The organism is Microbacterium sp., from assembly GCF_031179285.1.
Classification (GTDB): Bacteria; Actinomycetota; Actinomycetes; order Actinomycetales; family Microbacteriaceae; genus Microbacterium.
On record NZ_JAPSHY010000001.1, the window covers coordinates 1 to 55,291 of the forward strand.

Consider the following 55,291-nt stretch of genomic DNA (forward strand, 5'->3'; position numbering starts at 1 on the left):
CTGGCGGGTCGAGGGCGAGACCGACGATTCTCTAGGCTGAGCCCATGCAGTTCGAACCGGGCGACCGTCGTCGCCGCATCCCGCGCCACCTGCGCCGCCCCGACCCGGGGCCGGATGTGTTCACATATTCGATCAGACCGGCGAAGGACACCGACCTCCCGCACATCAGGGAGATCTACAACCACTTCGTGAGCAACTCGGTCGTGACCTTCGACGAGCGTCGCAGCAGCATCCGCTACTGGCGGGAGAAATTCGCTCTGCTCTCGCGACTCGGGCTTCCTTTCCTCGTCGCCGTCTCGCCGTCCGGCGAAGTCCTGGGTTATGCGCTCGCACAGCCTTGGGCGAGCAAGACGGCCTATCGCTACACCGTCGAGGACTCCATCTATCTCGGGCCCGGGGCAACGGGCAAGGGGCTCGGGGCGGCGTTGCTGCAGGCCCTCATCCAGGAGTGCGAACGGATCGGGCTCCGAGAGATCGTCGCCGTCATCAGTGACACCGGTGCCGAGGCATCGATACGGCTGCACACTCGGCTCGGCTTCGTCGAGGTCGGACGGATGGGCAGAGTCGGGTTCAAGTTCGGCCGTTCGCTCGGCACCGTGTACCTGCAGCGTTCGCTCCGGCCGACCGGCAGACGCCGTCGCCGGATCATCGGACGCGGTCGGTGATGCCGGTCACCGTCCGGGAATGACGGGGATCGCCGCGAGAAGACGCTTGGTGTACTCGTGCTGCGGATCCAGGAGGACCTTCTTCGTCGTGCCGCGCTCGACGATCAGACCGTCCTTCATCACGATCACCTCGTCGCACAGATTCTGTACGACGCCGATGTCGTGAGAGACGATCAGCAGGGTGAGATCCGACGTGCGTCGCAGCTCGGCAAGCAGTTCGAGGATCTGCGCGCGCACCGTGACGTCGAGGGCGGAGAGCGGCTCGTCCCCGACGAGGATCCGGGGGCGGTGCACGATCGCACGCGCCAGCGCGATGCGCTGACGCTGTCCGCCGGACAACTCGTGCGGATACCGCGCCGCCATCGAGGGCTCCAGCCCGACCTGGTCGAGCACCTCGGTGATGCGCGCGGAGCGATCACCGTCGATGTCCAATGCCCAGAGCGGTTCGCCGATGATCTGTTCCGTGGTCATCCTCGGGTCGAGTGAGGCATACGGGTCCTGAAACACCAGACCTGTCGCCTGGCGAAGCCAGTGCAGCGACCGGGCGGATGCCGTCGCGTCGACGGTTCGGCCGGTGACTCGCACGGTTCCGTCCGTCTGGCGATCGAGGCCGAGCAGCAGACGGATCAGCGTCGATTTTCCGGAGCCCGATTCGCCGATGATGCCGAGCGACGTGCCTTCGGCGACGTCGAGGTCAGTGGGGGCGAGCGCCGTCTGGAGTCGTGACTTCTCGAACGGGGAACGCTTCGGCGCGAAGTAGTCGCGCCGCAGGCCCCGTGCTTCGATGATGGTCATCGCGCGCCTCCCTGCGGGCGCCACAGCGTCGCCGTCGCGTCACGCAGCAGCGCCTGGGTGACCGGCGAGGTCGGAGCGCTGAGCAATGTGCTGACCGGCGCCTGCTCTATGACGCGCCCGTGCTCGAGAACGACCCCGTCGGTGGCGACCTGAGCGAGGACTGCGAGGTCGTGGGTGATGAAGACCAGCGACATGCCTTCCTCCTCGACGAGCGAGAGAAGCAGTGCCAGGATCTCGGCCTGGATCGTGACATCCAGGGCGGTCGTCGGCTCGTCCGCGATGAGAAGGCGCGGGTGGCAGGCGAGTGCCATCGCGATGGCGACGCGCTGGCGCTGCCCGCCCGACAGCTGATGCGGATACCGGTCCACGATCGTCTCCGGTTCCGGAAGCCGCACCCGCGCCGCCTCGGCGATCGCGCGCTGCCGCGCCTCCCGACGGCCGATGCGCTCGTGGATGCGGATGGATTCGGCGATCTGCCTCCCCACGGTGCGGATCGGATTCAATGCCGTGCGTGGCTCCTGGAACACGATGCCGATCTCGTCGCCTCGCAGCTCCGCGAGCTGTCGATCGGGCATCCCGATGAGCTCGGTTCCGTTCCAGCGGATGCTGCCGCTGGCCGTGGCGCCGTCGGGCAGGAGTCCGAGGATCGCGAGAGCGGTGAGGGACTTGCCGGAACCGGATTCGCCGATCAGACCGAGGCGCGCCCCGTCGTCGACCCTGAAGGAGATGCCGTCGACGACGCGACGAGCATCGATGTCGATGACGAGGTTCTCCACCTCGAGGCTCATGCCACCACCTCCGGTGTGTGGGTCTGCGCCGGGGGCCTCGGGCCGGAGCGATGGCGAAGCGTCGGATCAGTGGCTTCGCGCAGACCGTCGCCGAGCAGGTTCAGAGCCAGCACCGTGATCGTGATCGCAAGGCCCGGCCAGACGACCGAGAGCGGATGCACTCCGATGTAGCGCTGCAGGTCGGCGAGGAGGATGCCCCAGGACGGCTCGACGACTGACGCTCCGAACCCGAGATACGACAGTCCCGCCTCGGCGAGGACCGCGACAGCCATCGACCACGACAGTTGCACGATGAACACCGGGGCGACGTTCGGCAGCAGGTGCCGCGTCAGGCTCTGCGCGGGGGTGAGCCCGGACGCGCGGGCGGCGAGGATGAAGTCGCTCTGCTGGACTCGCCGCAGCTCGGGTCGGGTCACGCGCGCGATGTTGACGCCGAAGCCGATGCCGACGGCCCAGATCACCACCCAGAGCGAACCGCCCCACACTGAGGAGATCATCATGGCGATGATCAGCACGGGGAAGGCGATGAGGATGTCGACGAGGATCGCGACGGTCTCACGGAGCCATCGCACGGTGAGTGCTCCGAGCGCCGCCAGAGCGATCCCCACGACGGTGGCGACGATGCCGGCTCCGATGCTGACGAAGAGAGTCGTGCGCGCTCCCGCCATGATGAGGCTCAGGATGTCGCGTCCGGTGTCGTCTGTGCCGAGCATGTGCGGCCAGCCCGGGGACGCCCAGCGATCACGGACGTCGGAGTCCTGCGGGTCGAAGGGTGTCCAGACCAGCGACACGATCGCGGTCAGCGCGATCAGCGTCACCACGACGAGCCCGAACCGGCCCGTCGATGTCGACCACAGACGCCGCAGCCACCGGGGGATCATGCGGCCTCCCGCTGTCGAGGATCGATCGAGCGGTGCACGAGGTCGACGAGGAATCCGACGATCAGGACGAAGCCGGTGAGCACGAGAAGCTCGCTCTGCACCTTGATCAGGTCGCGGGTTCCGACGTCGGCGACGAGCATCCGCCCGATGCCGGGGAGCGTGAAGAGTTGTTCGATGACGACCGACCCGACGATGATCCCGGCGACCTGGAGTCCGAGCACCGTGACGATGGAAAGTCCGACTGCAGGGATGCCGTGCTGGATGAGGGCCCGTGTGCGGGTGAGTCCCTTGGCGGCCGCCGTCCGCACGAAGTCCTGGCCGGCCGCCTGCAGCGTCGCGCTGCGGACGAACCGCATCAGCATCGCCCCTTCCACGATGCCGATCGTGAGCGCGGGGAGCAGTAACGATTCCATCGCCGGCCACGGGGTCGACCAGCCGGTGCGCGGAAAACCCTGAGGAGGAAGCCACCCGAGCCAGACGGAGAAGACCACGACGAGCATCATGCCGGCCCAGACCACCGGTACGGCGGCCAGGGCCTGCGCGCCGACGCTGAGCGCGGTGCCGCCGCGGCGTCCGCGCAGGAGGGCGGCGACGATGCCGAACGGTACGGCGATCAGGAGTGCGATCGCAAGGGCCATCATGCCGAGCGGGATGGTCACCTGGGCCTTGAGGAACAACTCCTCGCCGACGGATGCACCAGAGAGGAGCGACGTGCCCAGGTCGCCGCGGAGGATGCCGCCGATCCAGTCGGTGTACTGGGTGACGAGGGGTCGGTTCAATCCCAGCGACTCACGGAGCGCATCGACCTGATCAGGCGAAGCCTGCGTGCCGGCGATGAGCTGGGCGACGTCGCCGGGGAACACCCGCAGCGTCAGGAAGATGAGGACGCTCGACACGAGGAGCCCTGCAATGAGCAGGGCTCCTCGGACGATCGCATAGCGCAGCATGAGTGGAGGCTACTTCTCCGAGAGGACGCTGACGCCTGCCAGGTTGATACGTGAGTTGATCGAGTCCTTGGGGAAGCCGGTCACCTCGTGGCTGACGGCGGTGATGGTCGCCCCGTTGTACAGCCAGTCCACCGCGTGGTCCTCGGAGACCAGACGGGCGGCCTCGGCGAGGAGTTCGGCGGAGGCCTCGGGGTCGACCTCGGTCAGCGCCTCGGTGTAGAGGCGCTGCACGTCGGCGTTGTCATACCCGAAGTAGTATTCCGGGTCTGCGAAGTTGCCGAAGTCGCGCGGCTCGACGTGCAGCACGAAGCTGAGGTCGTAGTCGTGGTTGCTGTAGACGTCCTCGAGCCATGTCGGGAACTCGACGGACTCCACCTCGAGGGTGACGCCGATCTCGTTGAAGTCCGAGATGAGCACCTTCGGCACGGTGGTGCCGTAGAACGCCGGGATGGTGAGGGTGAGCTCGAGGTCCTCCTGGCCGGCCTCGGCGAGTAGGTCCTTCGCACGCTCTGGATCGTATGAGACCACGTCGGAGAGGTCTTCGTATCCCGGGTCGAGCTCCGGGATCGGACCGTACAGCGTCGAGCCTGCACCGACGGCCTCGACCAGCCCCTCGTGGTCGATGGCGAGTCGCAGCGCTTCGCGGACGCGGACGTCGTCGAGCGGGGCCTTGGCGTTGTTGAAGGCCAGGGTCGCCTTGTCGGTGGTGCGCCCGGTCGTGAGGGTGAAGTTGCCCGAATCCTCCAACTGAGAGGCGAGGTTCGGATCCACTGCGGTGAGCACCTGGACACCACCGTCGAGCGCGTTGTTCACGCCGGCGGTGAAGTCGGGGATGTACTGGAACTCGACTTCGGCCACGCCTGCGGCTTCGCCCCAATAGGCATCGTTGCGGGCGAAGGTGATCGAGCTTCCCTTGTTCCACCGCGTGAGCGTGAACGGCCCGGTGCCGTTCTCGGCCGTCTTGAGATCGGTGGTGTCGCCCGTCTGGAAGACGAGCCCCGCAGGACCGGTGAGCGCGAACAGGAAGTTCTGGTTGGGCTCGGTGAGCACGATCACCACCGTCGCAGGGTCGGGCGCGGTGATGGAGGCGATGGAGGCGAAGTCGGAATTGCCCTGCAGCGTCGCGTCAGTCCGGACGGCCTCGTACGACGCCACGACATCGGCCGAGGTCAGTGCGGTGCCGTTGTGGAAGGTGATGCCGTCGTTCAGTGTGAACGTGTACGTCAGGCCGTCGTCCGAGACTTCGTAGTCGGACGCCAGCCGGGGCTCGATCTGGTTGTCCTCGGTGCGCGTGACGAGGCCCTCATAGATGTTGTCGATGAGGATCTGCTCGAGGGCGGCACCGCTCGTGTGCCGGATGTCGAGGTTCGTCGGCTCGAGCACGAGGCCGACGGCAAGAGTGGCATCGGGGTCGGGTTCTCCCGTGGAGGTTGCCTCCGGCTCTGGTGATCCCGCGCAGGCGCTGAGGACCACGGCGGCGGCGGCGAGTGCGGAGATCAGCGCGATGCGTCGGCTGCGTCGGAACATGGAAGCGATCCTCTCGGTTCGGCAATTGCTGTGTGCCGGGTATGGGTCGAGCCTAGGGATGAGTCGGTGAGGTGGGGCGGGCGATCGGAACGGAGCGTCACATTCCGGACGCCGCAGGGGATACGGCGCCGATGAGAGCAGCGAGCTCGGACGGCGCGGTCTCCTGCACGTTGTGGGTCGCGTCGACAGTCAGGACCCGGGAGCCGGGGACGCGGCGCTGAAAGTCGTCGGCATCGGCCGGGCTGACGAAACCGCGAGCCGCGCGGACAAGGGTGATGGGGGCGCTGACCCCGGCCAGGTCATCCCAGCCGGTCTCATGCAACAGCGAGGGTCTCGCGGGAGCTCCCGGATCGTGGGCGGCGAGCGTCCGGGCCGCGAGATGGGCGAAGTGGTGCTTCCATTCCACCCTGCCGTCGGGGCGGACGCGCGTGTTGAGGAAGACGCCCCGCTCGGTGTCTGCCCTGCTGCCGCCGAAGCCGAGCGCCATGGCACGGTCCACGAGCTCGTCACGGGTGGCGAAGTCGGTCGGACCCGCATAGAACTCCCGCAGTGCGGCGGGGCCCGCGCTCACGTCGATACCCGGCGTGATGTCGATGATGAGCAGCTCATGCACGAGATCCGGTCTGGTCCTCGCGAGGGCGGCTCCGGTGAGTCCTCCCAACGACTGCCCGACGATCAGCTGAGGACCGTCCGTCCATGCGTCCAGCGCGGCGGCGACGTCGACGGCGAGAGTGCGGGGGGAGTAGTCGAGGTCGTCCCGCCAGGACGAGTCTCCGTGACCGGCGAGATCGATCGCGAGTGCCGGCTGCTGGAGAGCCAGGACCGTCGTGTCCCAGGTGTGGGCGTTGAGTCCTGCACCGTGCAGCAGTGTCACGCGCGGAGCGCCCGTGCCGAAACGGAGAGCGCTCACGGAGCGTCCGTCGGCGAGCGGCAGATCGAGTCGTTCGACGCTCGGTGCTGCAACGCCCAAAGACTCGGCCTGTGAAGGAAGATAGGTGAACTCACTGGTGTCGATCGCCACGGGGATATTCTGCTCCTGCGGAGTCGCCTCCGTGAAATGCGACAACAGTGTGACAAGGAACCGCGATAGGAAGTGCGCTATCTGCTGAGCAAAAATTTCCTATGGTTAGCAATCTGCATTTCAGGCGGCATGGCGAGAACCGGCTCAGACGGGGTCCGAGAGAATATGCTGGAGCCATGAGCGAGACCCGAGTGCACCTCTCGAAGACCGAGCCGGCCGCCTACCGCGCGCTGGACGCGTTCTCGAAGACCGTCGGCGAGATCTGCGCCGCGAACGGCATCGACGACCGTCTCAAAGAGATCGTCATGATCCATTGCTCGCAGCTGAACGGGTGCGCATATTGCACCCGCATTCACGTCGACAGGGCCACCGCGGCCGGTATCGACGTCGACACGATCACTCAGATTCCCACCTGGCGCGAGAGCGGCGTCTTCACTGAGCGCGAGTGCGCGGCCCTCGAACTCGCCGAGGCGTTCACCTTCATCGCCGAGGACGGCATCTCGGATGAGGTCTACGACCGCGTCGGGGCCGTCTTCACCGAGAAGGAGTACGCGGCTCTGAGCTGGGCGTGCGTGTCGATCAACGCGTTCAACCGCGTCGTGGTGGCGGGGCGCTACCCCGTTCCGCCGCGGGAACCGCAGGTGCAGGTGCCGGCATGACGATCCTCGACGTCGAAGGAGTAACCAACGTCCGCGATGTCGGGGGAATGCCGGCGGCCGGCGGGCGGATCCGTTCCGGGGTGCTGCTGCGCTCCGGACAGCTGTCCGGAGCCACCGCATCGGGCGCTGACGCTCTGCGGGCACGGGTGAAGCACATCGTCGACCTTCGTGACAGCGAGGAGGTCGCCGCTGAGCCGACGGAGATCCCGGGACCGGACACCACTCACCTGCCCCTGTTCCTCGGCTCGGTGCGCTCCTTCTTCGAGGCGGACACGAGCCTCGATGATCTCTACGTGCACCTGCTCGAAGAGAGCGGTGAGCGCTTGGTCGCCGCCATCCGCATCATCGCGCAGGGTGCGCCGACTCTCGTGCACTGCACGGTCGGCAAGGACAGGACCGGCGTCACCGTGGCTCTGGCACTCGCCGCGGTCGAGGCGGATCGCGACGCGATCATCGCCGACTACGCGCTCACGGAGTCCCAGCTTCCGGCAGAGCGATCTCAGCGGATCGCGGCCTACATCCGGGCCCACCACCCCGAGGCGGTTCACGCTGTCGCCCTCGCGACACAGTCGCCCGCCGAGGTGATGCGCGCCCTGCTGGAGCGGGTCGATGAGCGATGGGGGTGTGCCGCGGGCTACCTGCGAGCGAACGGCATGAGCGACGCCGAACTGGCGGCACTCCGCGAAACGCTCGTCGAAGCGGCCTGAGCTTTCGTCAGGGGGGTAGGTTAGGCAACCCTTCACGGGTGGTACGATGAAGAGGCCATGGACACCTCACTCGACACGATCAGCACGCGCTCGCAGCGTCGTGCCGCCCGTCGACGCTCACACCACCTGGTGACGGCAGACGAGCATTCGCTCGGCGACCTCGAGGTGTTCCTGGCGACACTCCCGCTGTGTGCCTCCGGCAGGATCTTCATCGAGGTTCCCGAGCAGGACGACATCGGGATCATCGAGGCCCCCGCCCGGATGACGGTCACCTGGCTGGCCAGGGGATCGCGGTCCGGCGCTCCGGGCACCGGGCGCTCCTGTGCGCCCGGCCAGGCGCTGGCGCGTGCGACATGCGCCTGGGCCGATGAGATGCTCTGCGGCGACGAGCTCGAGACGAGGGTGACGTTGCTCGGCGGCTTCCTGGGCACGGCCGACATCGTCGACCACCTCACCTCCAGGCTCGGCGTGGAATCGTCGACGATCCACGCGCCGGAGCGTTTCGGGCTGCTTCCCGTCGACCGCTGAATCCGAAGACAGGCGTTCGGGCTGAGGTTCTGTTCTCAGCGCCCGCGACGCACGTAGTTGCCGTCTTCGAGACCGGCTTCGATCTCGAAGCGGTTCCGCATCGGGTCTCGGCCCGCGGTCAGATACAGCAACGGCATGAGGAAGCCGTAGCGCAGCCATTGTGCTTTGTGAACGGCCTCGTGACGGAGGATCGCTTCGGTCGGTGCGACGTCCCCGGTGAGGAAGCATCCGCCGACGCACACGCCACCGCGACTGAACGTCCAACTCGGCATTCCGCGGAAGACCCACAAGCCGTTGCGTCGCTCGATGGGTCCGGTGCTCCAGAGCGAACCCCAGATCCATCCCACGGCGGTACCCCACCAGTAACCGGCGCGGCTGATCGGCGATCGGAGGAGGAACGAGGGGATCCGTCGGTCCAGGCGCCGTCCGCGGGCGAGCGCCGCCTCCGCCTCGGCGCGCCAGTCCTCGCTCACGCGACGGCTCCCACCAGGCGCAGCAGTGCGCCGAGATCGTCGACCGCATCCTGCGGGGTGCGGGGCGCGAATCCGGCGATGGTCGCCCCCGCCAGCGGCAGGCGCTCCCGCAGCCGGCGAACGGCGGCGGCGAGGACCGCAGGCGAAAGGCCGAATGGCTCAGGCGAGGAGACGCCGGCCATGTGCGCCGGATCGAGCACGTCGACGTCGATGTGCACCCAGACGCGGGAGGCCCCGGTGGCGGCCACGGCATCGGCGAGCGCGTCGACCCGGTCGAGATCGGCGACGGAAAGGCGCGTGAGGGAGTCGAGTTGCCCGAGCTCTCCTTCGTCGGGGGAGCGCATGCCGACCGCGATGATCCGATCCCGGGGGATCCCAGGCGAGAGGGCCAATTGCGGTTCTCCTTCGCCGAGGACCGCGCGCAACGCCATGCCGGAGAATGCTCCGGACGGCGAACTCTCGGGCGTATGGAGGTCGGGGTGTGCATCGCACCACACCACCGCGAGATCCTCGGTTCCGGAGGGCAGGGCGGCGAGCGCTGCGACTGTCACGCTGCAGTCGCCGCCGATCACGACGGGTTCGGCGACGATGTGATCGCGAACGAGCTCCTGCGTGCGCCGGAGAGCGCTGAGCCTGCGGACGCCGGTTCCGAGAGCCTCACCTGCCTCGACGGGTACGTCAAGCAGGGTGGTCGCCGCGCGCGGCAGGTCGCCGGCGATCGCGGCGGCGCCGTCGACGAGCAGCATCGCGCGCGCTGCGGGAGACCCCTGCCACTGCGGGACCACAAGGAAACGCACCATCGGTGCCTCCTGAGAAGAGGGCGGATGCCCCGGACGCACACGTCCGAGGCATCCGCCCGATGGGTCAGGAACCTTCGATGGCGGCCCGCGGCGCGCTGCCGCCTGCCTTGAGCTCGGCGAGGCGGGCCTCGACCTCGGTCAGCTCGCCGAGGTCGTCAAGGCTCTCGAACTGTGCGTCGAGGCTGGAGGCGGCAAGTTCCACCTTGCCCTGCGCGAGGGCCTCCTGGCGGCGGACCTTGTCTTCGAACCGTCCGAGCTCGCTGGTCGGGTCGAGGACATTGATCGAGGAGACCGCGTCCTGCACCTTCGTCTGGGCTTCGGCGACCTTGGCGCGGGCGAGCAGTTCGCTGCGCTTGGACTTCAGCTCGCCGAGCTTCTCCTTCATGCCGTTCAGGCCGGTCTTGAGCTTGTCGACGATCTCCGTCTGCGCGGCGATGGTCGGCTCCGCCGTCCTCGCGTCGCGCTCCTCGCCGATCTGGCGCTGAAGGGCGATCTTGGCGAGGCTGTCGAACTTGTCGGCATCCGCCGTGTTGCCCGCGGCGCGCAGCTCGTCGGCCTTGCGGCTCGCGGCAAGGGCCTTGTTGCCCCAGTCCTTCGCCGCCTGGAGGTCTTCCTCGTGATCGCGCTCGAGCAGACGCAGGTTGCCGATGGTCTCCGCGATGGCGGCCTCGGCGTCGGCGATGCTGTTGGTGTAGTCGCGGACGAGCTGGTCGATCATCTTCTGCGGGTCCTCGGCGGAGTCGAGGAGCGAGTTGATGTTGGCTCGGACAAGGGTCGAGATGCGCCCGAAGATGGACTGCTTTGCCATGGTGGTTCCTTTCAGAGGGTCGTGGTCGAGGTCTGTGCGTGAGGGACGGTGTCGATCAGAAGCGCCCACCTCCGGAGCGTCCGCTGCGGCCACCGCCGGAGCGCCCGCCGCCTCCGAAGCCCGAGCTGCGGAAGCCACCGCCGCCGCTGGAGCGCCAGCTGCTGCGTCGCGACGAACCGCCGCCCCCGCTGCCGCCACCGGAGAGGAGTCCTCCGATGATGCCGCCCAGGATGTCGCCGCCGAGGCCTGAGCTGCCGGACCGCGAACTCGAGCCGCCGAACAGCCCGCCGCCCCAGCCGTCGTCCTCGTATCGCATCGGGTTGTACGAGGCGACATCGGCCTGCGCAGAGGAGACGGCCTGTCGTGCCAGTTCCAGGGCGTGACCTGCCTGGGTCAGCGCCGCTTCCGGATTCGCGGTCTGCAGCTGCAGCGCCTGCGTGAGACCGGCTTCCGCCTGCGAGAGGCGAGTGCGCGCCGTCGAGCCGACCGTGCCGCGTCGTGTCTCGATGTACTGCCGTGCCGCGCGGATCTCGGAATTCGCCTGCGCCAGCGTCTGCCCGAGCAGTTGCTGCACCCGGCGAGCACGTTCCACGCTCTCTCGGCCCTGAGCGATGGCGGCGTCGATCTGCATGTCGGCGGCGGTCAGAGCCTCGAGGGTGCGGTGTGGGCTGCGCGGAGTGCTGTTCAGACTGGCCTGCGCCTGCTGCAGCAGCTCGGAGGTCGACGCCACCGCTGTGGAGACCGCACCCCCCGCATCGGGGAGCTGCTGCGCGGCGGCCACATCGCTCTGCAGTTCGACCAATAGCGCCCGAGCGCGTGTCTCGATGTCGCCGAGTTCGGACCCGAGAGTCGTGATCGCCTGCACCAGCTGAGTGGCCTGGGCGATCGACTGCTCGGCAGTGCGTATCGCGAATGCCGCCTCGCCGGTGCGGCCGGCCGTGATCGCCTCGCCGGCGAGCGCGATGGAACGATCAGCGAGGGCGGCGCGCTCCTGCGCCTGGGCGGGGTTGTCGGTCACGGTGGCCAGGGCAGATGCGTCGTAGGTCGCGGCGAGGGCCTCCAGCGCGGGAGCGGCGCCCGCCACCACCGGCTGCAGATCGGCGCGCGCCGAGCGCACGCGCTCCAGCGCCTCTGGCGCGTTCTGCTCGAGCTGACGCAGCTGGTCGAAGGCCTCAGCGTTCGCCTCGAGCGCCTCGTCGATCTCATCACAGATCTGGATGATGCGGATGTGCCATGCGCGGCGGTCGTGAACGGAGTCCTCGACCTCATCGTCGAGCTTCTGACGCAGGTCGAAGGCCTCGGACATCTTGGCCTTCGCGGTCTCGATCGCTTTGCCGAATTCGGCGGTCGCACCCTCGCCGAACTGCGCGACGGCGAAGCCGAGCTCCTCTCGGCTCGACGTGATCGCATCGTCGGCCCGCACGAGGGCGGACCCGGCCTGCGTCTCGACCTGATCATCGGTGAGGGTCGAGAAGGGGTCGTTCGGGTCAGGTTCGGCCGGCATCGCGCCCCGCGCCCGCATGGCAGCGTTGCGCCTTGCTCTCGCGATGAGCCGCACCACGAGCCAGATCAGGAGTGCGACGGCAGCGATCCCTGCCACGATCAGCACGACGCGCAGGGCTCCGGCGCCGCCGTCGCCCTGAATCTCGTCGGCGGCGAGGATGATCGCTCCATCCCAGTCGTCCTCTGCGAGCAGCGGCTGGATCTTCTCTTCGACGTCGTCGAGCTCTCCGTCGCTGAGGGGTCCTCCGGCTGCCGCAGAGATGTAATAGCTGCGCTGCTCCACCGCCACAGCCAGCAGATACTGCTCCGGGCCGAGGTTGTTGGAGTCTGCGACGGCGTCGGCCCATGCGACCCGATCGGACGGCGATGTGAACTCGTCGACGATGACGACGAAGAGGTCGGCGTCGGAGTTCTCGGTCAACTCCTGCAACCGGGACTCGACCGCATCTCGCTCCTCGGCACTGAGCACACCCGCATCGTCGGTGACGTAACCCGCGTCCAGAGTGAGCGGGTCGGCGGCCGATGCGGCACCTGCGGTGAGGCCGACGGTCGCCAGAGCGGCGGTCAGCGCGGCCAGCGTCAGCCACCGAGTCCTCATAGCGTTCCCTCCGACCGGCAGCCGTGCACCATGCCCATGAGTCTATGCACACCAGCCGACACGCGACAGGTTCCGAGGCCGGATCGCCGTTCGCCGTCAGCGGAGACACATACGCTGGAAGGCATGGACGACAGGTATGGTTCGGATGTCCTCGCCGCAGGCTGGCGTGAGCGCGCCGCGAAGCCGGTGCCGCAGGTGCCGGCCGAGCTCGATCTCGTCGTGGAGGTCGCGGACGACGGCTTCTGCGGGGCGGTGACGCGCGTGCAGTCGGGCACCGTGGAACTGGAGGATCGCACGGGCCGCCGACGCCTCTTCCCGCTCGGCGGCGGTTTTCTCATCGACGGGGCCGCGGTGCGTCTGACGGTTCCCGCGCACGGCGCGAAGTCTCCTCGTCGCACAGCATCCGGTTCGTTCGCCGTCGCCGATCAACGCGCCAAGGTCGCCCTGCCCAGCCGGATCCTCGTCGAGGGCAAGCACGACGCCGAGCTCGTCGAGAAGGTATGGGGACACGATCTGCGGGTCGAGGGCGTCGTCGTGGAGTTCCTGCAGGGCGTCGACCTGCTCTCCGAACTGCTGGCTGAGGAGCCTCCCAGCGCCAACCGTCGCTATGGCGTGCTGGTGGATCACCTCGTCCCCGGGTCGAAGGAGTCCCGGATCGCCGACGCTGTCGCTCGGGGTCCTCACGGACGGCACGTGCGCATCGTGGGGCATCCCTTCGTCGATGTCTGGCAGTGCGTCACGCCGCAGGCGTTGGGCATCTCCCGGTGGCCGGAGATCCCGAGGGGAACGGACTGGAAGACCGGCATTTGCCGCGCGTTCGGCTGGCCGCACGAGACGCAGGCCGACACCGCGCGTGCCTGGCAGCGCATCCTCAGCAGGGTGAAGTCTTACCGCGATCTGGAGCCGGCTCTTCTCGGCCGTGTCGAAGAGCTCATCGACTTCGTGACCACGCCGTCGTGAGCGGGCCGGCGCGATCAATCGCGCCCGACTGGCGAGGCGGCCCGATATCGCGCGACTACCCTGGAACCATGCCCGAACCTCGTACCTTCCGTGAAGAACCGGTGTCCTTCGTGCGCCGCAGCGGACGGATGTCCGAGGCGCAGGAACGCGCGTTCGAGGAGCTCGCGCCGAACTATCTGCTCGACGTGCCGCGCGATGTCGCGTGGACGTCGGTGCACCCGGAGGCGCGCCTGGACCCGGCTGAGGCGTACGGCCGCGCCGCGGCGCTGTACATCGAGATCGGTTCCGGGCAGGGACACGCGATCGTCTCCGCGGCGATGACGAGGCCGGACGACGACTTCCTCGCCGTCGAGGTCTTCCGCGCAGGCCTCGCCCGCACGATGCTCGATGCCGACCGCGAGGGTGTGCGCAACCTCCGGCTCGTCGAGGCGAACGCCCCCGAGGTGCTGTCGTCGTACCTGCCGGAGGGCGCTGCGACAGAGATCTGGATCTTCTTCCCCGATCCGTGGCACAAGAACAAGCACACGAAGCGGCGTCTGATCCGCTCCGGTTTCGGCGAGACCGCCGCTCGTGCGTTGCGCGACGGCGGCACCCTGCGGCTCGCGACCGACTGGGAGGATTACGCGCTGCAGATGCGGGATGTGCTCGATGCCGACTCGCTGTTCGAACGCGACTTCGACGGAGACTGGGCGGAGCGCTTCGAAGGTCGGGCGATGACGGCTTTCGAGCGGAAGGGCATCGCGAAGGGGCGAGACATCCGTGATCTCACGTACCGGCGGAGGGCGCGGGCGTGACCGAGAGCGGGGTGGACACCCGATGGCAGCAGGCGGCCGTGCCGGCACTGCTGGTCTGCGCCGCGGCTCCGGCGTTCTTCGTCGTCCAGTGGGCGTGGCTCGGATGGGTGTTCCTCGCGCTCGGGATCGGCACCGCCTGGCTGGTCGAGCGTCGCGGTGGCGAGCACTCTGAAGCCGACGCCGTCCGCGTCGGTGCGCGGGTCGATTCCGCTCGCACGATCGGCCGTCGATCGTCGCTGACGCGCGACCTCGGGCTCATCGGGCTGGGCATGCTCATCGTGAGCGTGATCCCGCTCGCGGCGGAACTCGACAACCTCGCGATGCTGCGCTTCACCCTCGCGCTCGGGGGAGCGGTGCTGGTGCCCTATCTGATCTCGCGATTCGTCTTCCGCGACCGCGCGGTCAGCTTCCCGTGGCGGACAGGGAAGCGGTGGGGCAAGCTGCAGTGGGGGTGGCTGGTGGCCGTGCTGGTGCTCGGCTGGCTGATCCTGCCGTTCTACTTCATCACCAGCGGCGTCTATCAGAACTGGCCGGTCGTGAATTCGCCCGAGCTCATCGCACGGCTTTTCGTCGGCGTCGGTGCGGTGGGCATCTGGGACGAGCTCTTCTTCATCTGCACGGTGTTCGCGCTGCTGCGTCGTCACTTCCCGGACCTGGTGGCGAACCTGTTGCAAGCCATCGTGTTCGTGTCGTTCCTCTGGGAACTCGGTTACCGGGAGTGGGGACCGCTGCTCACGATTCCGTTCGCGCTGCTGCAGGGCTACATCTTCCTTCGCACGCACTCGCTGGCCTACGTCGTCACGGTGCACCTGCTCTTCGACGCCGTGGTGTTCGCGGTGCTCGTGCATGCGCACAATCCGGGGTTGATCCCGGTGTTCCTCGTCTGAGGACCCGCATCGTGTCGTGTGCCCTGATGTCCGGCGACGGGGGGAGAATCGGCTCATGCTCATCGTCGGACTGATCCTCGCCGCGGCTGCCGCGGCTTTCCATGTCTTCATCTTCGCCCTGGAGTCGCTGAGGTGGACCGAGCCGGAGACGCGGAAGATCTTCGGAGTCGCCAGCGAAGCGGATGCCGTCACGATGAAGCAGCTCGCCTTCAACCAGGGTTTCTACAACCTTTTCCTCGCTCTGACCACACTGCTCGGCATCGCACTGCTCATCTCGGGTCTGGCGACCGTGGGACTCACCCTGGTCTTCGCCGGCACGGGAATGATGACGGCAGCAGCGCTCGTACTGGTGCTGTCGGACCGCACGAAGGCGCGCGCCGCGACGATGCAGGGAGCGTTGCCGGCGCTCGCCGTGGTGGTGACCGCGATCGGCATCGCGGTCGGCTGAGTCGCAGCTCTCAGTCCTCCGGACCCCGACGGGCGTTGAAGTTCTCGGCGTACCGGCGTTCGGCCTCCTCGAGAAGGCGATCGTCGAGACGCGCGACGAACTCGACGTCGCGAAGCAGCGGCTCGCAATCCGGGCCACGACCGGCGTGGGTACCGCGCAACACCCAGGCGAAGCGATCCGGGTTCTTCTCGGCGAGGTGCCGGTACTGGCACAGCTGACGTGCCAGCCAGTCCTCCAACGGCCGGGTCCACCAGCCCTCGGCATCCAGCGGATTGACCGAGAGTCCCGGCAGATCGAGCCCGCTCTCCGTGTCGACGCTGCGCTGCGACGCGTCACTGTCCGGCCCCTCAGAGTACCGGACGTGCAGGCCGGGCTCAGAGCGAACCCGGCGGGCCAGTTCTGTCATGGACGCGATGCGGGCAGGGTCGTCGGTTTCGTTCGCCCGGCGATCGTCGCGTCCGGGGTCTGTCGGTTCGGACATGTCGCGGCTCCCTTCTCCACAGCCAGCTTCTGCCGTTTTCGAGGCGCGAGAAAGGGGCTGGCGCAGGACTACGTCCGTATGATCGCTGCGACGGCGCTCACCTCGATCAGGGCCCCGGGAACCCCGAGGCCCGCGACGAGGGCGGCGGTGACGAGGGGAGGGGCGCCGTCTCGCGCGAGCTTCGATGCGACGGCGCCGTACGCGGCGCGCAGATCGGCATCCTGGTGGATGAGAACGGTCCAGCTGATGACGTCCTCCAGTCCGGCTCCCGCTGTCTCCAGCGCCACGCGAGCATTCTCGACCGCTCGAAGCGACTGTTCCGCCACGTCTGCCGACACGACCGCTCCGGCGCTATCCACGCCGTTCTGGCCGCCGACGTAGATCGTCGTCGCCTCCGGTGGAACCACGGCGACATGACTGAAGGCGGGGCTGACGACCAGGCCTTCCGGTTGCATGAATGCGATCTCCATGTCGGCATCATCGTCTGGGGCTCCGACATCGCGGAAGCGCTGCTGCACGAGGCGGAGAGACGTCCGAGATGCAGCACGTCGCCCCACCCGCGGCGCTGTTCGATCTGGGGTTTCGATGCGACCCGGAAAAGGCTTCTGATCTGGGGGAAGTGGGCGTGGTAATGTCGGTGGCCCGGTGTTGAATTGGACGTATGAACAGCACCGCGGCAGTCCTGGATCGGGTCGTTTCCGACCTGGCAGGGTTGGTCGCTGCGGATGCTGTGGTGGGGCTGTCTGAGGTCGAGAAGGTCGACCTGTTGCAGGCCGCGGGGCAGGCGCAGCGGTTGCTGGATGCGGTGGTCGTCGAGACGGCCGCGTCGGTCGACGGCGGTCCTGGTGTTTCGGGGGTCGACACCTTTCCGGCGCGGTTCGGATGCCGGAACATGAACGAACTGCTCCAGCGAGTGCTGCGGATCGATGCGCCCGGTGCTTCGCGGGTGGTCAAGGCCGCGACCCTGATGCACCGCGAAACGGAACTGACGACGGGGGTGCCGTTGCAGGCCCGGTGGCCGGCGCTGCGGGAAGCACTCCTCGACGGGACGATCGGCATCCCCGGACTATTGGCCGCGACCGGGCCGATCGAGCAGGCCGGGCCGCGGGTCGGTGTGGCGGATCGATTGCGGGCGGATGCGGAGCTGGCGGCGCTCGCTCGCGGATATGAGACGATCGTCGCCGATGTTCCGGCAGCTGAGCCCGCGCCGCCCGCGATGCCTGAAGATCTGCGGGTGCTGGCGCAGGTGATCGTCACCTACCTCGACGAAGACGGTGCCGAGCCGGCGGATGAGCGGGCCCTGCGGGAACGGTTCCTCACCCTCGGACGGGAGCGCAACGGTGTCATCCGCCTTCATGGGGCGCTCCTCCCTGACGCGGCGGGGCAGTTGCAGCGACTCCTCGACGCATTCTGCTCGCCGCGGGTTGACGGGCCTCTCGATCCGGGCGGAGTGGCATTCCGTCCAAGTGACGCCATCGACGACGTCACCGGCCAGCCTGCGTTCATCGACCCGCGCACAGCTGCGCAGAAACGCCACGATGCCCTCGCCGCGGTCCTGATGATCGCCGCCCGCCACGATGACGTCCCCACGTTGGGCGGTGCCGCACCCACCCTGGTGGTGTCCGTGACGGCGGAGGACTTCGCCACCGGGGCCGGGTGGGCGCACGTCGACGGCATCGACACCCCCGTCCCCGTTTCCGTCGCCGCGCACACCGCATGTGCGGGCGGCATCCAACGCGTCCTGTTCGACGCGGACGGGCGGATCGTCAGCCTCGGCACCACCGACCGGATCTTCACCCACCACCAACGCCGCGCCATCGCCCTCCGCGACAAGGAATGCGTCATCCCCGGCTGCCATGTGCGCGCCACCTGGTGCGAGATCCACCACGTCCAAGACCACGCCAAGGGCGGACCCACCCACACCGACAACGGCGTCGCACTGTGCTGGTTCCACCACCGCACCCTCCACACCAGCGGGTGGGAGATCCGCATGAGAGACGGCACACCCCAGATCCGAGGGCCCGCCTGGTGGGACCCCGCGAGACGATGGCGCCACCCGCAGCGCACCCGACAACCAGCACTCGTCAGACGCACCTGACAGCGGATGGCCCGCTTCACGCCGAAGCGCGGCGCGCGGAGCCGTTCATGTGTTGGTGAATGCGGCGCTCGCGCAGAACGCTCACGTCAGAACCGCAACAGCACCTTGCCCACGCGGCCTGCGGTCTTGCTCATGCGAACCGCGTCTGCGACATCCGCGGCATCGAACACCCCCGCGACGGGCAACGTGAGCGTGCCGTCGGACACGCGCTGTATGAGTTCGCTGAACAACTCCGATCGCACCTGCGGGTCGAGTTGCTGAATGATCCTGCTGCCCCAGAACCCCTTGACAGTGGCCTGCTTGAAGATCACATCCGACGACGAGATCTCCATCGTCGGCGCCTTCATCGCGCCGAAGACGACGAGCGTCCCATTCTCCGCGAGGAGCGACAGCACCTCTCCGGCCGACGAACCGCCGACGGAATCCACCCCGGCGAGGATCGGCGCTCCGCCTGTCAGACGCGTCACCGCACCTCGCCAGTCGGCATCGTCGGTGGCGACGACGTGGTCGATGCCCTGCGTGCGGAGCTCATCCACTCCCGCCGAGCGGCGCACGAGCCCGATCACGTTGACACCGCGTACGGCTCCGAGCTGCGCCAGCATCCGTCCGACGGCGCCGTTCGCGGCGTTCTGGATGATCCAGTCGCCCGGGCGCACATCCAGGAAGTGCAGCAGGCTGATCGCACTGAACGGCATCGATACCAGCTGTGCCGCCGTCTCATCCGAGAGGGAATCCGGAACCGGGATGAGGCCGGCAGCACCGGTGACGATGTACTCCGCCCACGCCCCGAACGAGCCGCCGGTGGCGACACGCTGTCCGACGCGGAGGTGATCGACGCCGTCACCGACGGCATCCACGATGCCCAGTGCCTCGGTGCCGGATGCCGCTGGCAGCTCGGGCCTGAAGCCGTACGTACCGCGGATCGTCCAAAGGTCGTGGTTGTGGATGGGGGAGAGGACGACGCGCAACCGCACCTGCCCAGGCCCGGGTGCGGGGATCGGGCGTTCCTCGGGGGTGAGAACGTCTTCGGCCTCTCCGAACGTCGAGTGGATCAATGCGCGCATGGTTCCGTTCCTTCCTTACGATGTGCTTTCGTCGTGTCGCAGCGACGTCGACGAGTCAGAGCGCCGGTCCGCGGGATATGCGTACCGGACCTCGCGCCTCGTCGAGATCGACGACCTTCCCCTTCTGGGTGATCACGACTTCTCCCTCGCGCGCCATGTCCGCAGCCACGCGCCGCACATCCGGCATGCGTCTGCGCCACGACTCGCCCTCCCCGCCCACGATACGAGCGACATCGCTCGGACAGATGGAGGACTCCGAGCGCTTGCGGACGAGCGCATGGATCGCCGCGCGGGATCGCTCGTCGAGCTCCTCGGTCGTCGGGTCTTCCCACCACGGGTGGCCGCGTTCTCCGAGGGCTTGCTTCGCGTCGTCGACACGCTCGCGTGCTCCACTCTCATGATTCTTTACCGCGCGCCTGGCCGACATCAGTTCATCGACGAGCTCCTGACGAAGCTTCGGCGGGATCGTCGGATCGGTCGCACGCCACCGCCGACCGTTCACGACGATGTAGCGGCCATCCGGGGTCATCTCAGGGTCATCCGGTGATCCCGGTGTCGTATCCGCGTCCGCGTCCTCTCGCATGCGCCGAGGGTACGTCGACGATCCGGACGAGCGAAGCGGCTTGACTTCACCAGACGAGGGATACATACGCGAAAAGGGACCGCCCTGACGGGCGATCCCTTTGCGTATCCGTGCCCCCGACAGGAGTCGAACCTGCGACCTACGGTACCGGAAACCGGCGCTCTATCCACTGAGCTACGGAGGCGTACCGATCGACAATATCACTGCTCGGGGGTGGTCTCCGACTCGCCGGCTTCTGTCACCGGAGCACTGGTCAGCTCACTGAGGGCGGCGGCCACCTTCTCGGCGAGGTAACGGTGCCCGTCGGTCGATGGGTGCTTCCGGCCGAGGTCGACATCGATCACGTCGAGGTAGTTCCGCTCGGTGATCCAGTTCTCCGCCACCGGGGAGATGTACCACCAGCCACGGGCCGCGGCGAGGGTGCCGAGATCGGCGTCGATACGGGCCGTTCCCGCGCCGACGGGCAGCTCGTGGGGAGCAGGGCCCAGCACCACGACCTGCGCCTGGGGGTACAGAGCGGTCAGCGCATCCCACGCGGCGGTGACGGCTTCGCGATACCCGGCCGCACCCTGGGCACGGTCGTTGATGGAGCCCTGGATGATGACGAGGTCAGGGTTCAGCGCAGGATCGAGGGCTGCGATGCGCTCGCCGAACGCTGGTCCGTCCAAACCGGGCTTGAGGTAGCCGCTGCCGCGGACGCCGTTGACGACCGTCTCTGCGCCGAGGAGCTCGGCGAGAACGTACGCGTATCCGAGCGTCGGCTCTGTCGCTGCGGCACCGTACGTCCAGGAGTCGCCGAAGACGAGGATGCGTGGGTTCTCAGGCAGCAGGAGCGGGGCCGGAGCGATCGCGGCGGGTTCCTCACCGGCTCCGACCGGCGCGGCAGCGGGCAGGGGAGCCCAGGGCCGGAGCACGCCGACGGCAAGCGCGGCGATCGCAAGAAGCAGAGCGACGACCAGCCCCGAAACGCGCACACGTCGACGGGTTGCGGTCGGGGTCATGGGATGAGAGTAGATCACCGAACGTGCAGCGCAAATTCCGGCGCACTGCGCGCCGTAAACTGAGAGGCCTATGAATCCTGAATCGCTCGCCGCAGCCATCCTCGCCGTCCTCGCCCCGATCGCCGGCGAGCGTCGACCGGATGAGCCCTTCGACGTCACCATCTCCGACGTCGTGCTCGAGCGCCCCCGTAACCGGGAGCACGGAGACTGGGCCTCGAACATCGCCATGCGCCTGGCGAAGCGATTCGGTACCAACCCTCGCGAACTCGCCGAGCAGATCGCATCGGGCCTGGCGGGCATCGCCGGCATCGCGAGCGCGGAGGTCGCCGGGCCCGGTTTCATCAACATCAGACTCGACGCGGCGTCCGCCGGCGCACTCGCGAAGACCATCGTCGAGGCCGGCAGCTCGTACGGCCACAATGACAGTCAGGCCGGGCGGAGCATCAACATCGAGTTCGTCAGCGCGAACCCCACCGGTCCGCTGCACATCGGCCACACTCGCTGGGCGGCGCTGGGCGACGCGATCGCGCGTGTGCTCGCCGCCTCCGGGGCGAAGGTCGCCCGCGAGTACTACATCAATGACGCCGGGGTGCAGATGGAGCGCTTCGCGGCTTCCATCGTCGCGGCAGCCAACGGCCGGCCGACTCCCGAGGGCGGCTATGTCGGCAGCTACATCAACGATCTCGCCGCGCGCATCCTCGAAGAGCGTCCCGAGTTCCTCGAGTTGCCGGCGTTCGAGCAGCTGATCCTCGCCCGAGAGCTGGGCTACGAATATCAGCTCGCCGAGCAGAAGCAATCGCTGGCGAAGTTCAACGTGCACTTCGATGTCTGGTTCTCGGAGCGCACGCTGCAGCAGAAGGATGCCGCGGGCCTCAGCCTCGTGGACCGGGCGGTCGACCGCCTGCGCGAGCAGGGTCATGTCTTCGACGATGCCGACGCGGTGTGGGTGCGCACGACTGATTTCGGAGACGACAAGGACCGCGTCATCCGTCGCTCGAATGGGGAGTACACCTACTTCGCCGCGGACGCTGCCTATTACCTCAACAAGAGCGACCGCGGGTTCGAGCACAAGATCTATCTCCTCGGCGCCGACCACCATGGCTATGTGCACCGCCTCAAGGCGCTCGCCGGTGCTGCCGGGGACGATCCCGAGAAGGACATCGATGTGCTCATCGGGCAGCTCGTCTCCGTCGGCGGCGCCCGACTCAGCAAGCGCGCCGGCAACATCATCGAGATGGACGACCTTCGCGAGTGGCTCGGCACCGACGCACTGCGCTACTCGCTGGAGCGCTCACCGGCGGACTCGCCCCTCGCGCTCGACCCCGAACTGCTGCAGAAGCGCACCAACGACAACCCCGTCTTCTACGTGCAGTACGCACACGCCCGCACCCATAACGTGGGCCGCAACGCCGCCGATTCGGGGGTCGACCGCTCCGAGTTCGCGCCCGAGCTGCTCACGCACGAGACGGAAGCGGCTCTGCTCGGCGCGCTTCAGGAGTTCCCGCGCATCGTGGCATTCGCTGCGGAGGTTCGCGAACCACACCGCGTCGCCCGCTACCTGGAGGAACTCGCGGGGCTCTATCACCGCTGGTACGACAACTGCCGCGTGATCCCGCAGGGTGACGATCCCATCGAGAGCGTGCACCGCACGCGCCTCTGGCTGAATGATGCCGCCGGCCAGGTGTTCCGCAACGGCCTCGACCTGCTCGGCGTCTCGGCGCCAGAGCGCATGTAGCCCCGTACAGTCGGGCAGGGTGGCAGGATGAGCGACGACAACCGGACCATGCCGTATCCGGAGCGGGATGCTGAGCACACGACTCTCGTCATTCCCGGCGCGTCGGATGATCGCGCGACGGATGCCGGGAAGCGGTCGAGACGCCGCCGGTGGCCGTGGGTTCTCCTCACGATCGCTGTGGTGCTCGCGCTCCTCGTCGCCGCGGCCGAGCTCGTCGCACGGACGATGCTGCCGGGCGTCGTCCGTTCCATCGTCGTCGACCAGCTCGATCTGCCTGCCGACCAGCAGCTCGAGGCCGAAGCCGCAGGAATCCTGCTTCCACAGCTCATCGGGGGGACGCTCGACAGCCTCCACCTCTCGACGGATGCGGTGACACTCGAAGGCATCACCGGTGCGGTCGACGTGACGGCGACCGCAGTTCCGCTTCGAGGCGGTGATCTGGGTCCGACGACCGGAACTGTCCGCATCGACGAGGCGCAGTTCACCGCCCTGGTGGATCGCACCGACCTTCCCGTCGACACGGTGTCGTTCGACGCTCCGGATGCGACGGTCTCAGGCTCGATCGAGGTGTTCGGCGCCGCCGTGCCGATCGCCCTGACGGTGACGCCGAGCGCCGATGGGGGCGATCTCGTCCTTCAGCCCGGCAGCCTGTCGCTGGGTGGTGTCGTGCTCGACGCCGCCCGGATGCGAGACGACCTCGGTTCACTGGGGGAGCGACTGACGCAACCGCAGCGGATCTGCGTCGCCGATCAGTTCCCCGCCGGTGTCACGCTCACGGCCCTGCGCATCGAAGGGACCTCGGCTGTCATCGATGTCGCCCTCGACGGCCGCATCGTCACCGACGCCGCACTGCAGGCCAACGGCAGCTGCCCGAACGGCTGAAGTGCGGGGCGGGGTGTGCGCGCACCGATCGATTCCGACTGTTGCGTCCCCGCCGTCAGGACCGCTCCGCGGCCGCGGCATCCTGCGCCTCGCGGAGTTCGGCGGTCGCGAGAGCCACCTCGGCCTCGGCCCGCTGCACCCGTCGCTGCGCCAACGTCGTCGCGCCGTGGCGTGCACGCACCCGGTCGTGCGATTCCTCCTCTCCAGTGACGATGTACGCGCAGGCGACGAGGATCACCTGCGTGGAGAGATTCAGCCAGATCAGCAGCGCCAGCAGCGAGGCGAACGAGGCGAGCAGCGGGTTGCTCGTCGCCCCTCCCACGAAGAGGCTCGACAGCTCCTGCAGCACCAGCAGTCCGACGCCTCCGAGCAGCGCACCCGTCCACAACGAGCGCGCGGACGCGCGGAGCCCGGAGAGCAGACGGAAGACGCTCGCGATCAGGGCCGCATCCAGCGCGAAGACGACGAGCAGTGAGATGAGACGGACAGCCCACGAGGCGACCACTGAGTCGCTCGACATGCCGACGAGGCCGGCCACCCACTCGATGCCGATCCGTCCGACGATGGTGATGAACGCGGCGATGACGAATGAGCCGCCGATACCGATCGCCAGAAGCAGGTTACGCACGACCACCCAGACCCACAGGATGTCGGTCTGAGCGGTGCCTGCCAGCAGCCGTACGGCGGTGCGAAGCGATCCGATCGCGCCGAGGGCCGCACCGATGAGCGCGGCGAGCGAGATCAGGCCGGTGAAGGAGAAGGCCATGGGCTCCTGCAGCTCGGTCGCCCGGATCACCCCGTCCGGGCCGATGAGACCCGGAACCGCCGACTGCACCGCGTCGACGACCGCCTTCCAGGCGACGGGATTGCCCGCGAACCACAGTGCCGCGATGGAGAAGCCGAGCAGCACTCCGGCGAACACGCTGAACAGGGCGCGATAGGTGACGCTGTCGGCGAGCATCGGACCGCGTCGCTCGACGTACAGCAGGACAGCCCGCACCGGCTTGCGCGCGAGCGCCCATCGGATGACGGCTGCCGCTGCTCGCGGGATCAGGCCAGGGGAGGATGGTGCCTGCGTGGGCGATTCAGTGTTCATCGGCACCGAGGGTAGGAGGCGTCTCACGGCCGCCACAGGGGGTTGACGCGGGGCGACACCATGATCGATGCCCGGGTGGCCGTGCCCTAGAATCGGGTCATCCTCGATGTGCCCGTTCCCGCCCGAGATCGTCCCAGATTGGTGCTCCGTGCTTCCCCCTGCCGATACGCTCGCCCCGGACTGGCTGGCCCTGCCCGCCGACGCGAACGACCTCGCCGCCGGTGTCTGGCCGGCCTCAGCCTCCCGCGACGACGACGGCACGCTCGTCCTCGCCGGCATCCGCTCGACCGATCTCGTCGCGACCTACGGCACCCCGCTGCTCGTGATCGATGAGCAGGAGGTGCGCGCGCGCGCCAACTTCCTGCGTTCGGCGTTCGACGCTGCGGCCGCGGCGCACGGCACGGCCGCGCGCGTCTACTACGCAGGTAAGGCCTTCCTCTGCACCGCCGTCGCCCGCTGGGTCGTCGAAGAGGGGCTGGCGGTCGACGTCTGCACTCGGGGGGAGCTCGAAGTCGCGCTCGCCGCCGGCGTCGCGCCTTCCTCGATCGGCTTCCACGGCAACAACAAGTCCGTCTCCGAGCTCGAGCGTGCGGTCGAGGTCGGAGTGGGCACGATCATCGTCGACAGCGCCATCGAGATCGAGCGCCTCGCCGCGATAACGGCGCGCACCGGTGCAGTCCAGCAGGTCCTCGTTCGGGTCATCAGCGGGGTGCACGCCGAAACCCACGAGTTTCTGGCGACGGCGCACGAGGATCAGAAGTTCGGCTTCCCGCTCGGCGAGGCTGCCGAAGCCGTCGCCCGCATCCGTGAGGTCCCCGGGCTCGAATTCCGGGGGCTGCACTGTCACATCGGCTCTCAGATCTTCGGCGTCGCCGGATTCCGCGAGTCCGCATCGCGAGTGCTCGAGCTCCACGCCGCCCTTCTCGGCGACGGTCCGGTGCCACAGCTCAACCTCGGCGGAGGGTTCGGAATCGCCTACACGAGCGCCGACGATCCGACGCCGATCGACGAGCTCGCCACCGGCATCGTCGCTGCCGTGGCTGACGGATGCGCGGCCAGAGGCATCCCGGTCCCGTCGCTGTCGTTCGAGCCCGGACGCGCCGTGATCGGCACCGCCGGGGTGACGCTCTACGAGGTGGGCACGACCAAGGACGTCACCGTCCGATCCGGCGCGACGCGCCGATACGTCAGCGTCGACGGGGGCATGAGCGACAACGCCCGCGCCGCTCTGTACGGCGCGGAGTACTCCGCGCGCCTCGCGTCACGCACCGGCGACGGCGACGCGGTGCTGAGCCGGGTGGTGGGCAAGCACTGCGAATCCGGCGACGTCGTCGTCGATCACGAGTACCTTCCGAGCGACATCGCGCCCGGCGATCTGCTCGCGGTCCCTGCGACCGGCGCTTACTGCGCGCCGCTCGCCAGCAACTACAACCACGTCCCGCGTCCCCCCGTCGTCGCCGTGCGCGACGGCCGCGCGGCAGTGATCGTGCGCGGTGAGAGCGTCGACGACCTGCTGTCGCGGGATGCAGGCGTCGATGCGTAGCGGCCGTCCGCAGCATCCATCGCTACGCGCTCACGCACCCCGATCGACCGACCTCCGAGAAGGAGAACGATGACCCACGTCCGAAGGAGCACCCATGGCTGAGTACCGACGACTTCGAGTGGCACTGCTGGGCGCAGGCGCCGTCGGCTCGCAGGTCGCAGCCCTTCTGCTGCGACACGGCGACGAGCTCGCCGACCGTGCGGGGGCCTCACTGGAACTGGCCGGAATCGCCGTGCGGAACCCCGATGCACCTCGCGACACCGATTTGCCGCAGGAGCTGTTCACGACCGACGCGGAGTCGCTGGTCGTCGGCTCTGACATCGTGATCGAGCTCATCGGCGGCATCGAGCCGGCCCGCACCAGCATCCTGCAGGCGATCGGCTCGGGGGCGGACGTCGTCACCGCGAACAAGGCACTGCTCGCCACTCACGGTCCCGAACTCTTCGAGGCCGCTGACCGGGTCGGCGCGTCCATCTACTACGAGGCCGCCGCCGCCGGCGCGATTCCGATCATCCGCCCCCTGCGCGATTCGCTCGCCGGCGACCGCGTCGTGCGGATCATGGGCATCGTCAACGGCACCACCAACTACATCCTCGATCGGATGGACACGGAGGGCGCCGACTTCGCCGAGGTGCTCGCCGACGCTCAGCGCCTCGGGTATGCCGAGTCCGACCCCACCGCCGACGTCGAGGGATACGACGCGGCGCAGAAGGCCGCGATCCTCGCCAGCCTCGCATTCCACACCGCCGTTCCTCTGGATGCCGTGCACCGCGAGGGCATCTCGTCGATCTCGGCGGCGATGATCGAAGAGGCGCGATCGGCGGGATTCGTCATCAAACTGCTCGCGGTGTGCGAGCGGCTCGAGGCCGACGGCGGGGAATCCATCTCGGTGCGCGTCTATCCCGCGCTGGTTCCCCGGTCGCACCCCCTGGCCACCGTGCACGGTGCGAACAACGCCGTCTTCGTCGAGGCCGAGGCGGCCGGCTCCCTGATGTTCTACGGTGCGGGCGCCGGTGGCGTGCAGACGGCATCGGCCGTGCTGGGCGATGTGGTCTCGGCGGCGCGTCGGCACATCGCCGGCGGCGTCGGGGTCGGGGAGTCCACCAGGGCGAACCTCCCGATCGTGCCGATCGGCCACGTCACCACCCGGTACCAGATCACGCTCGAGGTGGCGGATGCGCCCGGCGTGCTCGCCACGGTCGCCGGGATCCTCAGCGACGGGGGAGTGTCGGTCGCCACCGTGGTGCAGACCGTCGAGGGCGAGGACGAGCCGACCGCGCGCCTGATCATCGGCACGCATCGAGCGGCGGATCAGGCGCTCAGCGAAACCGTCGCCGCGCTCGCCGAGAGCTCCGTGGTGGAACGCGTGGTCTCGGTGCTGCGCGTGGAAGGCGAGTGACGGTGGCAGAGCTCGCCGTCGGCGCCATGGACGGCCCAGCGCGCGGCTGGACAGCGGAGGGGCGCACCGTGGAGGTCCGCGTTCCCGCGACCAGCGCGAACCTCGGACCGGGCTTCGACACGCTGGGACTCGCGCTGAGCGTGTACGACTCTCTCCTGGTCACGGCGCTGCCGGCAGGCGCGCTCGAGATCGAAGTGACCGGTTCCGGTGCCGAAGACATTCCCCGCGACGCCTCCAACCTCATCGTCCGCACGATCGAGCACGTGTACGCCGACGTCGCCCGCCCCATGCCCGGCCTTCGCATCGTGGCCGACAACGGCGTGCCGCACGGCCGCGGCCTCGGCTCGTCGGGAGCGGCGGTTGCTGCGGGCGTGCTGGCGGCCAAGGGCCTTCTGGCCGGCGATGTCGAGATCAGCGACGACGACCTCCTCCGCCTCGCCACCGAGGTCGAAGGGCACCCCGACAACGTCGCGCCCGCCCTGTTCGGTGGCCTGACGATCGCCTGGATGGGCGAGCGCGGCGCGCAGCACAAGAAGCTCCTCGTGCATCGCGGCGTCTCGCCGCTCGTGCTCGTGCCGGCGTACACCATGTCGACGTCGCTCGCCCGGTCACTGCAGCCTCCGCACGTCTCCCGAGAAGACGCGATCTTCAACGTCTCGCGTTCGGCGCTGCTGATCGCAGCGCTCACTCAGAGTCCTGAGCTGCTTCTGGACGCGACGGCGGACCGGCTGCATCAGGATTACCGCGCCGAGGCCATGCCGGAGACGCTGCGCCTCGTGCAGGCTCTGCGCCGCGCCGGCTTCGCAGCGGTGGTCTCCGGCGCAGGTCCGAGCGTGCTGGTCCTGGCCGATGGCCCTGGCCGGCGGCAGGACGCGGTGGAGCTTGCGGCGTCGGTGACGGACACCCCGTGGGAGGCCCTCCTGCTCGCGGTCGACGTGCGTGGTGGTACAGTGGGGGATCGAGCGGAGGGCTCCACGTAACTACGTGAATCTGGCCCCATTGCAATCTGCAAGACCCGCATGTGAAACCCCAAGGCCCCAGTGCTTCGGCTGGCTGACGCTCAGCGTCTGCCCGTGCGATCGCGCGCAGCACCCGTTGTGCGCGTAAACGCTCATTTCCCACGACATATGAGGGAGTACTCGTGGAGAATTTCTCCGAGACCCAGAACGATCAGTCGGCTTCGGTCGCCGAAGCACCGGCGCCGGTGAGTGCCGAGTCGGCGCCGGCCGCCCCTGCTCGCAAGCGCGCGCCGCGTCGCGCGACGTCCGCCACCGCCGCGGCGAAGGCGGAGCAGGCCGCCACCGAGAGCACGCCGTCTTCCGCGGCTGCCAAGGATGCGCCGGTGAAGACCGCCGAGATGGCTCCGGCGAACGAGGCACCGGCGAGCGCCGCATCGTCGGCGGATGCACCGGCGAAGGCCCCGGCCGCCGACAGCGCCGCCGAGGCGGCGCCGAAAGCGAAAGCCCCCCGTCGCAGCCGGGCGAAGAAGGCGGATGCTGACGCGCCCGCACCCGAGACGAGCGACGCCGCCGCTGGACAGGCCGACGCCGCAACCGCCGAGGCGACAGAGCCCGCCGCAGAATCGGCCCCGAAGAGCACTGGTCGGGGTCGCCGCGGAGCGAAGCCGGCAGCCCAGGACACCGCCGCTGAGCCCGCAGCCGAGCAACCTGCCACGACGCCTGCCGAATCCGCGCCCGGCGACGGCGCCGACGGTGAGGGCGGCGACGAGGCCGGCGGCCGTGGCCGTGGCCGCAACCGCAGCCGCAACCGCGGGCGTGGCCAGAACGGGTCGGCACAGGAGCAGCAGCCGGCCCCCGCCGAGAGCGAGCAGTCCGCGAACAGCCGCAACCGTCAGCGCAACAAGCGCCGCGGCGGCGAGCCCACCGACGAGTTCGACACCGAGATCGGAGAGGACGACGTCCTGATCCCGATCGCGGGCATCCTCGATGTCCTCGACAACTATGCCTTCGTGCGCACCACCGGCTACCTCGCCGGTCCCAGCGACGTGTACGTCTCGCTCGGCCAGGTCAAGAAGTACAACCTGCGCAAGGGCGACGCCGTCGTCGGCTCGATCAAGCAGCCGCGCGAGGGCGAGCAGCAGGGGCGCCAGAAGTACAACGCGCTCGTCAAGGTCGACTCGATCAACGGCCTCTCGGTCGACGACGCGGCCACCCGCGTGGAGTTCGGCAAGCTCACCCCGCTGTACCCGCAGGAGCGCCTGCGTCTGGAGACCGCGCCCGAGAAGCTCACGCAGCGCATCATCGATCTGGTCGCCCCGATCGGAAAGGGGCAGCGCGGTCTGATCGTCGCTCCTCCGAAGGCCGGCAAGACGATCGTGCTGCAGCAGATCGCCAACGCCATCGCACAGAACAACCCCGAGGTCCACCTCATGGTCGTGCTCGTCGACGAGCGCCCCGAAGAGGTCACCGACATGGAGCGCACGGTGAAGGGCGAGGTCATCGCCTCGACCTTCGATCGTCCGGCCGAAGATCACACCACGGTCGCCGAACTCGCCATCGAGCGGGCGAAGCGTCTCGTCGAACTGGGTCGCGACGTCGTCGTGCTCCTCGACTCGATCACTCGTCTCGGTCGCGCCTACAACCTCGCAGCTCCCGCCTCGGGCCGCGTGCTCACCGGCGGCGTCGACGCTTCGGCGCTGTACCCGCCGAAGCGCTTCTTCGGCGCCGCGCGCAATATCGAGAACGGCGGATCGCTCACGATCCTCGCCACCGCGCTCGTCGAGACCGGATCCAAGATGGACGAGGTCATCTTCGAGGAGTTCAAGGGCACAGGCAACAGCGAACTGCGCCTGTCTCGCGCTCTCGCCGACAAGCGGATCTTCCCGGCGGTCGACGTCAACGCCTCGAGCACCCGTCGCGAGGAGATGCTGCTGTCGGCCGACGAGGTCAAGATCACCTGGAAGCTGCGTCGTGCCCTCGCGGGACTCGACCAGCAGCAGGCTCTCGAGGTCGTGCTCGGCAAGCTCAAGGAGACCAACTCCAACGTCGAGTTCCTCATCCAGATGCAGAAGTCGATCCCGACACTGCCGTCCGGTGGCCACGGCCACGACAACAACATTCGCTGAGGCCTGCGTGTTCGAGTCCGTCCAGACTCTGATCGACGAGCATCGCCGGGTGCAGGAGGAGCTCTCCGACCCGGCGGTGCACGCCGATGCCGGCCGCGCCAAGCGGGTGAACCGCCGCTACGCGGAGCTGAGCAGGATCGTCGCCGCTCACGAGGCGTGGGTTGCGGCATCCGATGATCTGGATGCGGCTCGCGAGTTCGCCAAGGAGGACGAGGCGTTCGCGGCCGAGGTCCCGGCGCTCGAGGAGAGCCTCGCGACAGCGCAGGAACGCCTGCGTCGCCTGCTCATCCCGCGCGATCCCGACGATGCCCGTGACGTGATCATGGAGATCAAGGCGGGGGAGGGTGGGGCTGAATCGGCCCTTTTCGCCGCTGACCTGCTGCGCATGTACATCCAGTACGCGGCGCACAAAGGGTGGAAGACGGAGCTGCTCGACCGGAACGAATCCGACCTCGGTGGCTACAAGGACGTCCAGATCGCCATCAAGGGCAACTCTTCCGATCCGGCCCAGGGCGTCTGGGCGCACCTCAAGTACGAGGGCGGCGTCCACCGCGTGCAGCGTGTGCCCGCCACCGAGTCGCAGGGACGCATCCACACCTCGACGACCGGGGTGCTGGTCTTCCCCGAGGTCGATGAACCCGACGAGATCGAGATCAATCAGAACGATCTCAAGATCGACGTGTTCCGTTCTTCCGGCCCCGGCGGCCAGTCCGTGAACACCACCGACTCGGCCGTCCGCATCACGCACGTGCCGACCGGCATCGTCGTGTCGATGCAGAACGAGAAGTCTCAGCTGCAGAACCGTGAGGCGGGCATGCGGGTGCTCCGCGCTCGCCTCCTGGCCAGGCAGCAGGAGGAGCTCGACGCCGCGGCATCCGACGCCCGCCGCTCGCAGATCCGCGGCATGGATCGGTCAGAGCGCATCCGGACCTACAACTTCCCCGAGAACCGCATCGCCGACCACCGCACGGGATTCAAGGCCTACAACCTCGACCAGGTGATGGACGGCGCGCTCGACCCGATCATCGAAAGCGCCATCAGCGCCGACGAAGAAGCGCGACTCGCCGCCCTCGGCTCGGACTCCTGACCCGACCTCGCGCCGAGGGCTATGCTCGGCGCGTGATCACGTTCCTGCTTCGAGCGTTCATCTTCCTCGCGTCTGCCGCGCTCGGCCTGGTCGTCGCGGACCTCGTGCTCGACGGGTTCCGGATCCAGTGGTCCCGGTGGTGGGGGTTCGTCGTCTGCATCGTGATCTTCGCGATCCTGCAGAGCGCCGTGACGCCACTGATCAGCCGGCTCGCGGATCGCTACGCACCGGTCCTGCTCGGCGGTATCGGGATCTTCTCGACGCTGATCGCTCTCGTCATCGTCGTCCTGTTGCCCATCGGCGGGCTGCGAATCGTCGATGCCGCGGGGTGGATCTTCGGTTCGGTGATCGTCTGGCTCGTGACGGCCCTGGCCACGGTGCTGCTGCAGATGATCTTCCTCAAGAGGAAGGCGCGCGGCGCGAGCGGAGACCGGTCGCGGTGACCGATGCTCAGATCGCGTAGTCGGGCGCGGTGAGAACAGCGCGGGTGTCTTCGCCGGGGACCCGCGGGCGGGGCCTTGCAGGAACACCGACCAGGATGCTGTCGGCGGGCGCATCCTTCGTGACCACCGCGTTCGCCCCGATGACGGAGCCTGCGCCGATGGTGACCGGACCCAGGATCTTCGCCCCCGCACCGACGGCGACGCGGTCGCCCAGTGTGGGGTGGCGCTTTCCCGAGTCCCGCGTGCGTCCGCCCAGGGTCACCCCGTGGTAGAGCATCGCGTCATCGCCGATCTCCGACGTCTCGCCGATGACGACGCCCATGCCGTGATCGATGAAGAACCGCCGCCCGATCCGGGCGCCGGGATGGATCTCGATCCCGGTCAGCAAGCGGGTGAGTTGCGACCCGGCGCGTGCGAGCAGCCGGATGCGGCGCCGCCACAGCGCATGCCACAGCCGGTGTGCCCAGATCGCGTGCAGCCCGGGGTACAGCAGCGCCACCTCGACCGCGCTTCGAGCTGCGGGATCCCGCAGTCGAGCGGCGGCGATGTCCTCGCGCATTCGGCCGATCAGGCCCATGTCCGGCTCAATCCTCGCGCAGGTCCTCGAACAGCGCCGTGGAGATGTACCGCTCGCCCGTGTCGGGAACGACCACGACGATGGTCTTGCCCGCGTTCTCCGGCCGCGCTGCCACCTGCAGTGCCGCCCAGACAGCCGCACCGGACGACATCCCGACCAGGAGCCCCTCTTTGGCGGCCAGTTCACGCGCGACACGGAGGGAGTCGTCGAACTCGACGGTGACGACCTCGTCGATCACCTCTCGGTCGAGTACGGCGGGGACGAAGTTCGGACCGATGCCCTGGATCTTGTGCGGGCCCGGGCGTCCTTCCGAGAGCACAGGAGAATCCTTGGGTTCGACGGCGATGACCTGAACCCCGGGCTTCACCGCCTTCAGCGCCTGACCGGTGCCGGTGACGGTTCCGCCGGTGCCGACTCCCGCGACCAGGATGTCGACGGCGCCGTCGGTGTCGCGGAGGATCTCCTGCGCGGTGGTCTCGCGATGGATGCGCGGGTTCGCCTCGTTCTCGAACTGGCGGATCCAGATCGCGCCCGGCGTCTCCGCCACGATGCGCTTGGTCTCCTCGATGGCGCCGCTCATGCCCTTGGTCGGGTCGGTGAGCACGATCTCCGCTCCGAAGGCCTTCAGCAGCACCCGCCGCTCCTTCGACATCGAGGCCGGCATCGTGAGGATCACCTTGTAGCCTCGCGCGGCGCCGACCATGGCGAGTGCGATGCCGGTGTTGCCGCTCGTCGACTCGACGATGGTGCCGCCGGGCCCCAGTTCTCCGGATTCCTCAGCCGCGTTGATCATCGCGATGCCGATGCGGTCCTTCACGCTCGACGCCGGGTTGTAGAACTCCAGCTTCGCGAGCACGGTCGCATCCACGCCCTCGGTCACCCGGTTGAGGCGGACCAGGGGAGTGTTGCCGAAGGCGGTGGTGATGTCGGAGTGGATGCCGGGCATGAGGAGCCTTTCCTGAACGGGACACTGCGGCAACAGCCTATGCGAGGCCGCCTGAAGGACTGCCAATATGACGCCCCGCGGCGCTCTACGCTGGAACCCATGCCCAAGATCACACTCGCCGCCCTGGTGCGCACGGTCGCGCAGCGTCTCGCGGAAGCAGGGGTGCCCGATCCGCTCGTCGACGCGGAGCTGCTGGCCGCTCACGTGCTCGAGCGCCGTCGTGGTGAGGTGCAGGCGGCGATCGTCCGCGGCGATGCCGTCGGGGAGGCGACGGTCGCTGCGATGGAGGCCTTGGCCGCCCGACGTGAGCGACGCGAGCCGCTGCAGCATCTGACCGGGGTGGCACCCTTCCGCCATCTCGAGCTCAGCGTCGGACCGGGCGTGTTCGTTCCGCGTCCGGAGACGGAGATGGTCGCCCAGTATGCCATCGACGCGCTGCTGAACGCAGCGGAACCGGATCCCATAGGCATCGATCTGGGGACGGGCAGCGGGGCCATCGCGCTGGCGATGGCGACCGAGGTGCCGCACGCGAGGATCTTCGCCGCCGAGGTCTCGGCCGATGCCCACGCATGGGCATCGCGTAACACCGCGGGGGTCGACAACTTGACGCTCGTGCTCGCCGATCTTGCCGAGGCATTCCCGGAGCTCGAGGGATCCGCCACCGTGGTCATCTCCAATCCGCCCTACGTGCCAGACGCCGCCATCCCACGGGACCCCGAAGTGCGGCTGTTCGATCCTGCTCTCGCACTGTACGGGGGCGCGGACGGGCTCGATCTGGTGCGGGTTCTCAGCGGTCGCGCCCGCCGCCTGCTGAAGCAGGGCGGGCTCCTCGTCATCGAGCACGGCGAGTTGCAGGGACAGGCGATCCGCGACATCCTGGCCGCCGACGGCTGGCGGGCGGCGGCGACGCATCACGACCTCACCCATCGCGACAGGGCGACCACTGCCCTGAACGGGTGACCGTCGTCCGCGATCAGTCCGCCACGTACAATCGAATGGTCATGTCCTCCATCTTCGACTGCACCGACGAGGCGCAGCTGCTCGCCGGCATGCGCCACGCGCGCCAGGCGATCGGTCGCGGCGAACTCATCGTCCTGCCCACGGACACCGTCTACGGTGTCGGTGCCGACGCCTTCTCTCCGAAGGCCGTGCAGCGCCTGCTCGATGCCAAGGGGCGCGGCAGGGACCAGCCTCCCCCCGTGCTCATCGGGACGAAGGAGACGCTGGAGGCACTCGTCGAAGAGGTTCCCCAGCCTGTCCGAGATCTCGTCGAGGCGTTCTGGCCGGGCGGGCTGACCATCGTGCTTCCCGCGCGACCGTCGCTGGCGTGGGACCTCGGCGAGACGCTCGGTACGGTCGCGGTCCGGATGCCCGAGGGCCGGGTCGCGCTCGAACTGCTCGCCGAGACGGGTCCGCTGGCGGTCTCCAGCGCGAATCTCACCGGCAGGGCCGCAGCGATCTCGGCGTTCGACGCCGAACGGATGCTGGGCGACAGTGTCGCGGTGTATCTCGCCGACGGTCTGAGCAAGAACGGGATCGCGTCGACCATCGTGGACGCCACCTCTCTCGTCCGCCGTGGACCGGACGGTGAGTCCGGTCGCGTGCGTGTGCTCCGTGAGGGTGCGATCACCCGCGATCAGCTGCATGAGGTGCTGGGCGACCTGCTCGAACCGGTTCCGGCCGCGGACGAGGCTTCGTGAAGCAGTACCTTTTCACCATCATCCTGACGGCCACGATCACGTTCGTGCTGACCTGGGCGGTGTGGCGGCTGAGCCTGCGCTTCAAGCTCTACCCAGGGATCCGCGAACGTGACGTGCACACGACGCCCACTCCGCGGCTCGGCGGCATCGCCATCTTCCTCGGCATCGCCGCTGCGATCGGCGTCTCGGCGGCGAATCCGTTCTTCGAGACGATCTGGGTTCGGCCGCAGACCATGTGGGCGATCCTCGGAGCCTCGTTGCTCATCGCTGTCATCGGCGTCATCGACGATCTGTGGGACCTGGACTGGATGATCAAGCTCGGAGCGCAGTTCCTCGCTGCCGGCGTCATCACCGTCGGAGGCGGCCTGCAGATCCTCTCGCTGCCCTTCGGCGACATCATCGTGTTCTCCAGCTGGTTCAGCATCACGATGACGATGTTCGCGATCGTGATCGTGATGAACGCGGTGAATTTCATCGACGGCCTCGACGGCCTCGTCGCCGGTGTCTGCCTGATCTCGAACGGCGTGTTCTTCGCCTACTCGTACATCCTCACCCGCGACACTGGGCAGTCGAGCTACTTCAACCTGGCCTCCTTCCTCGCTGCAGTCCTGATCGGCGCATGCTTGGGCTTCCTTCCCCTGAACTGGAGCCCGGCGAAGCTCTTCATGGGCGACTCAGGGGCACTGGTGATCGGCCTGCTGATGGCGACGTCGGCGATCGCCCTCACCGGGCAGCTGGACCCGTCGGCGCTCGACCCCGAGCAGATCGGGCGCTCGCAGCTTCTCGGAGCCTTCATCCCGATCCTCCTGCCGGTCCTCGTGGTGCTGCTGCCGCTGCTGGACTTCGGCCTCGCGGTGCTGCGCCGGATGAGCGCGGGCAGATCGCCGTTCTCGCCCGATCGCAAGCACCTGCATCATCGGATGCTCGACCTCGGTCATCGTGACCGCGACGCCGTACTCATCTTCTACGCGTGGGCCGCCGTGCTCTCGTTGGCGGTGCTGCTCATGTACGTCGGCGCCCGCGAGGACTGGCCCGGGCAGTATCTGCCGGGCGTGGCCTTCGGCGTGGTCGGCATCGCCGCCTGCCTCGTCATCACTCTGCCCTCTCGCCGCACGAAGCGTGCGGTCTCCGCTGAGCCCGATCCGACACCCCTGGAGTCCCGATGAGCCCGAGCCCCGTGTCCAGCACGCCGATCCTGCGCCGCACCCTGATCTGGTCGGGGGTCGCGACCGTCGGGCTCGCCGTCGTCGCCGGGGCGCTCGGCTTCCTGTTCGCCCACGTGCCCGGCCTCGTCAGCGGTCTGCTCGGGGTGCTGCTGGCCGCACTCTTCCTCGCGATCACGGCGATCAGCATCCTCGTCGCGAACCGCTGGTACGGCGACCCGCTGTACGTGCAGCTGTTCTTCGCCATCGTCCTCGGGGGGTGGCTGCTGAAGCTCGGCGTCTTCGTCGTGGTGATGATCGTGCTCAGCGGTGCGCCATGGATCCACCCGATGACGTTCTTCCTCTCGATCGTGGCTGGCGTGATGATGTCGCTGGCGATCGATGTGCTCGTGCTGACGCGGATGCGACTGCCCCATGTCAGCGACACGTCTCTGCCCACCGAGGTGCCGGAAGACGTCGCCCCGGGGGTGCGAAAGGGCGCGCCAGCACCGGCTCCGACGGGGGACGAGCCGGATTCGAGCACCCGCTGATTCTGATAGGGTTGAACCGTGCCCGCCGCTCGCCCGCGAGCGCTTGCGCTGTGAAGCACACCGACCGTCGTCGCCCCGGTTCTGACCGGTGCCCCGAAGCTGGAGCCCGCGCTGTTTAATCTTGCTGCGACCTTGACCCCACGACTGGCCTCCGACGGCGAGTTCCACGGGCCCTCGATCAACGAGTTCTTCCCGGAGATCCTCTTCCACGTCGCGGGCATCCCGGTGCATCGCATCCACCTGGTGCAGCTTCTCTCCGTCATCGCTGTCGTGCTCATCCTGTGGCTCGGGACACGTCGCATGAAGGTCGTGCCTGGCCGCTTCCAAAGCCTGGTCGAGATGGGCCTCGGGTTCGTCCGCGGCGGCATCGCGCACGACCTGCTCGGCCGCAAGGACGGCGACCGGTTCCTGCCGATCCTCACCACCATCTTCTTCATGGTGCTGTTCATGAACATCACGGGCATCATCCCGTTCCTGAACATCGCCGGAACCAGCATCGCAGCGGTTCCGCTGCTCCTCGCCGTCATCAGCTATGTCACGTTCATCTACGCCGGTATCCGCCGCCACGGCTTCCGCTTCTTCAAGAACGCGCTGATGCCGCAGGGCGTGCCCGGCTTCGCACTGCCGATCGTGGCGGTCATCGAGCTGGTGTCGACGTTCATCCTGCGGCCGGTTACCCTGATGCTGCGACTGTTGATGAACATGGTCGTCGGCCACATGCTGCTGGTGCTGTGCTTCGCAGCCACCCAGTTCTTCTTCTTCACCGCGGGCGGCGGCTGGGCAGCCCTCGGTGTCGGAACCCTCGCCTTCGGCGGCGCCTTCACCCTCTTCGAGATTCTGGTCGCCGTCCTCCAGGCATACGTCTTCACCGTCCTCACCGCGGTCTACATCCAGCTCGCGGTCGCAGAAGAGCACTGAGCCTCTCCAGGCACTGAGCGGGCGGCCCAGGCCACCCACCCAACGAAAGGAAAACCCCGTGGACGCAACTACGGTTCTCGCAGACATCAACGGTCACCTCGCAGCGGTCGGCTACGGCCTCGCAGCGATCGGTCCGGCCATCGGTGTGGGCATCGTCGTCGGCAAGACCATCGAGGGCGTCGCCCGTCAGCCCGAGCTGGCCGGTCGCCTCCAGGTCCTCATGTGGATCGGTATCGCCTTCACCGAGGCACTTGCATTCGTCGGCATCGCCGTCGGATTCATCCCCTTCCCGTAATCCGCACCGACTTCTGAAGGAGACAGGATGCTGAACGCTCTTGTCACGAACCTCGCGGCGGAGGAGACACCCAATCCGCTCATCCCCGCGTGGTACGACATCATCTGGTCGGGCCTGTGGTTCCTCGTCATCCTCGTCGTCGTCTGGAAGGTCGCCCTTCCGAAGCTGACGGCGATGCTCGACGAGCGCTCCGCCGCCATCGAGGGCAACATCGCCAAGGCCGACGAGGCGCAGAAGCAGGCGGAGGCGGCGCTCGAAGAGTACACGCGTCAGCTCGCTGAGGCGCGCACCGAGGCCGGCGAGATCCGCGAGGCCGCCCGCGAGGACGGCAAGAAGATCGTCGCCGAGGCGAAGGAGACGGCGGCCGCAGAGGCTGCTCGTATCACCGCGACCGCGCACACGCAGATCGAGGCCGAGCGGCAGACCGCTCTCGTCTCGCTGCGGTCCGAGGTGGGCTCTCTCGCCATCGACCTCGCCGGTGGCGTCGTGGGGGAGACCCTCTCCGACGACGCACGTGCGACGGCCGTCGTCGACCGGTTCCTCGCCGACCTCGAAGCATCCGAGAAGGCGGCTCAGTAATGGGCAGCGCGACCACTCAGGCACTCGCGGCGTCCGTCCAGGCGCTCGCCGAGGCGTCCGGCGTCACGCTCGACACCGCGCGGGAGCTCTTCGCCGCCGCACGTGCCGTGGGCGGGTCGTCCCACCTGAGCGGCGCGCTTGCTGACCCCTCGGCTCCGGCCGAGGCGCGGCGGAACGTCGTCGGAGCCGTGTTCGGGGAATTCTCCGCACTCACCAGAGACGTCCTCAAGGTGGCTGTGGCCGAGCGCTGGTCGAACGCCGACCAGCTCATCGACGGTATCGAGGAGCTCGCGATCCGCGCGGCCGCGCTTTCCGACGCGAACGCCGACATCGAGGGCGAGCTGTTCGCCTTCTCCCGCGTGATAGCGGCGAACTCCGAACTCGAGCTGGCCCTCGGCAGCAGGCTCGGCGGCGAGGATGCCAAGGGCGAACTCGTCGAGCGTCTGCTCGCGGGCGGTGCCAGCACGCAGGCGACCCTGGTCGTTTCCTCGCTCGTGCGTCAGCCCCGAGAGCGCCGCATCCGTCAGTTGCTGAACCGGGCGATGAACATCGTCTCCAGCCAGCGCGGGCGCGTCGTCGCCACCGTCTACAGCGCCAAGGCGCTCACCGATGCTCAGCAGAATCGTCTGAGCGACGCTCTCTCGCGTCGCTACGACGGCCGGGTGTCGCTCAACGTCGTCATCGACCCGACCGTGGTCGGAGGTCTGCGCGTGCAGATCGCCGATGATGTCATCGACGGCAGCATCGCAGCACGTCTCGCCGATCTTCGACAGAAGCTCGCGGGCTAACACGATTTTCGCGCGGGGAACCGCGCAGACTCTCTCAATACAAAGGGAAGACAATGGCAGAACTATCGATCAGCCCCGACGTCATCCGTGACGCGCTGAAGGACTTCGCCGCGGCATACGAGCCCACCGGGGCGGCGGCGACCGAGGTCGGCACCGTCATCGACGCAGCCGACGGCATCGCGCACGTCGAAGGACTGCCCGGTGTGATGGCGAACGAACTCGTCACGTTCGCTGACGGCACCAAGGGTCTCGCGCTGAACCTCGACGAGCACCAGATCGGCGTCGTCGTCCTCGGCGACTTCAACGGCATCGAGGCCGGCATGGAGGTCACCCGCACCGGCGAGGTCCTCTCGGTTCCGGTCGGCGACGGCTATCTCGGCCGCGTGGTCGACCCGCTCGGCAACCCGATCGACGGCCTCGGCGCCATCGAGACCGAGGCTGTTCGCGCTCTCGAGCTGCAGGCGCCCGGCGTCATGCAGCGCAAGTCGGTTCACGAGCCGATGCAGACCGGCATCAAGGCCATCGACGCGATGATCCCGGTCGGCCGGGGTCAGCGTCAGCTGATCATCGGCGACCGCCAGACCGGCAAGACCGCCCTGGCGATCGACACGATCATCAACCAGAGGGCCAACTGGGAGTCGGGCGACGTCAACAAGCAGGTGCGTTGCATCTACGTCGCCATCGGTCAGAAGGGCTCGACCATCGCGGGTGTGCGCGGCGCGCTCGAAGAGGCCGGCGCCATGGAGTACACGACCATCGTCGCCGCGCCGGCATCCGACCCCGCCGGCTTCAAGTACCTCGCCCCGTACACGGGCTCGGCCATCGGCCAGCACTGGATGTACGGCGGCAAGCACGTCCTCATCATCTTCGACGACCTGTCCAAGCAGGCCGAGGCGTACCGCGCCGTGTCGCTGCTCCTTCGCCGTCCGCCGGGCCGCGAGGCCTACCCGGGTGACGTCTTCTACCTGCACTCCCGTCTGCTGGAGCGTTGCGCGAAGCTCTCCGACGAGCTCGGTGCGGGATCGATGACCGGTCTGCCGATCATCGAGACCAAGGCCAACGACGTCTCGGCGTACATCCCGACCAACGTGATCTCCATCACCGACGGCCAGATCTTCCTGCAGTCCGACCTCTTCAACGCCAACCAGCGTCCTGCGGTGGATGTGGGTATCTCGGTGTCGCGAGTCGGTGGTGACGCGCAGGTCAAGTCGATCAAGAAGGTCTCCGGAACGCTGAAGCTGGAGCTTGCGCAGTACCGGTCGCTCGAGGCGTTCGCGATGTTCGCCTCGGACCTCGACGCCGCATCTCGCCGTCAGCTGTCGCGAGGCGCGCGCCTGACCGAGCTCCTCAAGCAGCCGCAGTACTCGCCGTATCCGGTTGAGGAGCAGGTCGTCTCGATCTGGGCGGGAACCAACGGCAAGCTCGACACGATCGAGGTCGAGGACGTGCTGCGCTTCGAGCGCGAGCTGCTCGATTATCTGCGTCGCAACACGAAGGTGCTCGACACGCTGCGTGAGACCAATGTCCTCGACGATGACACGGTCGCGGAGCTGAACAAGCAGACGGACGCGTTCATCCTGGAGTTCCAGGGTGGCAAGGGCCACGCCATCGGCGCCCCCGGCCACGAGGAGCACGCCGCCGCCGAGGCGGAGGACGTCAACCAGGAGAAGATCGTCAAGGGTCGTCGCGCGTAACCGCGTGAGGTACTGATCAATGGGCGCTCAACTCAGGGTCTACAAGCAGAAGATCAGTTCTGCTCAGACGACCAAGAAGATCACGAAGGCGATGGAGCTCATCGCGGCTTCGCGCATTCAGAAGGCGATGGCGCGCGTCAAGGCGTCCACTCCCTTCGCGCGAGCCGTGACGAGGGCCGTGTCGGCCGTCGCGACGCACTCGAACGTCGACCACCCGCTCACCCGCGAACCGGAGAAGATCACCCGCTCGGCGGTCGTCATCTTCTCGTCGGACCGCGGTCTCGCGGGCGCGTTCAACTCTCAGATCCTCCGCGAGGGTCTGGAGGTCGCCGAACTCGTGCGCGAGCAGGGCCGGGAGCCGGTGTTCTACCTCGTCGGACGCAAGGCGGTCGGTTACTTCCAGTTCCGTCGCATCGCCGCTGCGGCCGAGTGGACCGGTGACACCGACACGCCGTCGTTCCACACGGCGGAGGAGATCGCACAGAAGCTGCTCGAGGACTTCTCCCGCGGTGGCGACGACGGCGGGGTCGACGAGATCCACCTCGTATACAACCGCTTCGTCAGCATGATGACGCAGTCGCCGGAGTCGGTGCGCCTGCTTCCGCTCGAGATCGCGGAAGCCGACGAGTCGGAAGCGGGGAGCACGGTCTACCCGCTCTACGAGTTCGAGCCGGATGCCGCGACCGTGCTGGACGCGATCCTGCCGGTGTACATCCAGAGCCGCGTCTTCAACGCCCTCCTGCAGTCGTCCGCTGCGAAGCAGGCCGCGACGCAGAAGGCGATGAAGTCGGCCAGCGACAACGCCGACAAGCTCATCACCGACTACACCCGCCTGCGCAACAACGCGCGTCAGGCCGAGATCACGCAGCAGATCGCAGAGATCGTCGGCGGCGCCGACGCCCTCTCATCGAGCAAGTAAACCTCAGGAAAGAGACGAAGAAATGACCCCCACCGCAACGGCTGACCAGCCCGCGACCGCGGTCGTCGGGCGCGTCGCACGCGTCAACGGTCCGGTTGTCGACATCGAGTTCCCACACGACTCGATTCCCGAAATCTACAACGCGCTGAAGACCACGATCACCATCGGCGAGGAGTCGACCGAGATCACGCTCGAGGTCGCGCAGCACCTCGGCGACGACCTTGTCCGCGCCATCGCTCTGAAGCCGACCGACGGCCTCGTGCGCGGCCAGGAGGTGCGCGACACGGGCGAGGCCATCTCCGTGCCCGTCGGCGACATCACCAAGGGCAAGGTCTTCAACGTGATCGGCGAGGTCCTCAACGGCGAGCCCGGTGAGGTCATCGAGGTCACCGAGCGCTGGCCGATCCACCGCAAGGCGCCGAACTTCGACCAGCTGGAGTCCAAGACCCAGATGTTCGAGACCGGCATCAAGTCGATCGACCTGCTCACCCCATACGTCCTGGGTGGGAAGATCGGACTGTTCGGTGGAGCCGGCGTCGGAAAGACCGTTCTCATCCAGGAGATGATCCAGCGCGTCGCGCAGGACCACGGTGGTGTGTCGGTGTTCGCCGGTGTCGGTGAGCGCACCCGTGAGGGCAACGACCTCATCCACGAGATGGAAGAGGCCGGCGTCTTCGACAAGACCGCGCTCGTCTTCGGCCAGATGGACGAGCCGCCGGGGACGCGTCTGCGCGTCGCGCTGTCGGCACTGACGATGGCGGAGTACTTCCGCGATGTCCAGAAGCAGGACGTGCTGCTGTTCATCGACAACATCTTCCGCTTCACGCAGGCCGGTTCCGAGGTCTCCACGCTGCTGGGCCGCATGCCTTCCGCGGTGGGCTACCAGCCGAACCTCGCCGATGAGATGGGTCTCCTCCAGGAGCGCATCACGTCGACGCGCGGTCACTCCATCACCTCGCTGCAGGCGATCTACGTGCCGGCCGATGATTACACCGACCCGGCGCCCGCGACCACCTTCGCGCACCTCGACGCGACCACCGAGCTCTCTCGTGAGATCGCCTCGAAGGGTCTGTACCCGGCAATCGACCCGCTGACCTCGACGTCGCGCATCATGGACCCGCGTTACCTGGGCGAGGACCACTACCGCGTCGCCACCACGGTCAAGCAGATCCTCCAGAAGAACAAGGAGCTGCAGGAGATCATCGCCATCCTCGGTGTCGACGAGCTCTCCGAGGAAGACAAGATCGTCGTGTCGAGGGCGCGTCGCATCCAGCAGTTCCTCTCGCAGAACACCTACATGGCGAAGAAGTTCACGAGCGTCGAGGGTTCGACCGTTCCGTTGAAGGACACCATCGAGTCGTTCGATGCGATCACCCGCGGTGACTTCGACCACGTCGCGGAGCAGGCCTTCTTCAACGTCGGCGGCATCGGAGATGTCGAAGAGAAGTGGGCCCAGATCCAGAAGGAGAACGGCTGACCATGGCGCTGCACGTCAGCCTCGTCTCCGCCGATGCGGAGGTCTGGACGGGAGAAGCGAGCCTTGTGGTCGCGAAGACCGTCGAGGGCGAGATCGGGTTCATGACCGGCCACGAGCCGGTGCTGGCCATCCTCGCCGAGGGTCAGGTCCGGATCACTCAGACCGACGGATCCAAGGTGCTGGCGAACGCGCAGGACGGATTCCTCTCCATGGAGGGGAACAATCTGACGATCGTCGCCGGCAACGCAGCTCTCATCGCGTAACAACCGTACGAGCGCCCAACGACCCGTATAGCGGTCGTTGGGCGCTTTGCGCGCTCCGGATCGCGCGCCGTGTGACGACCACGAGACCGATTCCGACAGCCGAGTGAGTGGAGTGAGTCCCGGGAATGAAGATCCTGCTGCCGCCGTCAGAGACCAAGCGGTCGGGCGGCTCCGGCGCACCGCTGGATCTGCCGGGCCTCGCGCTGCCCTCGCTGTACGACGAGCGACAGGCCATCGTGGACGCGCTCATCAGGCTCGCCGATGACGAGGAAGCGTCCCGCAGGGTGCTCAAGCTGAGCGACCGCCAGCTCGAGGACATTCTTCACAACCGGATGCTGTGCACCGCCGCCACGATGCCAGCCGTCGATCGCTACACCGGCGTGCTGTTCGACGCGCTCGACGCTGCGAGCCTGCCGCCGGCACCCCGCCGCTGGCTCGGAGCACACGTCTGGATCCACTCCGCGCCTTTCGGACCGGTGGGAGCCCTCGACCGCATCCCGGCGTACCGGCTCGCCGCCGGCACCTCGTTGCCGGGTGTGCCGGCGCTGCGTCGCCACTGGGCCGAGGCCACGTCCGCTGCCATAGCCGCCGAACGGCCGGGCTTCGTGCTCGACCTCCGCAGTGAGGCGTATGTCGCGCTGGGACCGATCGCCACGACGGTGACGTCCGCATACATCCGTGTGGTCACGGACGACGGCGAATCCTCCCGCGCGCTGAATCACTTCAACAAGAGGTCCAAGGGAGAGCTGGTTCGCGCACTCGCCGAGGATCGCCCGCGCATTCGCTCCCTCCGAGGACTGCTCGACTGGTCGACACCGCGCGGCATCATCCTCCGCCCGACGGTGACCACCGGAGTCATCGAACTCGTGGTCCGGGACTGAACACTCCGGCGACATCTCTTCGCGTGTGCGATTGATGATCGATTCGCGCGGCCGCTAGCATTGCGTTGCGGAGCTGACGCTCCGTGACGGGGGACGAGATGCGTCTCCCGAGACCAAAGAAATGTGAGTCTCATGGGTTACGACGACTACGGCGCAGGCTACATCGGCCTCCTGCTTGCATACTCCTTCGTGATCTTTCTGATCGCGGTCGCTGGCTACGTCCTGGGTTCTCTCTTCTACATGAAGATCTTCCAGAAGGCGGGCGTGCAGGGAGGCTGGCGAGCATGGGTCCCCGTCTACAACATGATGGTGTTCTTCAAGCTCGGCGACCTGAGCCCGTGGCTCGTCCTCTACGGAGTCGGCGGCGCACTGCTGCTGAGCTGGATCGGCATCGGCGTCATCTTCTCGATCGGGCTCGCCGTACTTTCCGCCATCGCGGCATGGCGCATCGGACTCAAGCTGCAGAAGGACGCGGTCTGGGTCGTCCTGTACGTTCTGCTGAGCATCGTGTGGCTGGGCATCAACGCGTTCGACAAGTCGCGCTGGAACCCGAACATCCCCCCGGCACCATGGGGCGGAAATGCTTTCCTCGCTGATCGCACGGTCTGGCAGGGCGTTCCCTCGCAGCCGTCGGCCGCCGCCGCGCCTCAGGGCTACGGCGCCGCACCTCAGGGGTACGCCCCGCCTGCACCGCAGGGGTACACCCCTCCGGCGCAGCCCGGCTACGCTCCTCCCGCGCAGCCCGGATACACGCCTCCGGCAGCACCGACGACGGGTGGCGCCCCTGGAGTCCCGCCGGTTCCGCCGTCGACTCCGCCGGCACCTCCCGCCGCTCCGCCGGCCGCGCCTCCGGCACCTCCCGCCGGTCCCACGCCGCCGCCGGCGTGATGATGTGAACATCAGGGCCCTCGACCGAGAGGTCGGGGGCTCTGTCGTTCCGGGGCACGGAGCGTACGCTGCGATCCACTTCATCGGCTCGGGTAGCGTGGAGACATGGTCATGTCCTATCGCCGGGTCGGCGCTTCCGGTCTCCTCGTCTCACCCACAGGCCTCGGCTGCAACAACTTCGGCCGAGCCGGTACCGCGACCGAGACGCTCGCCGGTACCCGTGAAGTCCTCGATGCGGCCATCGCCAACGGCATCACCCTTCTCGACACCGCCGACATGTACGGTGCGGTGGCCGGAACCAGCGAGGAGCTCATGGGTGAGGCGCTGGAGGGTCGCCGTGATCGAGTCGTCCTCGCGACCAAGTTCGGGCACGACCGCGACATGGGATACGACTTCCCCGCGGCGCGAGGCTCTCGGCGGTACGTGCGCCGCGCCGTCGAGGAGTCGCTGCGTCGGCTTCGCACCGACTGGATCGACCTCTACCAGCTGCACCTGCCGGATCCGGAGACGCCGATCGTCGAAACGATCGACGCGCTGGACGAGCTCGTGCGAGAGGGGAAGATCCGCTACTACGGGCACTCCAACTTCACCGGATGGCAGATCGCCGAAGCCGAGTTCACTTCGCGGGCCCGGGGGAGCGGGCGATTCATCTCGGCACAGAACCATTACTCGCTGCTGGCCCGAGCCGCAGAGCGCGAGGTGATCCCCGCGGCCGAACGATACGGGCTCGGCCTCCTCCCTTACTTTCCGCTCCACAACGGACTGTTGACCGGGAAGTTCACGCGGGAGGGCGGGCCGGCGTCGAGCCGAATCATGTCGACGCGCAAGCATCTCTGGGAGAACGCTCCGTGGGACGCACTCGACAAGTTCCGCGTGTTCTGCGCCGATCGGGACATCACCATGCTTCAGGCCGCGTTCGGCTGGATGCTCGCGCAGCCCGCGGTTTCGAGCGTCATCGCCGGCGCGACATCGGCATCGCAGGTCGAGGCGAACGCCGCCGCCGGCACGGCGTGGAGCCCGACTGCGGAGGATCTCGCTCTCATCGACGAGCTGTTCCCGCTCCCCGCAGATCCGGGCGCCTGACTGTGAGCGCGAGAGCGCGTTCCACTACGATGTGTGAGTATCCTGCGCTCGCCCGACTGGTTGCAGGCATTTCGGAGGACCCACGTGGCTGAGACGACAACCCAGACGCGCATGATCACGGTCGCGGACCGCGAACTGCAGCTCTCCTGGGCCGGTGCCACGGATCAGGGACGCCGTCGAGACAGCAATCAGGATGCCTTTCTCGCCGAGTTCCCGCTCTTCATCGTTGCGGACGGCATGGGAGGCCACGCCGGCGGTGAGATCGCCAGCCGGAGCACCATCGGTCGCCTGCAGTCGATGCTGGTCGACGGGCCGATCGCGCGTGACGCCATCGAGCGCGCACTCGAGCTCGCCGTCGGTGACATCGCGGCTCACCCCGAGACGACCGACGAAGGGACCGGAACCACGCTCACCGGGGTGTATCTCGACGTCGACGACCACGAGCCGCACTGGGTCACGCTGAACATCGGAGACTCCCGCGTCTACCTCCTGCGCGATGACCGGCTCGTCCAGGTGACCACCGATCACTCCGTCGTCCAGGAGCTGATCGCGGCGGGCAAGCTCTCCCCGGAGGAAGCCGAAGGGCACCCCTACAGCAATGTGATCACGCGAGCGGTCGGGGCGAGCGAGCTGACCGCGCCGGACTACATCATGATCGACGTGCGTCCCGGTGACCGCTTCGTCATCTGCTCCGACGGCCTCACCAAGGAGCTCACCGACTACGGCATCCAGCACTTCCTCCGCGAACACAGCGACCCCGGGTCCGCTGTCGATGCGATGATGGCGGCGGCGCTCGAGAACGGTGGCCGAGACAACGTGACACTCATCGTCGTTCAGGCGGAACCGGATTGGGACGACTCGTCCTCCACAACAACCGAGACCGTCGAATAGGGACGAATCGCTGTGGACAGCGTCCGCTGACACCTCGGCCGCTGGTCGAATGGCCGGCATGGATACGCAGTCGATCGCGCTCCCGCCCTCACCGGTGCCCACGAGGCGCCCGCCCGTGCCGTTCCTCGCGGCCGTCGTCCCGATCGTCGCCGGCACCGTGCTCTGGATGGTCACGGGGTCGCTGTTCGCACTGTGCTTCGCCGCTCTCGGACCTCTGATGCTCGTCGCGTCCCTCCTCGACGGGATGCGCGGCCGGCGGCGGGATCGTCGAGACGCCGAAGCTGCGGCCGAGCAGGGGTGGGCGGAAGCGGAGGAAGACCTCGACCGCCGACGGCGTGAGCTCAGGGAACGGCTCGACCACCGTCATCCCGACGCCGCCCATTGTGTCCTCCAGCCGCCGCTGCGCGGTCCGGAAGGACCGAGTTCCGACACGGAGGTCGTCGTCGGTCGTGGCGCCGTCCAGAGCGGCATCCGCACCAGCGGCGGTGAAGGCGACCGTGCTCGCGCATTTCAGGCGCGCAGCGCAGAACTGGGCGACGCGCCGGTCACCGCTCTTCTCGGCAAGGGCGTGTGCCTGCGTGGTCCGGCCCCGATAGTCTCGGCCGCTGCCCGCGCCCTCGTCGTGCAACTGTGCATGCGCTTCAGTCCTGCTCAACTCGCTCTCGTCGGCGATCTCCCCGATGAGGCGCTGAGCGCGTTCCCGCACGTTCGCACGGCTCGTCGCGGAGCCTTCCGTCTCGGCGTCGCGGCGGTCGGCTCTGGCAGAAACGATGCGGACGCCGTGCTCTGGCTCGCCGCGTCGAACGCCGATGTGCCCGAGGGGGTGACGACCGTCATCGACTGCACGGAGCCGCGGCGGGCGACGCTGCGCACGCCGAGCGGGCTACGGCAGATCGCGGTGGAGTGCCTCTCGGCTGCGCAGACCGAGCTCATCGCGCGGCACAGCGCCGAGCACGTCGAGCACCTCGACATCGTTCCGGATGCGGTGGCGCTGCACGAGCTGGAACAGCGGCATTCGATGAGGGGCCTGCCGGCGGTGATCGGCAAGGGTGAGCAGGGCGACGTCACGCTCGACATCGTCCACGACGGTCCTCACGCGATCGTCACGGGAACCACGGGGACCGGTAAGAGCGAGCTCCTCGTCACCTGGGTGACAGCACTCGCGCAGCACAACAGCCCGGAGACTGTGACGTTCGTGCTCGCGGACTTCAAGGGTGGTACGGCCTTCGAGCCGCTCCGCGACCTGCCCCAGGTGGCCGCGGTGATCACCGATCTCGACGAAGCAGGCGCTCGACGTGGCGTCTCGAGCCTGACCTCTGAGCTCCGTCGGCGCGAGGCGCTGCTGGCAGCAGCCGGTGCCCGCGACATCAGCGACGTCGCGGAACCCCGGCTGGTGATCGTGGTCGACGAGTTCGCCGCCCTGCTGCAGGAACATCCCGATCTTGCAGCCGTGTTCACCGATGTGGCGGCACGCGGTCGGGCGCTCGGCATGCATCTGATCCTCGGAACCCAGCGCGCCTCCGGTGTGATCAGGGACGCGCTGGCCGCGAACTGTCCGCTGCGGATCAGTCTGCGCGTCGGCGATGCGGCCGACAGCCGGCTCGTCCTCGGAACGGATGCGGCAGCCGAACTCCCCGGTGGCGCGAGCTCGCGGGGGCTGGCGCTTGTTCGTCGCCCCCAGGACAGCGACCCGGCCGCTGTCCGCGTCGCTCTGACCGGAGCAGCCGACCTTCGGGGAACGGGGCTCCGATGGGCCGGGGCACGCCGGCTGCAGAGTCCCTGGTTGGCGCCGCTGCCGCGAATGCTCCCACTTGCTGAACTGGAGACCGGGCCGACCACGACGGGCGTGCTCGTTCTCGGTCTTGCGGACGAGCCGGAACGGCAGTCACAGCCGCTCGAGGTGGTGCGCGTCGGCCAGGATCGCGGTCTCGCGGTCCTCGGTGGCACGGGCTCCGGTAAGACCGCCGTCCTCCGCGCGCTCGCCGCGCAGCGACAGGACGCGCTGTGGATACCGGATGACGCCGAGCAGGCCTGGGACGCCGTCACGGAACTGGCTGAGCACGGCGTCGCCCCCGGGACGCTGGTGCTCTGCGACGACCTCGACCGGCTGCTGGCCGACCTTCCGCTTGATCACGCCCAGCAGTTCGCGCAGCGCTGGGACCAGATCGTGCGGGCTGGGGCAGGGTCCACCGTCGTGCTGACGGCGGCGAGAGCAGCAGGACCGGTGGCTCGACTGATCGACGCACTGCCGGTCAGAGCACTGCTGCAGATGCCGAGCAGGCTCGAGCACCTCGTCGCCGGAGGAGAGTCTTCGTCCTACGAGCGGGGGAGACTGCCCGGACGCGCGCGCGTCGGGGAGCGAGAGGTACAGGTGGCGTGGGTCCCGGAGGACTCGATCGCAACGGCGCAGCGGTACGCCTCTGACGCCATGGATGAAACGGTCGGGGCATGGTCGCCGGACGCGCCCGTCACCGGAATCGTCAGCGCCGGAGTGGGCGGTGTCGTCTCCGCGATCGGTGAGGCCTATCCGTGGTGCGATGTGGTGCTCGCCAGCGGCGAGGTGGCGCGCTCATCCCGGCCGCTCATCGTCGTCGGCGATGGCGAGACCTGGCAGCGAAGCTGGGGCCTGTGGCAGCGGATCCGTGCCGAGGGCGAGATTCTCGTCCGCGCGGAGTGCCAGAGCGAACTCCGGCAGCTCGCGGGCGTTCGCGAGGTGCCGCCGTTCGCCAGGATCCACGCAGGTCGAGCGTGGTCCCTCCGCGACGCGAGGGGGCCACGACGGGTCCTGGTGCCCGCCCTGGCGAGATGAGCGAACGCCGTCAGATGCCGACGCCGGTGCGGATCACGCCGACCTCGCGTCCGCCACCGAGGACTGCCAGCGGCAGTGCCTCGGCGAGGCGCTCGACATCGCCGTCCTGGAGTGCGCCCGCCCTGGCGAGGAGAGTCGCCGCGACCACGGTGGCCGCGCGGGCGCCGCCGTCGAGCATCTTGAGCGCGACCGTCGTGCCGTCGGGTGCGACCATCACCATGAAGCCTTCGGCACCGCCCTTGGCGAAGACGCCGAGGGTCTCGATCGCCACGGTGTCAGGGCGACCCGGACCCTCGATGGTCCACGGGTGCTCACGGACGGCTTTGACCAGCGAACCGGCGACGCGGTGCAGTGCGAACGGAGACCGATCCGATGCGCTGCCGATGCGATGGATGGCTCGCGCGATGCCGGTGAGGGTCAGCGCGTACACGGGGGCCCCGCAGCCGTCGATGGCGGTGTGGGCGACCTTCTCGCCGGTGAGGCGTTCGATGACATCTCGGATGTGCGCCTGCAGCGGATGAGCGGCGTCCAGGTAACCCCGTGTCGGCCACCCCGTCGCGACGCACGCACGGAGCATGGCGGCGTGCTTGCCCGAGCAGTTCATCCGGATTCTCGCCGGCTCGCCGTGCTCACGCACCATGTCATCGCGAGCGGCCGTGTCGCTGGGCCATGCGGCGGGGCATGCCAGGTCGTCCTCGGTCAGGCCTCCCTCGGTGAGCATGTCGCGGATGGTCGCCGCGTGACGATCGGTGCCGGTGTGACTGGCCGTCGCGAGCGCCAGCTGCTCTCCCTCGAGCACGGCGCCGGCCGTGATGCACGCCACGGCCTGCAACGGCTTCAGGCTCGAGCGCGGGAGGACCAGCGCGTCGACGTTGCCGTGGCGCGCGACGATGTCGCCGTCCGGCGACAGCACGACCGCCGCCCCGGCGTGGCGGGACTCGACGAATCCACTCCGCTCGACGACGGCGAGTTCAACGGCATCCTGAACGGTGAGAGTCTCCAGCACCCGACAAGCCTAACGAATAGGGTGGCCGCCCTCCGGAGCGTGCTGTCGAGGGCCCTCGTGTCACACCTGACTGGCAGACTGTCGGCATGTCCGATCAGACCTCCGGTCGCCGTCTCGGCGACCATCACTACGAGCTCACCGCCACTTGGACGGGAAATCTGGGCAGAGGCACGTCCGGGTACCGGGAGTACGCAAGGGACGTGACGGTCGCGGCCGTCGGCAAGCCGGAGATCCTGGCGTCTGCTGACAAGCCGTTCCGTGGAGATCCCGGTCGATGGAATCCCGAAGACCTGCTGCTGGCCTCGCTGTCCGAGTGTCACCTGCTCTCCTACCTGCACGCGTGCGTGACCGCCGGCGTCGTCGTGCTGTCGTACACCGACCGCGCGACGGGCCTCATGCGCGAGAACGGCGCGGGCGGCGGAGCGTTCGTCGAGGTCGTCCTGCACCCCGAGGTGGTCGTGGCAGAGTCATCGATGATCGACGCCGCCGAACGCGCCCACGCGCAGGCGAACGAGTGGTGCTTCATCGCGAACTCCGTGAACTTCCAGGTGCGGCACGAGGCGACGGTCACCGCGAAGGACTGAGATCAGCGGCGCTCGTGCGGCAGCGCCTGCTTGATCTTCTCGATCGTGCTCTGCGGCGGCGCCTCGTTGTACGCACCGGCGAGTTCCTGGCCGGAGAGCGCGTGGATCGCGGCCATGATCTGGTCGGTGGCCAGACGCCTGGCCCTGCCACTGGTGGCGGGTCCATGAGCGGAGAGGTCGAGGGGGTCACCGAATCGCACGGTCACCCGCTCCTTCATCGACGGCGTCTTGGCTCCGACCGGCATCACCTTGTCGGTGCCGATCAGGCCGACCGGCACGACGGGCGCCCCGGTCTGGAGCGCCAGGAAGGCTACTCCGGTGCGTCCCTTGTACAGGCGTCCATCGGTGGAGCGGGTGCCTTCGGGGTAGAGCGCCACGGCGAGCCCGTCTTCGAGCAGTCTGCGCTGAAGGTCCAGCGCATCCAACGCCGCCTGCCCGGCTCCCCGCTGCACGGGAATCGCGCCGATCGACTGGAAGAAGGTCCTGCTGAGCGCCCCGCTGAAGCCCGTGCCTTCGAAGTAGCTGGATTTCGCGAGGAAGTGCACGGGGCGGGGGGCTGCGACCGGGATGGCGATGGAATCGATGAAGGAGAGATGGTTGCTGGCGAAGATGACCGCGCCCGCCAGCGGCACGTTCTCCCTGCCTTCCACCCTCGGCCGGTAGATGAAGCGCGCCAGCGGACTGATCAGGCTGCGCCCGAGCCGGTAGGTGAAGCCCGCCTGCCTCGGCTTCGCGGTCTGCGGCGGCGTCGATTCGGGCTCCACGGACTGCTCAGAGGTCATCAGAGCAGATTACTCCGGCATCCATGCCCCACCTGGAATGCGCAAAGGGGCGCGTCTCCCAGCCCGAGCAAAGGGGGATGGGGGAGGATGGGGTGTCCTTCCCGCGATCCTGAGGTCTCACTGTGCGCAAGCGTCCGCTCATCGTCCTGTCCACCGTCGCCGTGGCGACCCTGCTTCTGGCGGGCTGCGCCGGCGAGTCCGCTCCGGAGAGTTCGGCGACGCCGAAGCCGTCGAGCGAATGCGCGCTGGACGCCAAGGCCGGAGACACGTCTGACGCCGTCGTCGTCGAGGGCGAGGGCGCGGACGCCACGGTGAGCGTGCCGGCGGACGCCGCTTTCGCCGGCGTCGAGCGGACCGTGGTCGGGGAGGGCGATGGCGACGACGTCACCGTCGGAGACCTCGTCTCGGTGCGCTACCAGATCGTCGACGCGGCATCCGGCCAGGTGGTCGACTCTTCCGCGCGCGGCGAGAACGGCGTCCTGCCCGTCCTGATGGACACGAACCAGTCCTCCCTGTTCGTCGCAGCGCTCGAGTGTGAACCGATCGGATCGCAGATCGTGCTGGCGCTTCCGAGCGACGTGCTCGGCGAGGGCGCGAGCAACGTCGTCGTCTATGCCGAGGCGCTGGAGCAGCTGCCGACCGTCGCCACGGGCGACCCGGTCGAGCCCACCGCCGGCATGCCCGAGGTCGAGCTCGATGACGACGGCGCGCCGACCATCACGATCCCGGACGGCGACGCCCCCGCTGAGACCGAGGTGGCGCTGCTCAAGGACGGTGACGGGCCCGTCGTCGGTGCCGGCGACCTGGTGGTCGTGCAGTACCGCGGTGTGAAGTGGTCCGACGGCGAGGAGTTCGACTCCAGCTGGGGCCGCGACGCGACGCCGTCTCAGTTCCCGACCTCGGGCGTGGTCACCGGCTTCCGCCTCGCCCTCGAGGGGCAGAAGGTCGGATCCCAGGTCGTCGTCGTGATGCCGCCCAAGGACGGCTACGGTGCACAGGCCGGGCATGAGCTCGAGAAGGAGACCCTCGTCTTCGTCGTCGACATCCTCGCCACCACCCCCGTCCAGCAGTAGCCAATAGGCTGGGCGGCATGCGCCGCGTCATCGTCCTCGGGTCCACTGGTTCCATCGGCACTCAGGCGCTGGAGGTGATCCGCGCCAACCCCCGTCGCTTCGAACTGGTCGGACTCGCCGCGGGGAGCAACGCCGAGATACTCGGCGAGCAGGCGGCGCGCTTCCAGGTGGAGGACACCGCGCTCGGTGCGATCGAGGCCGAGCAGCTGGTGCGCGACGTCGAGGCGGATGTGGTGCTCAACGCGATCACCGGTTCGATCGGACTCGGCTCGACGCTGGCGGCGCTCAAGGCGGGGCGCACGCTGGCCCTGGCGAACAAGGAATCCCTGATCGTCGGCGGCGACCTCGTCTTGGCGGCGGCGGCTCCCGAACAGATCGTGCCGGTCGATTCGGAGCATTCCGCGCTCGCGCAGGCGCTGCGGTCAGGTGGTCCCGGCGAGGTGCGGCGGCTCGTCGTCACGGCATCCGGCGGTCCGTTTCGCGGGCGCAGCCGAGCCGAGATGACACAGATCACGCCCGCCGAGGCGCTCGCGCATCCGACGTGGGACATGGGCCCGATGGTGACGACGAACTCGGCGACGCTGGTCAACAAGGGCCTCGAGGTCATCGAGGCGCACCTGCTGTTCGGTGTCGACTACGACGACATCGAAGTGGTGGTGCATCCGCAGTCGATCGTCCACTCCATGGTCGAGTTCGTCGACGGATCCACGATCGCGCAGGCCTCGCCGCCCGACATGCGGCTGCCGATCTCTCTCGGACTGGACTGGCCGCACCGCGTCGGCGGCGTGGGACGTCCGCTGAACTGGACCGAGGCGACAGCGTGGACATTCGAGCCGCTCGACGACGAGGCCTTCCCGTCCGTCACGCTGGCGAAGGCGGTCGGACGCGCCGGAGCGACGTTCCCCGCGGTCTACAACGCGGCGAACGAGCAGGCGGTCGCTGCATTCCACGAGGGGCGACTGCCGTTCCTCGGCATCGTCGACACGATCGCGAGGGTTGTCGACCGGCATGAGCCACCGGAGAAGCTCACCGTGGAGTCACTGGCAGAAGCGGAGTCCTGGGCGCGGCGGACGGCGGATCGGCTGATCGTTTCCGTCTGAGGCGCCCCCGCACGGGCGACCGACCGGTTCAGTCCTCGTCGTCGTACGGTACAGGCCAG

General features: G+C 68.2%; 58 protein-coding genes and 1 tRNA gene (1 of these 59 cut by a window edge). 37 read left to right on the forward strand and 22 right to left on the reverse strand.

What is annotated here, in order from left to right; all coding sequences use genetic code 11:
• The first annotated feature begins 44 nt into the window (after positions 1-44).
• Positions 45-665, forward strand: coding sequence for an N-acetyltransferase family protein (locus RIN18_RS00005; protein ID WP_309101881.1), 621 nt, complete (start codon positions 45-47; stop codon positions 663-665).
• A gap of 6 nt (positions 666-671) precedes the next feature.
• Here the strand turns inward: RIN18_RS00005 and RIN18_RS00010 are convergent, their stop codons facing one another.
• The 6 genes from RIN18_RS00010 to RIN18_RS00035 all read right to left on the reverse strand — a co-directional run bounded on the left by RIN18_RS00010 (position 672) and on the right by RIN18_RS00035 (position 6,630).
• Positions 672-1,460, reverse strand: coding sequence for an ATP-binding cassette domain-containing protein (locus tag RIN18_RS00010; protein WP_309101882.1), 789 nt, complete (start codon positions 1,458-1,460; stop codon positions 672-674).
• Positions 1,457-2,248, reverse strand: coding sequence for an ABC transporter ATP-binding protein (locus RIN18_RS00015; RefSeq protein ID WP_309101883.1), 792 nt, complete (start codon positions 2,246-2,248; stop codon positions 1,457-1,459). Before RIN18_RS00015 ends, RIN18_RS00010 begins: the two co-directional genes overlap by 4 nt.
• Positions 2,245-3,129 carry an ABC transporter permease gene (locus RIN18_RS00020; RefSeq protein WP_309101884.1) on the reverse strand — a complete coding sequence of 295 codons (885 nt, stop codon included), beginning with the start codon at positions 3,127-3,129 and terminating at the stop codon, positions 2,245-2,247. The genes RIN18_RS00015 and RIN18_RS00020 overlap by 4 nt, the downstream gene beginning before the upstream one ends.
• A complete protein-coding gene (locus tag RIN18_RS00025) occupies positions 3,126-4,076 on the reverse strand; it encodes an ABC transporter permease (RefSeq protein WP_309101885.1) in 951 nt (316 codons plus the stop codon). The genes RIN18_RS00020 and RIN18_RS00025 overlap by 4 nt, the downstream gene beginning before the upstream one ends.
• A 9-nt stretch (positions 4,077-4,085) precedes the next feature.
• Complete coding sequence (locus tag RIN18_RS00030) at positions 4,086-5,603, reverse strand: ABC transporter substrate-binding protein (protein WP_309101886.1); 1,518 nt, start codon at positions 5,601-5,603, stop codon at positions 4,086-4,088.
• Positions 5,604-5,700: 97 nt separating this feature from the next.
• Positions 5,701-6,630, reverse strand: a complete 930-nt coding sequence (locus RIN18_RS00035; RefSeq protein WP_309102113.1) for an alpha/beta hydrolase — start codon at positions 6,628-6,630, stop codon at positions 5,701-5,703.
• Between the two features lie 170 nt (positions 6,631-6,800).
• Between RIN18_RS00035 and RIN18_RS00040 the strand changes: the two genes are divergently transcribed.
• From RIN18_RS00040 to RIN18_RS00050, 3 genes are read left to right on the forward strand one after another with little or no spacing between them, the layout of a single operon-like run.
• Complete coding sequence (locus RIN18_RS00040; protein ID WP_309101887.1) at positions 6,801-7,283, forward strand: carboxymuconolactone decarboxylase family protein; 483 nt, start codon at positions 6,801-6,803, stop codon at positions 7,281-7,283.
• Positions 7,280-7,990 carry a tyrosine-protein phosphatase gene (locus RIN18_RS00045; RefSeq protein WP_309101888.1) on the forward strand — a complete coding sequence of 237 codons (711 nt, stop codon included), beginning with the start codon at positions 7,280-7,282 and terminating at the stop codon, positions 7,988-7,990. Before RIN18_RS00040 ends, RIN18_RS00045 begins: the two co-directional genes overlap by 4 nt.
• Before the next feature lie 57 nt (positions 7,991-8,047).
• Positions 8,048-8,518: an SIP domain-containing protein gene (locus tag RIN18_RS00050; RefSeq protein ID WP_309101889.1), complete on the forward strand. Its 471-nt coding sequence runs from the start codon at positions 8,048-8,050 to the stop codon at positions 8,516-8,518.
• Positions 8,519-8,553: 35 nt separating this feature from the next.
• Here the strand turns inward: RIN18_RS00050 and RIN18_RS00055 are convergent, their stop codons facing one another.
• The 4 genes from RIN18_RS00055 to RIN18_RS00070 form a co-directional block, all read right to left on the reverse strand.
• Complete coding sequence (locus RIN18_RS00055) at positions 8,554-8,991, reverse strand: Fe-S oxidoreductase (protein ID WP_309101890.1); 438 nt, start codon at positions 8,989-8,991, stop codon at positions 8,554-8,556.
• Entirely contained in the window at positions 8,988-9,791 is an 804-nt protein-coding gene (locus RIN18_RS00060) for an arginase family protein (RefSeq protein ID WP_309101891.1), read from the reverse strand. Before RIN18_RS00060 ends, RIN18_RS00055 begins: the two co-directional genes overlap by 4 nt.
• Positions 9,792-9,855: 64 nt before the next feature.
• A complete protein-coding gene (locus tag RIN18_RS00065; protein WP_309101892.1) occupies positions 9,856-10,599 on the reverse strand; it encodes a PspA/IM30 family protein in 744 nt (247 codons plus the stop codon).
• Positions 10,600-10,654: 55 nt separating this feature from the next.
• Positions 10,655-12,700 (reverse strand): TPM domain-containing protein, encoded by a 2,046-nt coding sequence (locus RIN18_RS00070; protein ID WP_309101893.1) that lies wholly within the window; start codon positions 12,698-12,700, stop codon positions 10,655-10,657.
• Positions 12,701-12,823: 123 nt separating this feature from the next.
• On the opposite strand from RIN18_RS00070, the gene RIN18_RS00075 reads away from it, so the two are divergent.
• The 4 genes from RIN18_RS00075 to RIN18_RS00090 all read left to right on the forward strand — a co-directional run bounded on the left by RIN18_RS00075 (position 12,824) and on the right by RIN18_RS00090 (position 15,789).
• On the forward strand, positions 12,824-13,660 hold the full coding sequence (locus RIN18_RS00075; protein WP_309101894.1) for a DUF3097 domain-containing protein: 837 nt from the start codon (positions 12,824-12,826) through the stop codon (positions 13,658-13,660).
• Positions 13,661-13,728: 68 nt separating this feature from the next.
• Positions 13,729-14,454 carry a tRNA (guanosine(46)-N7)-methyltransferase TrmB gene (gene trmB / locus RIN18_RS00080; protein ID WP_309101895.1) on the forward strand — a complete coding sequence of 242 codons (726 nt, stop codon included), beginning with the start codon at positions 13,729-13,731 and terminating at the stop codon, positions 14,452-14,454.
• On the forward strand, positions 14,451-15,341 hold the full coding sequence (locus tag RIN18_RS00085; RefSeq protein WP_309101896.1) for a CPBP family intramembrane glutamic endopeptidase: 891 nt from the start codon (positions 14,451-14,453) through the stop codon (positions 15,339-15,341). Before trmB ends, RIN18_RS00085 begins: the two co-directional genes overlap by 4 nt.
• 55 nt (positions 15,342-15,396) lie before the next feature.
• Positions 15,397-15,789 carry a DUF1304 domain-containing protein gene (locus RIN18_RS00090; RefSeq protein ID WP_309101897.1) on the forward strand — a complete coding sequence of 131 codons (393 nt, stop codon included), beginning with the start codon at positions 15,397-15,399 and terminating at the stop codon, positions 15,787-15,789.
• 10 nt (positions 15,790-15,799) lie between these two features.
• On the opposite strand, the gene RIN18_RS00095 is transcribed toward RIN18_RS00090, so the two are convergent.
• Positions 15,800-16,270, reverse strand: coding sequence for a DUF6098 family protein (locus tag RIN18_RS00095; protein WP_309101898.1), 471 nt, complete (start codon positions 16,268-16,270; stop codon positions 15,800-15,802).
• A 68-nt stretch (positions 16,271-16,338) separates the two neighbouring features.
• Positions 16,339-16,740, reverse strand: a complete 402-nt coding sequence (locus RIN18_RS00100) for a RidA family protein (RefSeq protein WP_309101899.1) — start codon at positions 16,738-16,740, stop codon at positions 16,339-16,341.
• Positions 16,741-16,931: 191 nt separating this feature from the next.
• Between RIN18_RS00100 and RIN18_RS00105 the strand changes: the two genes are divergently transcribed.
• A complete protein-coding gene (locus tag RIN18_RS00105; protein WP_309101900.1) occupies positions 16,932-18,368 on the forward strand; it encodes a DUF222 domain-containing protein in 1,437 nt (478 codons plus the stop codon).
• A gap of 86 nt (positions 18,369-18,454) precedes the next feature.
• On the opposite strand, the gene RIN18_RS00110 is transcribed toward RIN18_RS00105, so the two are convergent.
• The 4 genes from RIN18_RS00110 to RIN18_RS00125 all read right to left on the reverse strand — a co-directional run bounded on the left by RIN18_RS00110 (position 18,455) and on the right by RIN18_RS00125 (position 21,016).
• Positions 18,455-19,432, reverse strand: coding sequence for a zinc-binding dehydrogenase (locus tag RIN18_RS00110; protein WP_309101901.1), 978 nt, complete (start codon positions 19,430-19,432; stop codon positions 18,455-18,457).
• 55 nt (positions 19,433-19,487) lie between these two features.
• Positions 19,488-19,961 carry a DUF3253 domain-containing protein gene (locus tag RIN18_RS00115; protein WP_309101902.1) on the reverse strand — a complete coding sequence of 158 codons (474 nt, stop codon included), beginning with the start codon at positions 19,959-19,961 and terminating at the stop codon, positions 19,488-19,490.
• Between the two features lie 165 nt (positions 19,962-20,126).
• A tRNA-Arg gene (locus RIN18_RS00120) sits at positions 20,127-20,199 on the reverse strand.
• Between the two features lie 16 nt (positions 20,200-20,215).
• Positions 20,216-21,016, reverse strand: a complete 801-nt coding sequence (locus RIN18_RS00125; RefSeq protein WP_309101903.1) for an SGNH/GDSL hydrolase family protein — start codon at positions 21,014-21,016, stop codon at positions 20,216-20,218.
• A 70-nt stretch (positions 21,017-21,086) separates the two neighbouring features.
• On the opposite strand from RIN18_RS00125, the gene argS reads away from it, so the two are divergent.
• A complete protein-coding gene (gene argS / locus RIN18_RS00130) occupies positions 21,087-22,751 on the forward strand; it encodes an arginine--tRNA ligase (RefSeq protein WP_309101904.1) in 1,665 nt (554 codons plus the stop codon).
• Between the two features lie 27 nt (positions 22,752-22,778).
• The gene (locus RIN18_RS00135) at positions 22,779-23,633 is read left to right on the forward strand and encodes an LmeA family phospholipid-binding protein (RefSeq protein WP_309101905.1); all 855 of its coding nucleotides are present in this window, start codon (positions 22,779-22,781) and stop codon (positions 23,631-23,633) included.
• 55 nt (positions 23,634-23,688) lie between these two features.
• Here the strand turns inward: RIN18_RS00135 and RIN18_RS00140 are convergent, their stop codons facing one another.
• A complete protein-coding gene (locus RIN18_RS00140) occupies positions 23,689-24,729 on the reverse strand; it encodes a YhjD/YihY/BrkB family envelope integrity protein (RefSeq protein WP_309101906.1) in 1,041 nt (346 codons plus the stop codon).
• Positions 24,730-24,877: 148 nt separating this feature from the next.
• Here RIN18_RS00140 and lysA point away from each other — a divergent pair, with 148 nt between their 5' ends.
• The 6 genes from lysA (at position 24,878) to RIN18_RS00170 (ending at position 32,286) form a co-directional block, all read left to right on the forward strand.
• Positions 24,878-26,272, forward strand: a complete 1,395-nt coding sequence (lysA, locus tag RIN18_RS00145) for a diaminopimelate decarboxylase (protein WP_309101907.1) — start codon at positions 24,878-24,880, stop codon at positions 26,270-26,272.
• Positions 26,273-26,366: 94 nt separating this feature from the next.
• Positions 26,367-27,671 carry a homoserine dehydrogenase gene (locus RIN18_RS00150; RefSeq protein ID WP_309101908.1) on the forward strand — a complete coding sequence of 435 codons (1,305 nt, stop codon included), beginning with the start codon at positions 26,367-26,369 and terminating at the stop codon, positions 27,669-27,671.
• A gap of 26 nt (positions 27,672-27,697) precedes the next feature.
• Positions 27,698-28,651, forward strand: coding sequence for a homoserine kinase (gene thrB, locus RIN18_RS00155; RefSeq protein ID WP_309102114.1), 954 nt, complete (start codon positions 27,698-27,700; stop codon positions 28,649-28,651).
• Positions 28,652-28,812: 161 nt separating this feature from the next.
• Positions 28,813-30,756: a transcription termination factor Rho gene (gene rho / locus RIN18_RS00160; protein ID WP_309101909.1), complete on the forward strand. Its 1,944-nt coding sequence runs from the start codon at positions 28,813-28,815 to the stop codon at positions 30,754-30,756.
• Between the two features lie 7 nt (positions 30,757-30,763).
• A complete protein-coding gene (gene prfA, locus RIN18_RS00165; RefSeq protein WP_309101910.1) occupies positions 30,764-31,843 on the forward strand; it encodes a peptide chain release factor 1 in 1,080 nt (359 codons plus the stop codon).
• Positions 31,844-31,875: 32 nt separating this feature from the next.
• Positions 31,876-32,286: a hypothetical protein gene (locus tag RIN18_RS00170; protein ID WP_309101911.1), complete on the forward strand. Its 411-nt coding sequence runs from the start codon at positions 31,876-31,878 to the stop codon at positions 32,284-32,286.
• 7 nt (positions 32,287-32,293) lie between these two features.
• On the opposite strand, the gene epsC is transcribed toward RIN18_RS00170, so the two are convergent.
• Together epsC and cysK are read right to left on the reverse strand one after the other, a co-directional pair.
• Positions 32,294-32,863 (reverse strand): serine O-acetyltransferase EpsC, encoded by a 570-nt coding sequence (gene epsC, locus RIN18_RS00175; protein ID WP_309101912.1) that lies wholly within the window; start codon positions 32,861-32,863, stop codon positions 32,294-32,296.
• Between the two features lie 7 nt (positions 32,864-32,870).
• Positions 32,871-33,809, reverse strand: coding sequence for a cysteine synthase A (gene cysK / locus RIN18_RS00180; RefSeq protein ID WP_309101913.1), 939 nt, complete (start codon positions 33,807-33,809; stop codon positions 32,871-32,873).
• A gap of 99 nt (positions 33,810-33,908) precedes the next feature.
• On the opposite strand from cysK, the gene prmC reads away from it, so the two are divergent.
• The 17 genes from prmC to RIN18_RS00265 all read left to right on the forward strand — a co-directional run bounded on the left by prmC (position 33,909) and on the right by RIN18_RS00265 (position 50,687).
• Positions 33,909-34,769 (forward strand): peptide chain release factor N(5)-glutamine methyltransferase, encoded by an 861-nt coding sequence (gene prmC, locus RIN18_RS00185; protein ID WP_309101914.1) that lies wholly within the window; start codon positions 33,909-33,911, stop codon positions 34,767-34,769.
• 41 nt (positions 34,770-34,810) lie between these two features.
• A complete protein-coding gene (locus RIN18_RS00190; protein WP_309101915.1) occupies positions 34,811-35,509 on the forward strand; it encodes an L-threonylcarbamoyladenylate synthase in 699 nt (232 codons plus the stop codon).
• Positions 35,506-36,675, forward strand: coding sequence for an MraY family glycosyltransferase (locus RIN18_RS00195; protein ID WP_309101916.1), 1,170 nt, complete (start codon positions 35,506-35,508; stop codon positions 36,673-36,675). The genes RIN18_RS00190 and RIN18_RS00195 overlap by 4 nt, the downstream gene beginning before the upstream one ends.
• Positions 36,672-37,202: a hypothetical protein gene (locus tag RIN18_RS00200; RefSeq protein WP_309101917.1), complete on the forward strand. Its 531-nt coding sequence runs from the start codon at positions 36,672-36,674 to the stop codon at positions 37,200-37,202. Before RIN18_RS00195 ends, RIN18_RS00200 begins: the two co-directional genes overlap by 4 nt.
• 132 nt (positions 37,203-37,334) lie before the next feature.
• Positions 37,335-38,120, forward strand: a complete 786-nt coding sequence (atpB, locus tag RIN18_RS00205; protein WP_309101918.1) for a F0F1 ATP synthase subunit A — start codon at positions 37,335-37,337, stop codon at positions 38,118-38,120.
• A 58-nt stretch (positions 38,121-38,178) separates the two neighbouring features.
• Positions 38,179-38,415, forward strand: a complete 237-nt coding sequence (gene atpE / locus RIN18_RS00210; protein ID WP_067198640.1) for an ATP synthase F0 subunit C — start codon at positions 38,179-38,181, stop codon at positions 38,413-38,415.
• A gap of 27 nt (positions 38,416-38,442) precedes the next feature.
• The gene (locus RIN18_RS00215) at positions 38,443-38,994 is read left to right on the forward strand and encodes a F0F1 ATP synthase subunit B (protein WP_309101919.1); all 552 of its coding nucleotides are present in this window, start codon (positions 38,443-38,445) and stop codon (positions 38,992-38,994) included.
• Positions 38,994-39,782, forward strand: a complete 789-nt coding sequence (locus tag RIN18_RS00220; protein WP_309101920.1) for a F0F1 ATP synthase subunit delta — start codon at positions 38,994-38,996, stop codon at positions 39,780-39,782. Before RIN18_RS00215 ends, RIN18_RS00220 begins: the two co-directional genes overlap by 1 nt.
• Positions 39,783-39,835: 53 nt before the next feature.
• The gene (atpA, locus tag RIN18_RS00225; RefSeq protein WP_309101921.1) at positions 39,836-41,476 is read left to right on the forward strand and encodes a F0F1 ATP synthase subunit alpha; all 1,641 of its coding nucleotides are present in this window, start codon (positions 39,836-39,838) and stop codon (positions 41,474-41,476) included.
• Positions 41,477-41,495: 19 nt separating this feature from the next.
• A complete protein-coding gene (locus RIN18_RS00230) occupies positions 41,496-42,395 on the forward strand; it encodes a F0F1 ATP synthase subunit gamma (RefSeq protein ID WP_309101922.1) in 900 nt (299 codons plus the stop codon).
• Positions 42,396-42,417: 22 nt separating this feature from the next.
• The gene (gene atpD, locus RIN18_RS00235; RefSeq protein WP_309101923.1) at positions 42,418-43,872 is read left to right on the forward strand and encodes a F0F1 ATP synthase subunit beta; all 1,455 of its coding nucleotides are present in this window, start codon (positions 42,418-42,420) and stop codon (positions 43,870-43,872) included.
• 2 nt (positions 43,873-43,874) lie between these two features.
• Complete coding sequence (locus RIN18_RS00240; RefSeq protein WP_309101924.1) at positions 43,875-44,135, forward strand: F0F1 ATP synthase subunit epsilon; 261 nt, start codon at positions 43,875-43,877, stop codon at positions 44,133-44,135.
• Between the two features lie 125 nt (positions 44,136-44,260).
• Complete coding sequence (locus tag RIN18_RS00245) at positions 44,261-45,016, forward strand: peroxide stress protein YaaA (protein WP_309101925.1); 756 nt, start codon at positions 44,261-44,263, stop codon at positions 45,014-45,016.
• Between the two features lie 132 nt (positions 45,017-45,148).
• Positions 45,149-45,904 carry a large exoprotein gene (locus RIN18_RS00250; RefSeq protein WP_309102115.1) on the forward strand — a complete coding sequence of 252 codons (756 nt, stop codon included), beginning with the start codon at positions 45,149-45,151 and terminating at the stop codon, positions 45,902-45,904.
• Between the two features lie 105 nt (positions 45,905-46,009).
• Positions 46,010-46,987: an aldo/keto reductase gene (locus tag RIN18_RS00255; RefSeq protein WP_309101926.1), complete on the forward strand. Its 978-nt coding sequence runs from the start codon at positions 46,010-46,012 to the stop codon at positions 46,985-46,987.
• A gap of 84 nt (positions 46,988-47,071) precedes the next feature.
• Positions 47,072-47,878: a protein phosphatase 2C domain-containing protein gene (locus RIN18_RS00260; RefSeq protein ID WP_309101927.1), complete on the forward strand. Its 807-nt coding sequence runs from the start codon at positions 47,072-47,074 to the stop codon at positions 47,876-47,878.
• A 58-nt stretch (positions 47,879-47,936) separates the two neighbouring features.
• The gene (locus RIN18_RS00265) at positions 47,937-50,687 is read left to right on the forward strand and encodes an FtsK/SpoIIIE domain-containing protein (protein ID WP_309101928.1); all 2,751 of its coding nucleotides are present in this window, start codon (positions 47,937-47,939) and stop codon (positions 50,685-50,687) included.
• 10 nt (positions 50,688-50,697) lie between these two features.
• Here the strand turns inward: RIN18_RS00265 and RIN18_RS00270 are convergent, their stop codons facing one another.
• On the reverse strand, positions 50,698-51,693 hold the full coding sequence (locus RIN18_RS00270; protein ID WP_309101929.1) for an asparaginase: 996 nt from the start codon (positions 51,691-51,693) through the stop codon (positions 50,698-50,700).
• An 86-nt stretch (positions 51,694-51,779) separates the two neighbouring features.
• On the opposite strand from RIN18_RS00270, the gene RIN18_RS00275 reads away from it, so the two are divergent.
• Entirely contained in the window at positions 51,780-52,277 is a 498-nt protein-coding gene (locus RIN18_RS00275; protein WP_309101930.1) for an OsmC family protein, read from the forward strand.
• 2 nt (positions 52,278-52,279) lie between these two features.
• On the opposite strand, the gene RIN18_RS00280 is transcribed toward RIN18_RS00275, so the two are convergent.
• Positions 52,280-53,059, reverse strand: coding sequence for a lysophospholipid acyltransferase family protein (locus RIN18_RS00280; protein ID WP_309101931.1), 780 nt, complete (start codon positions 53,057-53,059; stop codon positions 52,280-52,282).
• A gap of 122 nt (positions 53,060-53,181) precedes the next feature.
• Between RIN18_RS00280 and RIN18_RS00285 the strand changes: the two genes are divergently transcribed.
• Complete coding sequence (locus RIN18_RS00285; protein WP_309101932.1) at positions 53,182-54,132, forward strand: FKBP-type peptidyl-prolyl cis-trans isomerase; 951 nt, start codon at positions 53,182-53,184, stop codon at positions 54,130-54,132.
• Positions 54,133-54,149: 17 nt separating this feature from the next.
• The gene (gene dxr / locus RIN18_RS00290) at positions 54,150-55,232 is read left to right on the forward strand and encodes a 1-deoxy-D-xylulose-5-phosphate reductoisomerase (RefSeq protein WP_309101933.1); all 1,083 of its coding nucleotides are present in this window, start codon (positions 54,150-54,152) and stop codon (positions 55,230-55,232) included.
• Between the two features lie 28 nt (positions 55,233-55,260).
• On the opposite strand, the gene RIN18_RS00295 is transcribed toward dxr, so the two are convergent.
• Positions 55,261-55,291, reverse strand: the 3' end of a protein-coding gene (locus RIN18_RS00295; RefSeq protein ID WP_309101934.1) for a UDP-N-acetylmuramoyl-L-alanyl-D-glutamate--2,6-diaminopimelate ligase. Its footprint extends 1,595 nt past the window's final position; only the last 31 of its 1,626 coding nucleotides appear in the window; its start codon lies beyond the right edge, outside the window; it ends in the stop codon at positions 55,261-55,263.

Excerpts from the sequence above, each read along its gene's own strand:
- RIN18_RS00005 (WP_309101881.1), top strand. The coding sequence starts at position 45 with ATGCAGTTCGAACCGGGCGACCGTCGTCGCCGCATCCCGCGCCACCTG.
- RIN18_RS00010 (WP_309101882.1), bottom strand. The coding sequence starts at position 1,460 with ATGACCATCATCGAAGCACGGGGCCTGCGGCGCGACTACTTCGCGCCG.
- RIN18_RS00015 (WP_309101883.1), bottom strand. The coding sequence starts at position 2,248 with ATGAGCCTCGAGGTGGAGAACCTCGTCATCGACATCGATGCTCGTCGC.
- RIN18_RS00020 (WP_309101884.1), bottom strand. The coding sequence starts at position 3,129 with ATGATCCCCCGGTGGCTGCGGCGTCTGTGGTCGACATCGACGGGCCGG.
- RIN18_RS00025 (WP_309101885.1), bottom strand. The coding sequence starts at position 4,076 with ATGCTGCGCTATGCGATCGTCCGAGGAGCCCTGCTCATTGCAGGGCTC.
- RIN18_RS00030 (WP_309101886.1), bottom strand. The coding sequence starts at position 5,603 with ATGTTCCGACGCAGCCGACGCATCGCGCTGATCTCCGCACTCGCCGCC.
- RIN18_RS00040 (WP_309101887.1), top strand. The coding sequence starts at position 6,801 with ATGAGCGAGACCCGAGTGCACCTCTCGAAGACCGAGCCGGCCGCCTAC.
- RIN18_RS00045 (WP_309101888.1), top strand. The coding sequence starts at position 7,280 with ATGACGATCCTCGACGTCGAAGGAGTAACCAACGTCCGCGATGTCGGG.
- RIN18_RS00050 (WP_309101889.1), top strand. The coding sequence starts at position 8,048 with ATGGACACCTCACTCGACACGATCAGCACGCGCTCGCAGCGTCGTGCC.
- RIN18_RS00060 (WP_309101891.1), bottom strand. The coding sequence starts at position 9,791 with ATGGTGCGTTTCCTTGTGGTCCCGCAGTGGCAGGGGTCTCCCGCAGCG.
- RIN18_RS00065 (WP_309101892.1), bottom strand. The coding sequence starts at position 10,599 with ATGGCAAAGCAGTCCATCTTCGGGCGCATCTCGACCCTTGTCCGAGCC.
- RIN18_RS00070 (WP_309101893.1), bottom strand. The coding sequence starts at position 12,700 with ATGAGGACTCGGTGGCTGACGCTGGCCGCGCTGACCGCCGCTCTGGCG.
- RIN18_RS00075 (WP_309101894.1), top strand. The coding sequence starts at position 12,824 with ATGGACGACAGGTATGGTTCGGATGTCCTCGCCGCAGGCTGGCGTGAG.
- trmB (WP_309101895.1), top strand. The coding sequence starts at position 13,729 with ATGCCCGAACCTCGTACCTTCCGTGAAGAACCGGTGTCCTTCGTGCGC.
- RIN18_RS00090 (WP_309101897.1), top strand. The coding sequence starts at position 15,397 with ATGCTCATCGTCGGACTGATCCTCGCCGCGGCTGCCGCGGCTTTCCAT.
- RIN18_RS00095 (WP_309101898.1), bottom strand. The coding sequence starts at position 16,270 with ATGTCCGAACCGACAGACCCCGGACGCGACGATCGCCGGGCGAACGAA.
- RIN18_RS00100 (WP_309101899.1), bottom strand. The coding sequence starts at position 16,740 with ATGGAGATCGCATTCATGCAACCGGAAGGCCTGGTCGTCAGCCCCGCC.
- RIN18_RS00105 (WP_309101900.1), top strand. The coding sequence starts at position 16,932 with ATGAACAGCACCGCGGCAGTCCTGGATCGGGTCGTTTCCGACCTGGCA.
- RIN18_RS00110 (WP_309101901.1), bottom strand. The coding sequence starts at position 19,432 with ATGCGCGCATTGATCCACTCGACGTTCGGAGAGGCCGAAGACGTTCTC.
- RIN18_RS00115 (WP_309101902.1), bottom strand. The coding sequence starts at position 19,961 with ATGACCCCGGATGGCCGCTACATCGTCGTGAACGGTCGGCGGTGGCGT.
- RIN18_RS00125 (WP_309101903.1), bottom strand. The coding sequence starts at position 21,016 with ATGACCCCGACCGCAACCCGTCGACGTGTGCGCGTTTCGGGGCTGGTC.
- argS (WP_309101904.1), top strand. The coding sequence starts at position 21,087 with ATGAATCCTGAATCGCTCGCCGCAGCCATCCTCGCCGTCCTCGCCCCG.
- RIN18_RS00135 (WP_309101905.1), top strand. The coding sequence starts at position 22,779 with ATGAGCGACGACAACCGGACCATGCCGTATCCGGAGCGGGATGCTGAG.
- RIN18_RS00140 (WP_309101906.1), bottom strand. The coding sequence starts at position 24,729 with ATGAACACTGAATCGCCCACGCAGGCACCATCCTCCCCTGGCCTGATC.
- RIN18_RS00150 (WP_309101908.1), top strand. The coding sequence starts at position 26,367 with ATGGCTGAGTACCGACGACTTCGAGTGGCACTGCTGGGCGCAGGCGCC.
- thrB (WP_309102114.1), top strand. The coding sequence starts at position 27,698 with ATGGACGGCCCAGCGCGCGGCTGGACAGCGGAGGGGCGCACCGTGGAG.
- epsC (WP_309101912.1), bottom strand. The coding sequence starts at position 32,863 with ATGGGCCTGATCGGCCGAATGCGCGAGGACATCGCCGCCGCTCGACTG.
- cysK (WP_309101913.1), bottom strand. The coding sequence starts at position 33,809 with ATGCCCGGCATCCACTCCGACATCACCACCGCCTTCGGCAACACTCCC.
- prmC (WP_309101914.1), top strand. The coding sequence starts at position 33,909 with ATGCCCAAGATCACACTCGCCGCCCTGGTGCGCACGGTCGCGCAGCGT.
- RIN18_RS00190 (WP_309101915.1), top strand. The coding sequence starts at position 34,811 with ATGTCCTCCATCTTCGACTGCACCGACGAGGCGCAGCTGCTCGCCGGC.
- RIN18_RS00200 (WP_309101917.1), top strand. The coding sequence starts at position 36,672 with ATGAGCCCGAGCCCCGTGTCCAGCACGCCGATCCTGCGCCGCACCCTG.
- RIN18_RS00215 (WP_309101919.1), top strand. The coding sequence starts at position 38,443 with ATGCTGAACGCTCTTGTCACGAACCTCGCGGCGGAGGAGACACCCAAT.
- RIN18_RS00220 (WP_309101920.1), top strand. The coding sequence starts at position 38,994 with ATGGGCAGCGCGACCACTCAGGCACTCGCGGCGTCCGTCCAGGCGCTC.
- atpA (WP_309101921.1), top strand. The coding sequence starts at position 39,836 with ATGGCAGAACTATCGATCAGCCCCGACGTCATCCGTGACGCGCTGAAG.
- RIN18_RS00230 (WP_309101922.1), top strand. The coding sequence starts at position 41,496 with ATGGGCGCTCAACTCAGGGTCTACAAGCAGAAGATCAGTTCTGCTCAG.
- atpD (WP_309101923.1), top strand. The coding sequence starts at position 42,418 with ATGACCCCCACCGCAACGGCTGACCAGCCCGCGACCGCGGTCGTCGGG.
- RIN18_RS00240 (WP_309101924.1), top strand. The coding sequence starts at position 43,875 with ATGGCGCTGCACGTCAGCCTCGTCTCCGCCGATGCGGAGGTCTGGACG.
- RIN18_RS00245 (WP_309101925.1), top strand. The coding sequence starts at position 44,261 with ATGAAGATCCTGCTGCCGCCGTCAGAGACCAAGCGGTCGGGCGGCTCC.
- RIN18_RS00250 (WP_309102115.1), top strand. The coding sequence starts at position 45,149 with ATGGGTTACGACGACTACGGCGCAGGCTACATCGGCCTCCTGCTTGCA.
- RIN18_RS00255 (WP_309101926.1), top strand. The coding sequence starts at position 46,010 with ATGGTCATGTCCTATCGCCGGGTCGGCGCTTCCGGTCTCCTCGTCTCA.
- RIN18_RS00265 (WP_309101928.1), top strand. The coding sequence starts at position 47,937 with ATGGATACGCAGTCGATCGCGCTCCCGCCCTCACCGGTGCCCACGAGG.
- RIN18_RS00275 (WP_309101930.1), top strand. The coding sequence starts at position 51,780 with ATGTCCGATCAGACCTCCGGTCGCCGTCTCGGCGACCATCACTACGAG.
- RIN18_RS00280 (WP_309101931.1), bottom strand. The coding sequence starts at position 53,059 with ATGACCTCTGAGCAGTCCGTGGAGCCCGAATCGACGCCGCCGCAGACC.
- dxr (WP_309101933.1), top strand. The coding sequence starts at position 54,150 with ATGCGCCGCGTCATCGTCCTCGGGTCCACTGGTTCCATCGGCACTCAG.